Genomic DNA, 57671 nt, shown 5'->3' with positions numbered 1-57671 from the left:
ATTTCTCGGGGTCAACGACAGAAAAAATACTTGTGATTTTTCCGTCTGGGTTTAGTTCAAATATCTGACAGTTTATCAAGATTGTACCTCTGTAAAACAGTAATGCAGATTGATGATTTATTTCTTCAATTTTGATTTCAAGGTCTTTTTGATGATTTTCATAAACGTAGGTCATCAGTTTAATGGTGTTGTCAATTCCCGAAGTCAGTTCAGCAATAGCCTGTAATTTATTTCCTGCATCTGCCAAAACCTGCACTTCGTCAGAAAATATTTGTTCCAACGTTTTTACATCGCCTTTACGGATTGCGGACACATATTTTTCTAAATATTTTCGGTCTTTTGCAGACGAAGTTGCGATTTCGGGTTTCCGCAATTTCAGTTTCTTTTTGGCTCTTGTGAGGATTTGTCGGGAATTTTCTGCCGAAATTTCTAATATTTCAGCTATATCACCGTGTTGGTAATCAAATGCTTCTTTTAACAACAAAACTGCTCTTTCTTTGGTGTTCAATGTGTCGAGCAAAACAAGCATTGAATAATTGAGTATCTCGTCTAATTCAATTTTGCTTTCACCTTGATTGGTAACGATTGGTTCGGGCAATGTGATTTTTTGTTGCCTTTCTCTGTCGTTTTTCTTTTTTAGATTTATGGCTTGGTTGATGACCGATTTTATCAGATACGCATTTGGATTGGAAATTGAGCAACCCTCTTTTTTATTGAATTTTATCAAGACCTCCTGAATTACGTCTTGACAATCGCCAATATTTCCCAAAATGTTGTAAGCATAAGGAAATAGTTTTTTGTTCAATGTGTTTAAATCGTCCATTTTTTGATTTTAGAGTTAGACAATTTCAAAGGTAATAATGTGACAGGTTTTGAGAAAATCTTTCAACTGTATTGTTTTTGCGTTTCGCTTTGTCTGAGGGAAAGAAAAAAGCCTTTCAACAAGTCGCTGAAAGGAAAGAAAACATTCAATTTAGTTGATGTTTTATTTTTGTCGCTTGTAATGCAGTTGTGTCAATCCAGTCTCAAACGTTTTGACTTTGATAAATTCAAGTGTTTGCTCTGGTCTGCTGTCTTTGAAAAGTCTTGTTCCGTTACCTAATAAAATGGGTACTATCGAAATGATAAACTCGTCTATTAAGTCGTGTTTCAATAGTTCATTTATTACTTCCGCTCCTCCGTCACAATAAATATTTTTCCCTTTTTCAGATTTCAGTCGTTTGACCAGTTCAGTCAAATTCCCTGTATAAAAAGTCGTTCTACCTACTTGCGGTCTTTCCGTTCTTGTTATGACATAGACATCCCGTTGTCCATTTTCGTAATGGGATAAACCAACATTTTTAAGCACATAATCATAGGTTCTTCTGCCAATAATCAATGTGTCAATTGTGTCTGTAAATTCTCCATAACCATAATCTTCTCCTGCTTTTTCAACGAGTTTCAAGAAAGTAAGGTCATCATTAGGTTTTGCAATGTAACCGTCTAAACTCATTGCAATGAAAAGTGATATTTTCCGCATTTTTATAAATATTAATGTTTCTGCAAAGTTAGCTTTGTACGGCAGGTTGCACTTTGGAAAAATGCGACAATTTTAAAGTTGTGATGGTGAAAGCCCCGTATTTCGCTTGATTTCATTGGTAAGATGCGAATGGTCATAGTAGCCACATTCAAAAGCAACATCTAAAAAACTTCGATTTTCATCTGATTTTTTGATAATGGACAAAGCATTTTGAAAGCGAATAATATTTGAATATTCTTTTGGGGATAGTCCAATGAACCTTATGAAATTTCGCTCTAACTGTCTTACGGTCGTGAAATTTCGTTTTGACAGCTGGTGAATGTTGATCTGTCCATTTGTAGAATGAATATCATTAATAACCGATTGCAATGGAATATGTTTTGCTTTTATTCTGTCGGAAAAAAATTGGTTAAGATAATCAAATGGGTTGTTAAAGATTTTATCGACATTGAATGAATTAGATTTTTCAAACTCGATTGTGTCGTTTGTCAATTCATTTTGTGAGGCATAGCTATAGAAATTTGCAAAAGTTGCAGGTTTTAGACATACTCCCAATAAATGAGTATCACTGTCGATAAAGCTGTCTTTAAATGAAGTCATCGCACCCACCACATACGTTTTTCCAAACTCCATAGAAAGCGAACCGTTATCTGTTAAACAAGTACTTCCCAAATTCATTATTACACCTGCACAACCGTCTGGGAAAACCCGTTCCCATTGTTTTTCAAGTTCGTTTCCTTTCAGCTCCCAATAAAAATGTATAAAGGGCTTTAAGTCTTTGTAAGGTTTTATTATTTTGTATTCCATTTTGTGCTTGGGTGTCGTTCTACAATCCATAACCGCCAACTTGTTTATAGACACAACAAAATTACACAAATATTTCAAGCATTGTTTTTTCGTTTTCGTGAGGGATAGAAGCGGAAAGCCCACAGCGAAGTGCAACGGAGCGATGACTTGTAGCGGATGGTCCGACCCACTTGCATTTTTTGTGTTGGGGTTTGAGCATTAGCAAAAATGCAAAGGGACTCGCCAAAAAAACAATAATCCCAAATCAAGTATTTAGCATCTGAACGCCAAATGCGACCTCTGACTGCAACATTGAAAGTCTGACTTGCTTACCTGACTAATTTAGTCAGGACAAAACGAGTTAGGCAATGCAGGAGAGAAAGGAAATAGATAAAATACCTATCGAAGAAGCAATGGTACTTCTCCGTGAGGTCGGTATTGATGTGGAACAGGAAAAAGCCGAACTGATTATGGAGTTTCTGTACAACCTCACAATGATAATTATCCGTGAATGCTTTGATACCGAATGATTTATTTCGTACTTTAGCTAATCCCACAAAACATTAATACCCACTCAAAAAGATTAGCTATGAAAAGAGCCGATTTATATATACGAGTTTCCACGGACGAACAGGCAGACAAGGGATATTCACAGCGTGACCAAGAGGAACGTCTGAAAAGGTACTGTGCGACCAATAAGATTGCTGTTGGACAGGTTATCTACGAAGACCATTCCGCCAAGACCTTTAACCGACCCGAATGGACAAGATTATTGAACAGTCTTAAAAAGAGACGTTCAAAGACCAACCTTATCCTGTTTACCAAATGGGATAGGTTTAGCCGTAATGCAGGTGATGCCTATCAGATGATTAGCACACTTAACTAACTTGGCATAGAACCACAAGCGGTAGAACAGCCTTTAGACCTTTCCATTCCTGAAAACAAGATGATGCTTGCGATATATCTGTCCGCTCCCGAAGTGGAAAATGACCGCAGGGCATTGAATACGTTTTACGGTATGCGTAGGGCAAGGAAAGAGGGACGTTTAATGGGCAGAGCTCCTTTCGGATATATCAACAGAAGCAAAGAGGACGGACGAAAATACATTGCCCCAAAAGAACCTGAAGCATCAGCTATGCGTTGGGCTTTCAACGAAATAGCAAAAGGCGTGTTTGCCTGTGACCAAGTACGGCAAAAAATGAACAAATTACACAAGACAACGATAAGTCGAAGTGCTTTTCACGTAGCCGTACGCAATCCGCTATACTACGGTAAGATATTCATAGCCAAATTCAAGGACGAAGAAGCACATCTGGTACAGGGTCAGCACAAACCGCTTATATCCAAAGAACTTTTTGACAGGGTGCAACTGATATTGGACGGAAATAAAAGGGTAGAACGTCCTAATACCAAAATACTTTCAGATGAGAACCTGCCCCTCCGTGGTTTCTTAGTATGTCCCAAATGTGGTCGCAACCTAACAGGTAGTGCTTCCAAAGGAAGAACAAGCCGTTATTACTACTATCATTGCGTTTCATCCTGTGGCTTCCGCCAAAAAGCTGAATTAGCCAACGATATTTTTGAAAAGCGTATGCGACAGTTTGCGTTAAACGGTTCTGCTCAAATAGTGAAAAAACTGTTGTTGGACAACTACAAGAAATTCGTAAACAACCCACTTGACGAAAAGAAACAGATTGCACAGCAAATAGATAAACTAAATGCAAGGTTGTCAGTAGCACGCAACAAACTGCTATCTGAAATTATTGATGATGAGGAATACCTCGAAATCAAAGATGAATGTAAGACACGAATTGAGAGTCTGGAAGAACAGTTGAGCAAAGACGGTTCTGATACCAAGAAAATCAATATAGATAAGTCTTTAGACAGGGCTTTAAAGTACATAGAAAATATTCCCAAAATGTACGCTGAGGGTGAAATCAGAACAAGGAGAGGTATAATTGGTTCGATATTCCCTGAAAAATTGGTGTTTGACGGAAAAATTTATCGAACCACCCGAATGAACGTAATCGCAAACTATATCTTTCAGATAAACAATGGATTACTTCAAAAAAAGAACAGGACAAACGAAAATAAATTTCATTTGTCCTGTTTAGTAGCCCGTAGGGGAATCGAACCCCTGTTTCAAGAATGAAAATCTTGCGTCCTAACCCCTAGACGAACGGGCCTTTTTGCTTTGGTGATGCAAATATAGGCTCTTTATCCATATAGCCAAAATATTTTTTAAAGCAAACCCTTAACTCATTGGCTGTGAAAATATTATTTTTTTAGATCAAATCAAATCCGATGTCTGTTCTGAAGTATTTTCCTTGGAAAAAGATCCTTCCAGCATCCGCTGTAGCCTGTTGTAGGGCCGAAAACAGATCGTCTTCTAAGGCGGTCACTGCTAGAACGCGACCTCCGGCAGTTACTACATCAACGCCATCCTGTTTCGTTCCGGCATGGAAAACGATTGACTCTTTCACATTCTCCATATTGCTGATTACCTTGCCACCTTCATAATCGCCTGGATAACCTCCAGAAACAATCACTACCGTAGCTGCCGTTTTAAGAGATACCGTGTAAGAACGGTCAGCAAGATTCCCTTGCGCAACACCTTCTAACAGATCCACTAAATCCGACTCGATACGAACTAGTACAGATTCTGTCTCTGGGTCCCCCATACGAACGTTGTATTCAATGACATAAGGCTCGCCATCCACATTCATCAATCCGATGAAGATAAACCCTTTGTAAGGGATATTATCCTTCTTCAAACCATCCACTGTAGGTTTGATAATACGCTCTTCTACCTTATCTAAGAAAGCTTGATCAGCAAAAGGAACAGGAGAAACAGAACCCATACCACCGGTATTTAGTCCTGTATCGCCCTCGCCGATACGCTTATAATCCTTTGCAGAAGGCAGTACTTTATAATCTTTTCCGTCTGTAAGCACGAAAACAGAAAGTTCGATACCTTTTAAGAACTCTTCAACAACCACAACATTGCTGGCTTCGCCAAACTTCGCGTCGCTGATCATAGCCTTCAATTCCATCTTCGCGTCTTCATACGATTCGCAGATCAACACACCCTTTCCAGCCGCTAATCCATCAGCCTTCAAAACGATAGGAAGCTTCTGTGTGTCCAAATACGCTAATCCTTCTTCTAAATTTGTCTTATCGAATGAACGGAAAGCAGCAGTCGGTACATTATGACGAATCATGAACTCCTTAGAGAAGTCTTTAGATCCCTCTAACTGCGCACCTTCTGCTTGTGGGCCAACCACCGCAATATGTTTCAGTTGATCGTCAGCTAGGAAATAATCATGAATACCTTTTACAAGCGGCTCCTCAGGACCAACAACAATCATTTCAATATTATTCGCCAAAGCAAAATCAGCAATACCTTTAAAATCAGTTACTTTCAAAGCAACATTCTCGCCATACTGACCAGTACCTGCGTTTCCAGGTGCAATAAAAAGTTTAGATAGTTTAGGACTTTTAGAGATTTTATAGGCAAAGGCAGACTCTCTACCTCCAGAGCCGATAATAAGAATATTCATATCGCAAAGATATTGAAGCAAATGCAAATATTACCCTACCCTTAGCATCTTTTATAAAATCTTATCGCTTTTTTCTTGTCATCCCTCTTTTCAAGCTTCCATACAATCTGTCAGATTCGGTCGATAAGCAGTGGAATCATGAATATTTTTTCGTATCATTATAATGATTTTACCAATTAGAATTATGAAGCAAATTCTCTATGCTATAACTCTGATTCTGTTATCCTTACACACAGGATCTATCCTCGCTCAAGACATTAATTTACTACAAAGCCGTTTACAGCAATATGCTTCCGAAAACCCGCAGGAGAAGATTCATATGCATACGGACCGCAACTTGTATAGCGCTGGGGAAACCATTTGGTATAAGACTTATACTGTAATTGATATTGAAAACAGGCTCTCTACCCTCTCTAATCTAATCCATGTCGATCTCATCGACCCGAAAGGAACAATCATAGCATCTAGAATGCACCTCAACATCAACGGACTCAGCTTAGGGGAAATTGAATTGACCGACACATTAGTCGATGGATCCTATCGCTTAAGAGCCTATACCAATTGGATGCGAAATGACAGCTCCGACTACTTCTTCGAAAAGGTTTTGGAAATTGGGAATGTACGAACCGATGAGCTGTTCTCCAAAGCGACCCTAGTCACGATAGATGGCACCCCATATTACCAGATCAAGTTGGAGAACGCCGATGGAACCCTACTCCCGAAAACAACAGTTCGTTATGAGGTCTTTGATGGTGAAGACAGCATCGATAAGGGTCGGGCGACATTGAACGAAGATGGCAATATCCTGATCAAGGTCGACAACAAAAACCGTGGGAGAGGGATCATGCTGAGTATTCGAAAGCCGGACCGACGCACCGTAAAAAAATACATCAATAGCCAGTCTTTCTTTTCTGAAAACGATGTCCAAGCATTCCCTGAAGGCGGATACTATTTGGCGAATGAACTCAATAAGATAGCTTTCAAAACGACAGACCCACGTGGAAGAGGAATTCCCGCCACAATCACCGTTTTTACAAATGCCGATGATACAGTTGGGAAAGTGGCCACTAATGACCTCGGATTGGCTGCTGGCAGCTTTTTCCTAATAGACAATAGTAGTTATCGCGCAGAGGTTAAGTTCAATGATGGCACAGCCAAAACGATAGACCTCCCACAGCCACAAAAAAGTGGATATGCGATGGTCGTGGGAACCAATTTTAACAAGATTTATACACAGGTCAACATCTCTGAAGACAAAATCGATAGCAAAGATCTCTATATTGTCTTCCAACATTTGGGCAATGTTTACTATATCGCGAAACAGGCCGCTAAGAAAAAGAATATTACGTTCATTAAGGAACAGAAAGACTTGCCAACCGGCGTTATTACCATCAGCATATTAGATCATAATTTACAGCCAATTCTGGAAAGAGCATATTTTAATAAGCGTACAAGCGAAGTTCCAACAGTAGATTTAAACCTAGATAATAAAAGCTATGGCACCAGAGATAAGGTGCTTAGTGAAATTATTATAGGGTCTGAAGCAGATAACATGCGCGTTGCATCACTTTCAGCGTCTGTCGTTAACTTATCCAAGATTGGAGCTGAATTGGAAGATCAATCCAATATCCTCAGCAGCTTACTACTGCAGAGCGATGTCAAAGGCTACATTGAGCGTCCCGCCTATTATTTCAATAGCGATGGAACCTTTAAGCTCGAAGACTTGGACATGCTCTTATTGACCCAAGGCTGGCGTAAGATAAACTGGGCAAAATTAGACTCCCCAAATAAGAAACCGGAGTTCCACGCCGAGAAAGGCATTCGCATCGCAGGATACGTTAAGCGCATGGGTAGGAAGGCCGCTGTTCCGAATGCAAAGGTTCAACTCATATCCACACATAACTTTATGGATTATATTGATACGACCGCAAATGAGGATGGCTATTTCCAAATTGATGATCTCATCTTCCCCGACAGCGTGAAGTTTATCCTATCGGCCCGGAATCAAAAAGATAAGAAATATGTGGATATTTCCTTGATTGAAACGTCGAAGCCGCAAGTCAATATCAGAAGAAACCAACCCTTGATCAACAACGACATCAACACTGTATTTAAGGACCAATTTCTTGCAACGAAGGCGTTTTATAACGAGTTGGAAAATAAAGGCTTGATGGACAAAACTATTCAGATAGAAGAAGTCGTCGTACGTGCTACCCGGCCAAAAGCGGCAGAGCACTCTAGTAATTTAAATGGTCCTGGAAATGCTGACCAAGTTATTACGGCGGAAGAATTAGGTCCCTGTCCAAACTTGGAAAGCTGCCTTGGCGGTCGTCTTTTAGGTGTTGTATTCCGAAACGGACAAGCCTATATGACAAGAGGCAATACCGAACCGATGCAACTTATCGTCGATGGGATGTATATGGAGGCCGATATGCTTTCTATGATCAATCCATTCGATGTGGAAACCGTTGAAGTGCTTAGAAACGTAAATTATACTTCCATCTATGGATTCAATGGCGCCAATGGCGTCCTTATTATCACGACAAAGCGTGGTGGAGGTCTCGTGGCGAACTCCAAACCTATCGGAATGATTGTCGCTCAACCCAAAGGTCTTTCGATGATCAAAGAATTCTACAAACCTGTCTACGAGCCTGACTCCACTTCCGGATTCCAAAGCGACCTACGAACTACCATACATTGGGTGCCAAACCTCGTTACGGATGAGAGCGGCAAAGCACAATTTGACTTCTATACTTCCGACGAGCCGGGAACTTACCGTATCACGTTGGAAGGCATCGATTTAATGGGTAGGATATACAGAAAGCAAGTCGATTTTGAAATGAAATGATAATATTTTCTGTAAATTACCCTAATTAATGTTATAAATACGTCCGTATGCATTCATACCTGAAGACACAAGTAACAGACCATATCTGTTATATCCAATTAGATCGTGGCAGATCAAATGCTATGCATCTTGAAATGATTGAAGAACTTTCTGCTACGATTCAGCAACAGCAAGACGACCCTAGCGTAGAAGCTATCGTTTTGCAAGGGAAAGAAGGATTCTTTACCTCTGGCCTCGACTTAATAACGCTGTTTCAATACGATGAACAACAGATCCGCACGTTCTGGGAGAAGTTCATAGACCTATTGCACCAGCTCGCCGCATTCCCTAAGCCTAGCATCGCTGCGATAACCGGGCATAGCCCCGCCGGAGGTTGCGTTCTGGCTATCTGCTGCGATTACCGCGTTATGGCGGAAGGCGAATTCATTATCGGTTTAAACGAAGTTCCGGTTGGCATTATCGTTCCTTCCAGCATCTTCGATCTCTATAGTTTCTGGATTGGGAAAGCCAATGCACATCGATTCCTGCTAGAAGGAAAACTATTATCTCCACAGGCTGCCCTAGAGGTTGGATTGCTCGACGAGGTTGTCCCTTTCGAACGCATCCAGACCGCCGCAGGAAGAAAAGCAAAACACTATATGCAGTTCGATAAAAACGCATGGGGTGCCACTAAGATGAATATCCGCAAAGACCTGTTGAAAAACATTGCACAAACAAAGGATGAAGCGATCGAACAAGTACTTAAGCAATGGTGGGCACCATCGACGCGTTCGATCTTAAAAACTATTATCGACAATTTGACAAAGAAATAAAATGGCAGTACAAGGAGCTTTACAACAAGATGCCCTAAAAGGGAAGACCATCGTCGTTACTGGTGGTGGAACAGGATTAGGAAAAGCAATGGCAACCTATTTCTCCGAACTTGGTGCTAATTTAGTCATCAGCAGCAGAAAACTCCCGGTATTGGAAGAAGCCGCCGCTGAGATCAACAACAAAACAGGTAATGCTGTTCTGCCGGTCGCATGCGATATTCGCAATCCTGAGGAAGTTGAAAACCTACGTATTCAAGCAGAAAAAGCATTTGGCAAAGTCGATGTGCTATTAAACAACGCGGCGGGTAACTTTATCTCCCCGACGGAACGCCTCTCCCCGAACGCCTTCTCGACCATTATCGATATCGTTTTGAAAGGAACTGTAAACTGTACCTTGGAATTCGGAAAGAACTGGATCGAAAAGAAACAACAGGCAAACGTGCTCAACATCATCACTACCTACGCCTTTACAGGTTCGGGATATGTTGTCCCTTCTGCGGTAGCTAAAGGTGGCGTATTGACCCTTACCCGCTCCCTGGCCGTAGAATGGGGGAAATATGGAATCCGACACAATGCGATTGCTCCAGGACCTTTCCCGACAAAGGGAGCTTGGGACAGATTATTGCCTGGCGACTTGGCCGCTAAATTCGATTTCAAAAACCGTGTACCCTTAAAACGCGTAGGCGACCATCAGGAACTCGCTAATTTGGCAGCTTTTTTGGTATCTGATTATTCCGCTTACATCAATGGCGAGGTCATCACCATCGATGGCGGTGAATGGTTACAAGGCGCAGGACAATTGAGCGGATTGGAAGCCGTAGAACCGGAAATGTGGGATGCAATCGGACAGACGATAAGAAAAAACAACAAGTAATGATTAAAAAATACTTAGCATACTTTTTCGTATGCGGGTTGTTCCTTACAGCATGTAATAATAGCAACAAGACAACCGAAGAAAAACAAGACAGCGTTGTACGCGAGCCTATCGATCAACCGGAAGAAGTACAACAAATATCGGAAGTGATTACACGCTTCGTTAGGGCATATATCAGTCAGGATAATGAAAAGCTAAATGCTCTCGTTCATCCGGAACTTGGCATGGCAATCATCTATCGTCCGGGAGCAGCAGATACATTCGCATTGATCGACTCCTTTGATTTCAAAAAGCCGGTGCCGGAGTATTACGCTTACCCGCCTCTTCAGAACGACCAGGTATTGACCTTCGAAAAATTACCGAGCTTCGATTGCGGCTCGATGAAATGGGATAAAACAGGGTTCTACAGCGACACAACCTCGAACAGCCAAACGCAACTGTTGCAGACCATTGTCAAGTTTGAGGAAGAGTTTGAATCTTCCAAATACAATGAGCAGCAGAAAAAACGCATCCAAGAGTTGGAAAACGGCAGTTACCGCGTTATATTAGCACAGCCCGAAGAAAGCTTAATCTTCCATGTTAAGCAGTTTGGTACGGCTTGGTATGTCACATTACTTGATCGCGCATATGGCGGTTGCGACGCATAAGAAACACATTACTATTAAGAATTCAATAAGACCTCATGGGCAATTTAGATAAAGACACACAGGCGAGAATCAACCAATGGTTGACGAACGAATATGACCAGGATACGGTGGCACAGGTACAGAAGCTGGTTGATAACAACGAAGAAACCGAATTATTAGACTCCTTCTACAAAGAATTGGAGTTCGGGACAGGTGGTTTACGCGGCATTATGGGCGTAGGTTCCAACCGAATGAATAAGTACACCATCGGAAAAGCGACGCAGGGCCTAGCGAACTATCTGTTAAAGCAATTCCCGAATCAAGACATCAAAGTCGCAGTATCTTATGACAGCCGCAATAATTCGCAGGCATTCGGAAACTTAGTGGCCGATGTATTCTCTGCGAACGGCATCCATGTTTATTTATTTGAAGAATTACGACCTACCCCGGTATTATCCTTTGCCGTCCGTCATTTCGAATGCCAAGGCGGTGTGATGCTAACAGCATCGCATAACCCGAAGGAGTATAACGGCTACAAAGCATATTGGAACGATGGCGGACAATTGGTCGCGCCGCACGACAAGAACGTAATCACGGAAGTGAATGCTATTCAATCGGTCAATGACATCAAATTCGGTCGCGTAGAAAAGAACATCACCTTAGTAGGTTCAGAATTCGACGATATCTACATCGCTGAGAACAAAAAACTAAGCATTCATCCGGAAGCGGTTCAAGCGCAAAAAGATCTGAAAATCGTTTACTCTCCAATCCACGGAACAGGTATTACCGTAGTTCCGAAAATGCTGAAAGCATGGGGATTTGAAAATGTAACGATCGTAGAGGAACAAGCTGAACCAAATGGGAATTTCCCTACCGTGATCTATCCAAATCCGGAGGAAGATGATGCCATGGCGAAAGCAAAGCAAAAGGGCCAAGAGCTGGACGCAGATGTCGTGATGGCAACAGACCCCGATGCAGACCGCGTTGGTGTGGCTATTAAAACACCTTCTGGATCTTTCCAATTAATCAACGGAAACCAGATCGGAAGCTTGCTGACTTATTATGTCCTTTCTTCTAAAAAGGCATTAGGCCAACTAAAACCAAACGATTATATCGTAAAAACCATCGTAACGTCTAATCTATTCGCAGCGATTGCGGATGCACATAATGTAAAATACTATGAAACATTAACAGGTTTTAAATACATCGGTGAAGTGATGACCAAATTATTGGGCAAGGAAAACTACTTGGTCGGTGGCGAAGAAAGTTACGGCTATCTGGTTGGCGATCTTGTCCGCGATAAAGATGCGGTAAACTCCTGCGCTTTTATTGCCGAGATGTGCGCTTATTTCAAAAACCAAGGAAAGTCGCTATACGACGTTTTGGTACAGCTTTATTTGGAATATGGCTTCTACAAAGAAAAACTAATCTCCCTAACGAAAAAGGGTAAAGCGGGTGCTGATGAGATCAAACAGATGATGGCTGATCTTCGTGCAGAGCTTCCTAAAACGTTAGGTGGAGTTGAAGTAGTAGAAGTTCGCGACTACGAAAACAGCGAAACAACGAACATGAAAACCGGCGAGAAATCGAAAATCGATCTTCCAAAGTCAGATGTTCTGCAATTTATTACAGCTGATGGCGATGTAATTTCCGCACGCCCTTCCGGAACAGAGCCTAAAATCAAGTTCTACTGCTCCGTAAAAGAGAAATTAGCCTTTTCATCAGAGTACGGACAGATCTCCAACCGCCTTGACGATAAAGTGGAAGTGATGATGGCCGACATAATCAAGGATTAATGGAAAAGTGGAAAGTATTAGATTCTAAATACATCATTCAGCGCCCTTGGGCAACGCTAAGAGTCGATCGACTCGAAATGCCCAATGGCAATATCAAAGAGGAGTATTATGTGCTAGAATACCCGAAATGGGTAAATATGATCGGTATTACTAAAGAAAATACCATCCTCTTTGTTAAACAGTATCGCCATGGTGCCGGCAAAGTATTGGTAGAGCTTCCTGCAGGCGTGGTAGAAGACGGCGAGGAGCCGGAACTAGCAGCGCGCAGAGAGCTATTGGAAGAGACCGGCTATGCATTCGATTCCATTGAATATGTTTGTAAGCTCTACGCAAACCCGGCTACTTCAGGCAATCCAACCTTCACCTATATTCTTCAAGGCGGCGTGAAAATACAAGAACAGGAACTCGATACTTCCGAAGACATCGAAGTGGTCGAGATGAGTATAGAGGAAGCGAAGGCTTTTCTATTCGACAATAAAATCGGACAGGCACTCCATGCCTCTGCCCTATTCTACAGTTTTAAGAAGTTAGGTTTACTTTAATGTAGACCTAACTTAATTCTTTCTTAGCCCTGCTTTTCGCAATATTCAACGCTATTTTGTTACCTTTGCCGTATGGCTAGAGAAATTTATGAAACAAAGCGAAAAGCGCTTAAAATAAACCTAAACCCTGATATTTACGGAACATTTGCAGAGATCGGAGCCGGACAAGAGGTTGCCCGTAACTTCTTCGAAGCAGGCGCCGCATCAGGTACTATCGCAAAAACCATGTCGGCCTATGATATGGCTTTCTCCGATGCAATTTATGGCGTGGAGGAGTCTGGTCGCTACGTGAGCCGTACGCGCTTAAACAAAATGCTAGACCATGAGTTCGATTTATTAACCGAACGCCTACAGGGCGAAAAATACAAAAGCAAGAAATTCTTCGCCTTCGCGGATACCGTAACTACCTTAAACTTCACGAAATCCAATGAACCGCATGGCTGGATCGGAATCCGTTTCCAACATGAGGTCGACGGACCGACCAATGATATCGTTATCCACGTCCGCTTATTAGACTCTGATAATAGATTGCAAACAAAAGTATTGGGGATCTTAGGTGTAAACTTAGTATTCGCCGCTTATTACTACGCGGAAGATCCACAAACGATGATCGAATCGCTAGCAGACAACCTATCGGTAGGATCGGTAGAAATCGACTTAGTTAAAGTATCTGGCCCTATATTCGAGAAAGCGAATGAACGCCTGCTGAACCTCTACCTGATCGCCAAAGGATTTGCTAAGGCCGCTATCTTTAAACCTGACGCAAAGGCCGCACAGATTAAAGATTACTTATACAAAAAGAACATCATCATCCTTCGTACTAAATACCGTCAGAAGTCAAATCCTAACTTTGACCTCTTCAATCTTGCCGTAGAAGAATTCCGCAAGAATACCGGAGCAACGCCGGAGGACACTGTAGTGCTTATTGAGGTATTGATGGGAAATGTATTGGATGAGAACTCAAGCATCACAGACGAGGATCTAAATTACTTTGCAGAACGTGCGGAATACCTTTGTTCCACAGGAAACAATATCTTGGTATCCAACTTCCGCCGCAACAACCACCTCGCCGAGTTTGTTCAAAGCTTCAAACCAAAGCATGTAGGTATTGCAACCAACGTGTACAACCTGAAGAATATCTTCACCACACACAACTACAACAAAGAAAACTATACAAACGAGTTGTTATCCTATATCTCCGGTATGTTCAGCAAAAACGTAAAACTTTACGCCTACCCATACCTAGACAAAAAGAAAGAACAAATCGTGACCACCAAGAATATGCCGGTATCCGAAGAAGCAAAACCGCTATTCGACTTCCTATTGCAAAACAAATACATCATCGATATCGAAAACTACGACGAGAAGTTTGTTAAAACAGTATAGTTTAGATATTAGGCATTAGATGTAAGATATTAGAGTAAGGCGCCTTACTCTAATATCTTACATCTAATTTCTAATCCAAATATTTCTTAAATATCGCATACAAAATCCGCTTTTCATGCTCGTTTAATGTTGCGACATTTGGATTTTCTTGTATATAATGATATTTGAAACCTTTGATGGCTGCATCTAGGTTTTTTACGTCGAAACCGATGATGCGCAGTGCTATTTTGACATCAAAGTTTGCCGGGACTTCTTCCAGCGGTTGCTCATACCAGTATCCGAAACCTTGGTCGGCGAGGGTTTTCCAAGGGAAGCGAGACGGATCACTCTTACGCGTCGGCGCATAGTCCATATGTCCTATGAAATTGCCTTGCGGGATATTGTACGAAGTCTTTAGCTGTTGCAGCAACTTCACCAAAGCCTGTATTTGAGCATCTGGCCATGGATCGGTAGTACCATTATTGTCAAGCTCGATACCGATCGAAGATGAATTTAAGTCTGTATCATTGCCCCATTTGCCGGCTCCGGCGTGGTGGGCTCTGAAATAATCGTTCACCATCTGCACGATCTTGCCATCCCGACCAATTACATAATGCGAGCTAACGCCAACCTTTTGATTATGGAAAGTCTTCACCGTCTGATCTAGCGACGCTTGTGCCGTATGATGGATCATCACGTAATTAGGCTTCCGCATCCCAAAGTTAGTAGAACCAATCCACGCCTTTTGATCAGCACCAATCTTCGCTAGCTGACCTTCTACGGGCGCTTCCTTGTAGATTTCCGAAAATTCCTTTGCTTTTTTCTTATAAACTTTCTCCGTTGCGGCATATTTACCACCTCCGCAAGAGGTCGCCAATGCCGCAATAACCAAATATGTAAATACGTTTCTAATCATTTTCTCTATCTCATTTAACCAAAAGCAAACACCCCTTACAGAGCATCAACCACAAATTCAGGCCGCCCAACTCCCGGTTCCAGCTCGATCAGCTGAAAATTCCGAAACTCCATCAGCGCGCCTTCCGCTTCCAGGCAAACATAACCTTTTCGCTTTGAAGCCAAGCGGATGCTATTGACAAATTTACCATTTATAGCCAATTTTACGGTGCCATCAATACAAACAACAGTATACTTGTTCCATTCCCCAACTCCCAAACAGCGATTCTCGATCGACTTACTGCGGTCTCCACGAGGATTATCCGGTGATGCGGTCATTCCTCCGGCACCAAACAATTCCCCATGCACGTAGGCAATCGGCGGTGTAACACCGTCCCTTGTATTCTGATTCACCCAATCGAGCTCTAACATCTGTACTTCCATGCCCATCGGCAGGTCATTCTTCCCAGGAACCGCATCCGACCATACAAATACCCCTGAATTACCTCCTTTTTCCAAATGTCGCCATTCCACATGGATGATAAAATTCTCATACATTTTCTCTGAGCGGATCACTCCAATTGGATTGCCCTTGTTCACCAAAACCTTCCCTTTGGGTATCCAGGTCGTATCCGAAGTGTTTACATCAATCCACTGTATCGGCTTTCCTTTTGCCTTGGGATTGACGATAGATTCATCAAAACTTTTCTCCACACCAAAGGTGAAAAGCTTTTTCTGTGAACTTGCTCCCAAGGAAAAAGCCATAAACATTAGAAATAACGTTGCGCCCAATAGGTTTAGTCTCTTCATATCAGTAGGTTTTAAGTATCCCTAAGATAAGGATTTGCTGACAACTAAATCAAACCCAATGTAGACCCAATGTAAAGCACTTCAAAAGCGGTTATGATTGGGGTTTGTATTGGGTTTGAAAGGGGTATAAAAGGGCTTTAAGTAAAAGGAACTGTGTAGCGGGTATTAGGAATGCGGGATGTGTTGTTGAACTAGGAAAGAGCCCCCTCTAAAAACAAAAAAAAGCTGCCCCAATAGGAGCAGCTCTTTAACAGACGCAAGGTCTAATATCTAAAATCTCACATCTAATCGCTACCTACGCTTCTGCGTAAGCTTCGATTGGAGGACAAGAACAGATTAACGTTCTATCGCCTTGTGAGTCGTTTACACGACCTACGGAAGGCCAGAATTTATTGATTCTTAAGTATTCAACAGGGTAAGCTGCTTTTTGACGCGAGTAAGGTCTATCCCACTCGTCTGCAGTTACTACGCGTGCCGTATGTGGCGCATGTTTCAATACGTTATCTTTTTGGTCAACCTCGCCATTTTCTACAGCAGCGATTTCTTGGCGGATAGCGATTAATGCTTCGCAGAAACGATCTAACTCTGCTTTAGACTCAGACTCTGTAGGCTCAACCATTAAGGTACCAGCAACAGGGAATGACACAGTTGGAGCGTGGAAACCGTAGTCCATCAAACGTTTTGCGATATCTGCAACTTCGATTCCTACGTTTTTGAAACCACGACAATCTAAGATCATCTCGTGTGCACAACGTCCGTTAGCACCAGCGTATAATACCGGGTAGTGCGACTCTAAGCGTGCTTTAATGTAGTTAGCATTTAAGATGGCAGTTTTCGTAGCATCGGTTAATCCTTCGCCACCCATCATTGCGATGTATGCGTGGGAGATTACTAAGATAGATGCTGAACCGAAAGGTGCTGCAGATACAGCTGAGATACCCTCTTCGCCAGAGATTTCCACGACTTCGTGGTTAGGTAAGAAAGGTACTAAGTGTGCCGCTACGCCGATTGGACCCATACCAGGACCACCACCACCGTGAGGGATACAGAATGTTTTGTGTAAGTTTAAGTGACAAACGTCAGCACCAATATATCCTGGGCTTGTTAAACCTACCTGTGCGTTCATGTTCGCACCGTCCATATATACTTGACCACCATTTTCGTGGATGATATTACAGATCTCAACAATCGGCTCTTCGAATACTCCGTGCGTAGATGGATAAGTTACCATTAGCGAGTTTAAGTTTGCCGAATGCTCCGTTGCTTTTGCTCTTAAGTCTTCCACATCGATGTTTCCGCGCTCGTCACATTTCACAACAACCACTTTCAAGCCTGCCATAGATGCCGAAGCCGGGTTTGTTCCGTGTGCAGAAGCCGGGATTAAACAGATATCTCTATTCAAATCTCCACGGCTGTGATGATAAGCACGGATAACCATTAATCCTGCGTATTCACCCTGTGCACCAGAGTTCGGTTGGAACGACATTTTAGCGAATCCAGTGATTTCACACAACCAATCGTTCAATTCGTTGATCAATTGCATGTATCCTGTTGTTTGGTCTGCAGGAGCGAATGGATGTAATCCGCCGAAACGAGCCCAAGTAACAGGTACCATCTCGGTTGTCGCGTTCAACTTCATCGTACATGATCCTAAAGGAATCATCGAATGACAAAGTGAAAGATCTTTTGCTTCTAACGATTTGATGTAACGCAACATCTCGCTTTCAGAGTGGTAGCTATTGAAAACAGGGTGTGTTAAGTAATCAGAAGCGCGCTCTAATTCCTCTGGAATAGAGTTTCCTAATTCTTTGGTGAAACCAGATAGATCAACATCATTTACAGATTTACCTTTGATCTTCGCGAATACTTTCACGATAGTTTCGATATCTGCTAGTGTCGTAGTCTCATCGATAGAGATTCCTACGGTATTATCAGCGTAGTAAAAGTTAAGCTCTTGATTCAAAGCTTCAGACTTCAATGGGCTAAGTTCTTTATCGACTTCGAAACGTAAAGTATCGAAGTAAGTCGCATTTAATTGTTTGTAACCTAAGGCTTGGATTGCTTTATCAGCAAGTTTAGTTAGATCATTGATACGTAAAGCGATGTTTTTAATCCCTTTTGGACCGTGGTAAACCGCGTAGAAAGAAGCCATAATAGCTAGTAATGCTTGCGCAGTACAGATATTAGAAGAAGCTTTATCTCTACGGATGTGTTGCTCACGAGTTTGAAGCGCCATACGCAATGCATATTCACCGTTCGAATCGGAAGTTACACCGATGATACGACCTGGGATATTACGTTTGTAGGCGTCTTTTGTTGCGAAGAACGCTGCGTGAGGACCACCAAAGCCCATCGGTACGCCGAAACGCTGTGAGTTACCCACAACAACGTCTGCTCCCCATTCTCCTGGAGGCGTTAATAAAGCTAAAGCCATTAAATCTGTAGCAACACAGATTGTGATATTTTTATCATGAGCATAAGCCGTGAACTCTTTGTATTCATTTACAGAACCATCAGCAGCAGGATATTGGATAAACGCTGCGAATACATCGTCTGCTAAGTTTTCAACAGTTAAGTCTGCCACACGGATCTCTACACCAAATGGCACCGCTCTAGTTTGCAATACATCCAGTGTTTGCGGGTAGATATTCGGGGTTACTAGGAATGTATGAGCATCTTTGTTTTTGCGCGTGCTGTATAGCATAAACATCGCCTCAGCAGCAGCAGTAGCTTCATCCAATAATGATGCATTCGCTACTTCTAAGCCCGTTAAGTCAGAAACCATCGTTTGGAAGTTCAATAAGGCTTGAAGACGACCCTGTGCGATTTCAGCTTGGTAAGGCGTGTACTGTGTGTACCATCCTGGATTCTCGAATACGTTACGTTGAATAACGCCAGGTAAGATTACATCGAAATATCCCTGACCGATATAAGATTTGAATACTTTGTTTTTTTCAGCGATTTGAGCAACCTTTTCAAGGTAAGCAACCTCGCTTAATGCTGCAGGCAACTTTAAAGGTTCTTTTTTACGGATTTGCGCAGGTACGGTTTGCTCGATTAGTTCGTCTAAGGAGCTAACGCCAAGTACAGTCAACATTTCCTCTACTTGCGAAGCGCTAGGACCGTTGTGGCGATCCTGGAATTTCTCTTGGTAATTTATGTTACTCATTTTACGATGGGATTGCAAAATTTACAATGTTTAACGTTCTGTTATCCAATTTCTTTAAGATACTTTCGCTATAAAAAATTTAGATGCGCAAAGATACGCTTTTTATGGGTAATTTTTGCCCTACCCGTAGCCGCAAAAACATTTATTAACACATCAATCGATTGCACATTTTTTTAAAATTTAGGTAATAAGATTCGGGTATTGTTTCAAATAAAGTAGTGTAACCGAAGGGAAGGTATTATATCTGAAAATCTAGATGTTTCACATGCATTTGTAAAAAAGGAGAGCTTCCACCCTACTGATCGCTGAACATCTTAAACATCAGCGGTTTAGCAATTATCAAAACGCTAAGCAATGATGGTGTTTTTCCTCTTTTCAATACATATTATTAAACAAATCACGAATTCCTTTAACTGACAAAATTTATATATTAAATATTTGTAATATTTTTTATTCCATTAATTAGATATAATTTCTTTGCTGTTTTAGTCCTGGGACAATCACCTACAATTCAAGAGAGAAAAACCATGCAAACCACTGATACGATTTTATTAGTTCGTCCCTATTTATTTAGGAAAAACGAAGAAACCGCGATCAATAACTACTTCCAGAGCGAGGAAATACCTCCTAGAAAGATCAATCAAACTGCTACTTCCGAGTTCGACAATTTTGCATCCCTGCTGCAACATGCAGGAATTCGGACCATTGTAATCCAAAACAATGGAAAACATCAAACGCCCGATAGTATCTTTCCAAATCATGTCGTTTCTTTCCACGGGGATGGCGCGACCCTCTACCCCATGTTTGCCTATAATAGGCGACGCGAGCGCAATCTGAACTATCTGGGTCAGCTTAAATGAAAGGCTTCGAATTTGAGAAATTGAATGATTACAGCGTTTATGAAGAAAGCGAGCTCTTCTTGGAAGGGAATGGTGCATTGATTCTGGATCGGGTGCATCGTATTGCCTACATCTCTCTATCCGATCGATCGCATGAGAACCTAGCCATAATCTTTTGTAACGACCATGGCTACGAACCTGTTATCTTTCAATCATTCCATCAATTCGACGCCCAGCTAAAGCCGATATTCCACAGCAATAGGATGATGTCATTAGGTATCCATTTCTGTGTTATATGTTGGGATTTCATTCCTGACATAGATGCTAGAATCAAGATTGAACAACGGCTTATCAAGACGAATAAAGAAATAATAACGATCAGTATGGAGCAAATGCATCAGTTTGCCGGAAATATGGTCGAGATAAAGAATAAGAAGGGGCACCCTTTTATCTGTATGAGCACGCGCGCTTTCGACAGCCTGACGACAAGCCAAAAAATCATATTAAGCAGACACGGGATGCTGTTGCATGCGCCACTCTATAATATTGAAAAGTTTGGTGGCGGAAGTGCGAGATGTATGATCGCCGACGTCTTTTACAAAAATTATTAAACTTCAGACTCAAAAATCATATAAAACGTCACAAACTCGACGAACTTTTTATATTTTCCATTAGCATCTGCTTCAGGATCTAAGCCTATCGTGAAGTGATTCGTATTCCCTTTATAGTTTATTTTAACGGCAATATCTTTACCATCGCTGCAACTATTACAGTCGCGTTTGCGCAAGGACATTAGATCGAGCTCCTCGATTAAACCGATTAGTTCTTCATAGCGCTCCTCCGGAAATAGGGTATAATATTCGCTTGTTATATTCGGATCACATTTGTTTCCGCGGAAATCCTGTATCATATGATCTTTCTTGATCTGCATTTTGATCAGCCCACATTTACCTTGAAGCAAATCAACATCCATACGCAATCCAACTGGATCTATCTTTTCGTCATTACAAGAAACTAGACTAACTAAAGCGATAAAAAGGAAAAAAATCGGTCTTATCATAAATGTTTATAATGTAGTGATTAGCAATAATTAACAAAGATAGATTTTTACGCAAATAATTTAAGTGGACTAGAAAGAATCTTTCGCAATCTCTCGTCTCACTCTGCTGAGGCTTTCTGGAGTTATACCCAAATACGAAGCGATCATCCATTGCGGAACACGCAGCAGCAACTGCGGGTACATGGCAATGAATTCTAAGTATCTTTCTTTAGCCGACATGGCTAACAGGGAGTTTATTCTACGTTGTAGGAAGTATATATTGCGTTGTAAGGAAGTTTCTGTAAAGCAGGTAAACTCATGATTGATCTTTCCTGCCTCTTCTAGAAATTGAGGCTGAATGAATACAACCGTGGAAGGCTCCAATGCTTTGATATAGTAGTTTGATGGTTCGTTGAAGAACATACTGGATCTATCCATCATCAACCAATTTTCTGGTGCAAACTGCATAATATGCTCGCCTCCTTTTTCATCAAGGCTGAACAGCTGCAATAATCCTTTTTCGACAAATAGGATATGCTTGCAAACCTCGCCGGCACGCATAATAAGCTGATTATGGTCTACTTCGCGAAAGTCGAATAGCGGGCTTAGGCTTTCGAAATCCGACAGCGTAAGTCCAGTTTTCGCGGTGTAATACGAGTAGAAATTAGACTTGATTAGTTCTTCAGAAGTTATCATTAGTAAAGCACACTAAATTTAAAAGCTAAGGGTTGGAAATTCTTCAACAAATCGTTGAACAATTCATCTCCGTATTTGATATAAAGCACAGCGAAATTCTCGGTACGCTCTTGCAGACCGCCATTCGGGAACAATTTATCTTTAACCCGTCCTATTTGAATGAGTGCATCCTCGTGGTTCCTTTTCTCTGCTTTTAACAATTTCTTCTCTAAGTTGTTTACCGCCTTTTTAAGGCGTGCTTTTACGGCGTCGGTACTTGGACCTAAACTTGGGTCGATCTTATGCGCACGGAGCTTAATTTTGCCAAATATTGCATTCAATTCCATCCACTCGTCTTGAAGATTCAGTCGATGCTTTGTCTTCCGACGGACATACTCGTTTTTAAGGGTATTGACAGGTTTGAAAATACTTTTGAAGGTAAAGTCCAGACGGAAAACCTTGCCAGCAACACTATCATCCGTAATTAACGCTGAATTACGTGGAACAAGGATTGGAAACTGCGTTTTATAATGGTCGAAATTTGCCTTCAGCTGCAGCCAATACACGATCTCGGCTCCCCCGCCGATGTATGCCAGATTAGGAAGGATGAGTTCTTGATAGAGAGGCCGCATCACCACGTTCGGACTGAAACGTTCTGGATGTTTCTTGATTTCTTGCTTTATCTCCTCTTCGGTAAAGAAGATATTCTGATGTAGCACTTCAAAACGACCGTCTTCTAGGCGAACGATACGTTCTCTGAATTCATCAGTGAGATAAAAGAAGTTGATTTCGCGGGCATGCACTTGGGCATTAAATCCCGCTTCCTCTAATGATTTGGAGGTTGCTTCGATATGTTTCCAGCTATTTTCTTCAAGTATATCTTTCTCAATAATTGGAGCAAAAACCTTTTTCAGCGCTGCCCTATCGGCATCAATGATAACAAGACCATAGGCTTTAAACAGCGAATTGACAAACTTGCGAGTAGCATCAGCAAGATTTAATCCGGAAAGATAGGCCTCCTCCACCAGCTCGGTCAGTTTCGTCGAATTATCCGATAAACCGAAGGTATTGCAATACTGCTTCACCACATCGGCCATGCTGTCGGTTTTCATTCGGCCGGTCGCAGAAATCCCCTCCTCTTCCCAAACAATCTTCTTTCCGTAAACACGTGTGTTGTTGATTTCCGCAAAATCATGATCTTCAGTCGCCATCCAATAAACGGGCACAAAATCCTGCTCAGGAAAGCGTTCCTTTAGGTCCTGCGCGAGCTTTATAGCCGTCACGATCTTAAAAATGAAGTATAAGGGGCCGGTGAATATATTTAACTGATGACCGGTGGTAACCGTAAATGTATTATTGCTTTTTAACCGCTCTAGATTTTCGGCAACCTCCGGAGAACTAGCTAAAAGCTCGGCATATTGATCTTTTAATTGATCGACTAGCAGTTCACGATGTTGGAACTTCTTCTGCGCCTCAATTTGCTTCTTAAAACCATCAAGATCTGGAAAATGACCGTAATAAGAGGCTAAATCTGGCTGCTTTGACAGATATGCTAATAAGGTTTTAGAAAAACTTCCTGTGTCGCTATAGTCTATGTATGTGGCTTTCATCTAGCTAGAGTAATATTGCTTCAAATGTAAAAGATAGAAGGATTCAAATTACAAAAAAACTTTCATGATTCCGCTGATTGACCAACAGTTATGAAAGTTCTCGATGGTCGGAATTAACCGACCGATCACTAAAAGTAAGAAAAGGATGTGGTTTAGGGGTTATTGTTCCTTTTATTTGACAATACTTCCATATAAATCGAAGTCTTCTGCACGGTCTACTTTCACCTGTACAAAATCTCCGATACGAGCATAGTTTGTTTTAGCATCCAATACCACTTCGTTGTCCACCTCAGGCGAGTCATACTCCGTTCTTCCGATGAAGTAATCTCCATCCACACGATCCACCAGCACTTTATAGGTATTGCCGATTTTGGTCTGGTTGATATCATAGGATATCCCTTGCTGAACCTCCATAATCTGATCTACGCGCTCTTGTTTCACTTCTTCAGGGACATTGTCTTCTAAAGAATGTGCATGCGTTTTCTCCTCATGAGAATAAGTAAAACAGCCCAATCTGTCGAAACGGGTTTCTTCAACCCACTCTAACATCTCATTGAAATCTTGTTCAGTTTCTCCCGGGTAACCGCAGATCAAAGTCGTACGCAAAGCGATATCAGGCACTTTATCGCGGATCTTGTTTACTAAATCAATTTGCTTTTGCTTGCTGGTTCCTCTACGCATAGAGGTTAGCATATTATCGCTGATATGCTGTAGCGGCATATCCAAGTAGTTACAAATATTGGAGCGCTCATTCATCGCATCGAGGATGTCCATCGGAAAACCAGAGGGATACGCATATTGCAAACGAATCCACTCGATACCATTTACATCCGATAAATGACGCAATAGATCAGAAAGATTACGCTTGCCGTAGATATCTAGACCGTAATAGGTTAAATCCTGCGCAATGAGTATCAATTCTTTTGTGCCATTCGATGCTAAGAATTTCGCTTCTTTCACTAAGTCATCGATAGACTTGGAAACGTGTTTCCCGCGCATCAAAGGAATAGCACAGAATGAGCAAGGTCTGTTACAACCTTCTGCAATCTTAAAATATGAGAAATGTGAGGGTGTGGTCAATAAACGCTCGCCCAACAACTCATGACGGTAATCCGCACCAATTGTTGAAAGCAGATCCGGAAGATCGTTGGTACCGAAGAAAGCATCAACATTCGGAATCTCAGCTTCTAGTTCGGGCTTATATCGCTCCGACAAACAGCCTGTAACAATCACCTTATTGACCTTGCCTTGATCTTTTAACTCAGAAAATTGAAGGATGGTATCAATAGACTCCTGTTTCGCATTATCAATAAATCCACAGGTATTGATCACGACGATATCATTCGCTTGGATATTATTGGCTTCATGAACGACATCCATTTGGTTGCCTTTCAATTGTCCCATTAAAACCTCGCTATCGTGAATATTTTTAGAACAGCCCAAAGTAACCACATTCACACGTGGCTTTGCTACTACCGGAGCTGCATTTCTTGTTTTTGTTCTCATATGAATGTGTAGACTACTGGAATAGTGAGTCTACGAAGTGTTTTTTGTTAAATAACTGTAAATCACCAATCTTCTCTCCTACTCCAATGTACTTTACAGGAATTTTGAATTGATCGGATATCCCGATAACCACACCGCCCTTCGCTGTACCATCAAGCTTGGTCAATGCTAATGCATTCACATCCGTTGCTTGTGTAAACTGCGTCGCCTGCTCAATAGCATTCTGGCCCGTGGAAGCGTCTAATACCAATAATATTTCATGCGGGGCATCTGGGATGACCTTCTGCATGACATTTTTGATCTTCGTTAGCTCGTTCATTAAGCCAACCTTATTATGGAGACGTCCTGCCGTATCGATAATAGCAACATCATCGCCATTTGCAACCGCAGACTTAACCGTATCGAAAGCAACTGATGCAGGATCCGAACCCATGGGCTGTGCCACAACACGAACACCTACTCTATCGCCCCACAACTGTATCTGATCAACAGCAGCAGCGCGGAACGTATCTGCTGCACCTAAAACAACCTTATTGCCGGCTTCTTTTAACTGATGTGCAAGCTTTCCGATTGTCGTTGTCTTCCCGACACCATTTACCCCAACGACCATAATAACATAGGGCTTTTGATTACCATATTCGAAGGTCTCGAAATCATTGCTGTTGTTCTCGGCAAGTAAACCTTGGATTTCGTCTTTTAATAAGCCGTTCAGATCATCAGTAGTAACGTATTTGTCTTGAGCAACACGCTTCTGAATACGATCAACAATCTTTAGCGTCGTTGTTACACCTACATCAGAGGTTACTAAAACTTCTTCAAGATTATCCAATACATCATCATCGATGGTTGATTTTCCAACAACCGCTTTGGTAATTTTCGCAAAGAATCCCTCTTTCGTCTTCTCTAAGCCCTTGTTGAGTGCTTCCTGCGCCTCAGGAGTTTCCTGCTTCTTTTTAAAAAAATCAAATAATCCCATGATGTAAATGTATAATATGTCGTTGCTTTTCGTTCAAAGATACTGAAAACGGAAATACTAAAAAAGCCCTTTTGGTACTACCAAAACGGCTGTTTATAAGATTTTTAAAGAAAAACTTTAAAAAAAAGGAATATCTTACTGCTTATTTAGTAGCCGCAGCAACAACTTCTTTTACTTTGTCGTTGTGAACCATACTCTCTTTGAAAGTATATGCGCCTGTTTTTGCAGATTTAGTAGTAAGAACTACTTTAGTATATTCTTTACCACCACCTTTTTGTAATGATGCAACTGCCTTCTTTGCCATGGTATAATATTTTTATAGACTCCGAGGAATCCTTGTTTTTTACTTAATTTCTTTGTGAACTGTTACTTTTCTCAATACTGGGTTGAATTTTTTCAACTCTAAACGCTCAGTAGTGTTTTTCTTGTTCTTAGTAGTGATATAGCGAGACATTCCCGGAAGACCACTTTCTTTGTGTTCAGTACATTCTAAGATAACTTGTACTCTATTTCCCTTTTTTGCCATTGTTTTACTTTATTTATACCCTCACGGGTGAATTTCATGATTCTATTTAATGTTGATACAACAGGCGGTCTATCTATTAAATATGACCTTGTTTGATAAATTTATCGATTGCTGCTGTAATTCCGTTTTTGTTGATCGTTTTGATTGCTGAAGTAGAAACTTTCAACGTAATCCAACGATCTTCTTCTGGAATGTAAAAACGTTTGGTCTGTAAATTAGGATAGAATTTACGCTTAGTTTTAACGTTCGAGTGTGATACGTTATTTCCTTTTAATGCCGTCTTGCCTGTTAAATCACAAATTCTTGACATGATATTCGATTTTTATTGTTGTTCTTGTTAAAAATACGTTCCCTTAGAAACGAGTGTGCAAATATCTATATTTCTTTTGGGAAATACAATATTATTTCAGGAATTATTTTTAAAATAATCGAAGACTGCTGTGGAAGTCAGCAAAAATACTGTATTTTGCATTAAATATCGCGAAGCGAATATCACAATAGTTTTCAACAATTCACAATGAACAAATATCTTTTAAGGGGAATCGTCTTTTTAACGGCGGGGATTATATGCGTGTTCTTAGGATACACGCTCATGGAAAACGAGAATAATTGGTATAAGCTGTTGATGACATTAGGTGTTATTTTCTTTGGAATAGGGTTCGTTGCATTAATGTACCGCATCTTTAGGAAAATCGATAGAAAAACACTCATCGATGATCGGAAAGAGCAACAAGAGAAATAAATCATGTTGCACCAAACCAAAGGAATTACGCTCAAAGTAACCAATTATTCGGAAAGCAGTGTTGTTGCACAAATCTATACGCAGGCTTTCGGATTGCAATCCTACTTAATTAACGGGGCGCGAAAACCAAAGGCAAAAATTTCGGTAAACATGCTGCAGCCATTCCATTTGCTGGAGCTCGTCGTTTATAATAAAGAGAACAACAATCTGCAGCGAATCAAAGAAGCACAACATCTTCCTGTATTGAAACAGATCCCGTTGGATATTGTTAAAAGTTCTATCGCCTTATTTTTGAACGAAGTGCTTTACAAAGTTCTGAGGCACCAGTCCCCGGATAAACAGCTTTTCGATTTTTTGGAAAACGCTATTATATGGCTTGATGAGACCGAAGAAGGTTTGGCTAACTATCATCTCATTTTCCTGCTAAAACTCTCGCATTACCTTGGTTTTAAACCTTCTTTGAGCAATCTTCCATATTTCGACTTATTAGAAGGAAGATTTGTGAGCATCCTTCCGGCACACGTCTATACACTGCAAGAGCCTTACAGTTCATACCTAAGAGAATTAGTCAATTGTTCATTCAGCAATTGTAACAACGTGAAGCTGAAAAGGGAGGATAGGAGCTATCTTCTACAGAAGCTCGTCGATTATTATCGTCTTCATACTGAAAACTTTGGAGAGCTCAATTCTCTGTATATCCTGGAAGAAATCTTCAATTAAAACGCCATAAAAAAGCCCATCGAAAATTATCGATGGGCTTTTACACAATAAATATATATTGAATCTATTCTCTTAGATAAGCTTTACATTTACCGCGTTAAGGCCTTTACGACCTTGCTCAACTTCGTAAGAAACTTCGTCTTTCTCGCGAATTTTGTCAATTAATCCAGAAACGTGTACGAAGATTTCGCTCTCGCCTGAATTTGGAATGATGAAACCGAAACCTTTGGCCTCATTAAAGAATTTTACTACTCCTTGTTGCATGTTATTAATTTATTATTTCTTAAAGGTATCAATTATTTTCTAAATAAAAACTAAATATTAGGATAATATGATTAAACATTTTCAATAGTCACTTGTCTATGCTGTATATCTTTTGGAAAGATTTTTGAGATTAGAAAAGCATTATACGGTTATTATGAAAAAAATATTATCAATATTAGCGCTTATCGCATTGGTGGTAACAGCTCAAGCACAAAATGTATCTATGGAAAATAGCAGAAGAGTAGCAACTCGCGGCTTTGCCGAAAAAGAAGTCACTCCAGACATCATTTACCTTTCAATTTCATTGAAGGAATACTATCAAGATGGCAATGCGAAGAAAAAGGTAGCTATAGAAACCTTAGAAAAGCAACTTTATGATGCAGCGATGAAATATGGTGTAAAAAAAGAAAACTTCACCATCCAAAACATTTATAGCTATAATGCTGCTGATCGTAAGAAAAAGAACACGGAATTACTTCAGTCGCGTCAGTATCGCATCAAAGTAACCGATTTGAAGAACTTAAATGCGATGATGGATGAGGTAGATTCGCAGGGTCTACAGAATACCAACATTAGTGGTTACGATCATTCTCAGAAGAAAGCAATTGAGAAAGAGTTAAAAACAGCAGCGGTTAAAGATGCCAGAGTGAATGCGGAAATTCTAGCAGCAGCAGACGGTGAAACTGTTGGAAAATCGCTAATGATCAATGATAATAGCAGCTTCAGCTGGAATGATGTGATGCCGCAGCCACGTGCTTATATGGCGATGTCAAAAACAGCAAACGCTGAATCTGATGCAATAGGAGGGAGTGGACTTGATATTGATGTTCGCCCGATCAAACTGACTTGCAATATCGACGCAGTATTTGAATTGAAATAACAATGGAAAACCAATATAGCTCTAAAATAGAGCGCATAAATAAAGATTTTCTTTGGGTGGAGCGACTATCTGTATTAATGGATAGTCGCTTCCGTATTGGGAACTTTCGCTTCGGATTGGACCCAATCCTCAACTTTATTCCCTTTGCCGGACAAATCGCAACTTTTATCATATCCTTGGTATTGGTTACAGTGATGTACCGAAATGGGGCAAGTGGTAAGATTGCCATCAAAATGCTGCTCAACGTCACTTGGGATGCCCTTCTAGGTTCAATACCTCTCTTAGGGAATATCTTCGACTTCTTTAACAAAGCCAACGATAAGAATATTAAACTGTTGCGTGAGCACTACTATGAGAATAAACATCAAGGAAGCGGTAAGAACATCATTTTTTTGATTGTTTCTATTCTCGCTATCGTCATCACACTTTTAATCTATGCGATGTACGCTTTAAGCGTTTGGTTGTTTAATCTCATCTTCTAAACTTTTCTTTACTTTTGTAGCTATGAGCAAAACAAGACTTTTCGCTTTGTTGGGCGTGGCAATTATGCTTATTGCTATATTGACAAATCCTTCTAAAGACGAAATAAACGACGAACTGCGAGATCGGGCGAAGGAAATCTTAAAAAAACAATTACAATATGAACATCAGGATGCTGTAGAGTTCGGAATGATGCTTTTTGGAGATCGCGTTGTAGAGGAGTTTGTCAACACCTATGTGCAAACCAAAAACTATTATCTCTTTTCGCTATGTGAAGTAAACTGGAACGGAGAAAAGGTTACAGTAGGAGGAGGGGCTTTCGGGAAGGTCTGGATCAGTCCAAAGCTTGACGAGAAAGCGAACGAGCTTATTGACGTACTAAAGAAACAATAATGCTGGAGATACTCTACGAAGATCAGGACCTCATTGCTATCAATAAACCGCACGGCCTATTAGTACACCGCTCATCCATCGCTGCAGATACTTCTGAATTTGCTTTGCAATTGTTGAGAGATCAAATTGGCAAGACCGTCTATCCCGCTCATCGTCTGGATCGCAAAACTGGTGGAATACTACTGTTCTCCATGAACAAGGAAACCGACTCTCTGATTCAGCAGGCCTTTGCCAACAACCAGATTAAAAAAGAATACTTGGCTGTTCTTCGCGGATTTTCTCCACTCAAAGACAGCATCGATTACCCTCTGAAGAAGGACAACGGAACCTTGCAGGATGCCATTACGCATTTTGAAACCCTTCAGCATACGGAAATAGATCTTCCTTTCGGGAAGCACCCGACCTCACGCTATTCACTTGTGAAGGCGATGCCACAGACAGGAAGAATGCACCAGCTCCGCCGTCATTTTGCACACATATTGCACCCCATCATAGGCGATCGGCCACATGGCTGCAATAAGCAGAATAAACTTTGGAAAGAGACCTTTGCACATGACAGCATGTTGCTGCATGCATCGCATTTATCCTTCAAACAGCCTAGATCCGGCGAACAAGTTGAAATATATGCAAAACTCCAACCCGAATTCGAAAGAGCATTGACCATTTTGAATATTTCGGACCAAGTCAGATTTACGTAATCGATTGTCCATTTTCTTAACATTTAGGAAATCAGGTCTCTTTTGTCGTTTAATTACCTATTTTTGTAGTACTAAAACACATTTAATTTTAACATGAAAAATACTGCGTTATCTAACCTGCATATTGCTTTAGGCGCGAAGATGGTTCCTTTCGCTGGTTTTAACATGCCTGTTCAATACAGCGGCATTAATGATGAGCACGAGACAGTACGTACCGGAGTAGGTATGTTCGACGTTAGCCATATGGGTGAGTTCATCTTAAAAGGTGAAAAAGCACTTGACCTTATTCAAAAAATCTCTTCTAATGATGCTTCTAAGCTTTATGACGGTAAAGTACAATATGCTTATATCCCTAATGAAGAAGGTGGAATTGTAGACGATTTCTTGACTTATAAAATTGACGACATCACTTACCTTCTCGTTGTCAATGCTTCCAATATTGAAAAAGACTGGAACTGGATCAGCAAATACAACACGTTCGGTGTAGAGATGAAAGATATCTCTGATAAGACTTCTTTATTCGCTGTACAAGGTCCGAAAGCTGCCGATGCATTACAAGGCTTAACAGACATCGAATTAGCGCCTATGGAGTACTATTCTTTCCAAAAAGGTGTATTTGCCGGTGTTGAGAATGTATTGGTGTCAGCAACAGGATATACAGGCGCTGGTGGCTTCGAGATCTATGTAGACAATGAGCATGCGGAGCAAGTATGGAATGCGATCATGGAAGCAGGTAAACAATATGGCATCAAACCAATCGGTTTAGGCGCTCGTGATACCTTACGTTTGGAAATGGGCTTCTGTTTATATGGAAATGATATCGATGATACAACTTCTCCATTAGCAGCGGGTCTAGGATGGGTTACTAAATTCACGAAAGACTTCGTGAACTCTGAAAACCTAAAAGCTGAAAAAGAAAGAGGATTGACACAAAAGTTAGTAGGCTTCGAAATGATCGACAGAGGTATTCCTCGTCATGATTACGAAATCGTAGATGCTGAAGGAAATAAGATTGGTCGTGTTACTTCAGGAACGCAATCACCAACCTTGAAGAAATCCGTTGGTTTAGGCTATGTGGATACTGCTTTCGCAAAAGACGGTACAGAAATCTTCATTTCTATCCGTAATCAGCCGATTAAAGCAATCGTTAAAAAGCCGCCTTTCGTAAAATAAGGCTACAAAATTTATAAGCAGAGGGCTATTTTTTAGCCCTCTTTTTTTGTCTTGCCAGTTCCTGTGCTGCCGCAGCTTTCTTTGCCTGAACGTCGCGGCTAACCTGTTTCAATAAAACAATCTTAAGATAGACCAAAACAACCAATAGGGCAATCGACAGACCCAGATACAACATATTCCCGCTGTTATAACCGGCCACACTACTAAGTATCAGAAATACAATACCTAGGTTCAATACTACGTTCAATATAAACTTCTTCGTCATTTCTTTTTTATTACTGGGCTTCCAATTACACTTTTTCTGAGAAAAGAGAAATAAACAATTCCTCCCACAATATTCAACAGGATAACGAATAAAGCCATTATCATTCTTTCTGTATTGCTAATGGAAGTGGAAAGCATAATTTCTCGGAGAACAAGTACCACCCATATCAACGAAACGAGCATCGCAATGCTCAAAAGGATAGGGGCAAAGCCAACTTTAAAGAGAAGCAAAAGTATAGCTAGGATATAAAAAGCCAGACTAAACAGAAAGGCCTGTTTAGTCTGTTGAATTACCTTGTTCATGGAACAAAGGTAGTGAATATCTAAATCTTTTTATCCTTATGGGAAGATTCCTAATTCTTTATAAGACTCACCAACTTTATTGATGGCACAGATAAAGGCTGCAGTTCTCAAATCCTCAACACCCTCGGTATTCTTCCAGATATCGTGGATTTCTTGATAAGAACCGATCATAGTATCTTCTAATCCAGAATATACTAAATCCACCTCATCCGGTCCACGTAAAATAATCTTACGTTCTAATTTAGAAACCTTTTGGTTCGTCATCGACTCGATGATATTCAAGATCTCTGCATACATGTTTTCGCTAAAGCGCTTCTCTAAGCGTCCATAACGAACGTGGCTTAAGTTCTTCAACCATTCGAAGTAAGAAACCGTCACACCACCGGCATTCAGATAGATGTCCGGAATAACCAACTTACCCTTGCCGTTCAATATTTCATCCGCTTCCGGAGTCAACGGTCCATTCGCTGCCTCACCAATAATCTGCGCTTGGATTCTATCCGCATTATCGCCATTAATTACAGACTCTAAAGCTGCTGGAATTAAGATATCACATGGATATTCTAGACCTTTGGCAGATTCCAAGATATTCTCAGCGCCAGGGAAGTTCAAAATAGATCCTGTAGCTTTTCTGTGCGCAACAACAGCATTCAAATCTAATCCGTCTGCATTGTAAATTGCTCCTTCATATTCAATCAAACCTACCAAAATAGCACCTTCGTCTTGGAAGTAATTTGCTGCATGGTAGCCCACGTTTCCTAAACCCTGAACAATCACGCGCTTGCCTGCGATACCTACTGAAAGCCCTAGCGCAGCCATGTCTTCCTCATTCTTAACGGCTTCACGAACCCCAAAGAAAACCCCTAAACCGGTTGCTTCGGCACGTCCGCGAACACCACCCTGAGAAATTGGCTTACCCGTAACACAAGCCTGTGCATTGATCTCATTAGGATTCAACGTGGTATATGTATCAACGATCCAGCTCATCTCGCGAGCACCCGTTCCATAATCCGGAGCCGGCACATCGGTTCCTGGACCGATAAAATTCTTCTTCACTAATTCCGTCGTATAACGTCTGGTGATCTTCTCTAACTCATACTCCGAATACTTCTTAGCATCGATTTTAATACCGCCCTTAGCACCGCCGAAAGGGACATTTACGATGGCACATTTGTAAGTCATCAATGACGCAAGCGCCATTACCTCATCCTGATCTACTTCCATACTGAAGCGAATACCACCTTTACATGGCAACTTATGATGTGAGTGCTGAACGCGGTAAGCTTCGATTACTTCGATCTCTTCTCCGATTTTCACGGGGAACTTCACACGAAGAATAGAGTTACAAGCTTTGATTTGATCGAGAATTCCTGGGGAAAAACGAGTGAATTTGGCCGCTTTGTCGAAGTTGCGAGCAACCCCTTGGAAAAAACTGTACGTTGTGTTGTCTTGACTGGACATAGATTTATTGTATTTGTTTACACTTGGTATAAATTAGTATAAAGGTAATTGTTTTATGATATTTCCAATAAGGTTACCCTGAAAAACAATGTTTTTAATCAATTGATAACAAAAGATTTTCTTTTTTATCAGAAAATCAAAAAACAAGCACAAAAACAAAAAGTCCAAGCTATGCTCGGACTTTTTATTGATAATGTTATTATCTATTAATTTCTAATATACTTCCATTTCTGGGTCGAAAGCATCTTTCCATGCTAAAATACCACCTTGCAAGTTCGAAAGATTCGTAAATCCCTCTTGCTCTAATAGCATAACCGCTTGAGCACTACGCTTTCCCGAACGGCATTGCAGAATTACCGGAATGTCTTTAGAAATCTTTTCCGATTCAATCACCACACCTGATAATGGAATATTTACCCCATTTAAATTGGATACTTCATATTCAAAAGGCTCACGAACGTCAATTAGTTGAAATTCAACATTATGATCCATCATATCCTTTAATTCCTGAACGCTAATTTCTTTCATAGTATTTATACGCTTTTACCAAAGATAATTAATTAAACCAATCACTCCGTCATTAGTTTATTAAATTTATTAAATTCAAAAAAATTTTGAAACATGAAAAAATCCTTAGCACTTTCCTTGTTATTGGGGCTAACCTTACAGTTCGGTTTTGCACAAAAACAAAAAGAACTACCGATCACTTCAACAGAAAATATCAGTAGAATACTTAATACGCTAGCTTCCGACGAAATGCGCGGAAGGTCCTCCTTATCGATTCCCGACATCTCTAGAGCAGCAGATTTCATCGCTTCCGAGTTTAAGAATATCGGATTAGTGCCTTATGCCGAAGAGAACTACAGACAATCTTTTTTAGTCAATAAATCTAAAGTAGCCAGTCAAAGCGTTCTTTGGGATGGCAAGAAGCTCAACGAGGATAAGTTCCTGATCGTTGGTGGGGGAGTAGCGGAAAATTTCAACGAAGGATCCGGCTTAAAAACCTTGCATATTACTGCAGAGGATGACTTCTCGCTAAAGTTCCGTGAATATGTACAGAAAGATGCAGATAATGCAATCGTATTGGTAGACCAGAAGCACGATACCTTCCTTGCTCGCTTCAAAAAGATTTATTCAGGGCGTGAAAACATCACAACGAAAGATCAAGCCAGTACAAGCGCTGTAAGCAAAGTTTTTGTAATTGCAGACCAACTGGCCGGCAAATACCAAATCTCTCAACAGCGCCAAGAAGAAGAGCTTCCTATGTTTAATGTAGCAGGCATTATCCCAGGCAAATCGAAGGCTGATGAATTTGTTATCTTTTCATCGCATTATGACCATATCGGAATTATCAAGCCGGAGGGGCAGGATTCTATCGCCAATGGTGCTGATGATGATGCCTCAGGTACTACTGCTTTAATTGAACTTGCCCGTTATTACAAGAAATTGAACAACAACGAACGCACCTTGATCTTCGTATCTTTTACCGCAGAAGAGATTGGTATGTTTGGCTCGAAATACTTCTCGAACAATATCGATCCGGAGAAAGTAACTGCGATGATCAATATCGAGATGATCGGAAAAGACTCGAGATTCGGCCCGAACAGCTTATATGTAACCGGATTTGACGCATCCAATTTAGGTGCATTGATGCAAGAAAATCTGAAAGGCTCTTCCTTTACCTTTCATCCCGACCCTTATAAAACACAAAACTTATTCTACCGCAGCGACAATGCCGTATTGGCCGCTTTAGGCGTGCCGGCACATACCTTCTCCACCTCACAGATTGATAAAGATGCTTATTATCATACCGTGAAAGACGAGGTGAGCACTTTAGACCTCAATAATATAAAATCAAGTATAGAAGCAATTGCTGCTGGCGCTATCGGTATCATCAATGGTACACAGACACCAAGCCGCGTAGAAAAACTAAGAGATTAGATTTTTCTGCATGACATAGTCATTCAGAACAAATTGGTAGTAGGGAATATCCACCGTCTCTACTACCTCAAATCCTTGTTTCAGGTAGAAGTGGTAGGCCTTATTGTTTCGGTTTACATTCAATTCTAAAGTCGACAAACCCTGTTTCTGTGCTTCCTCTGCTGCAAAGTCGATCATCAATTTCCCAAAACCGCGCCCCTGGGTGGCAGGCAACAAATAAAGCTTATCGATTCTGATTTTATCGGCATGGGTAGAAAGACTCATAAAGCCTTGCGCAACACCATCTTCCAAAAAGAGATAAAAAGCGGCACTCTCGCGCATTCCTTCCTGCAGCGCCGCCACAGAATAACTCTGTTCCAACATAAAATCAATCTGTGCTTTCTCTAAAACGGGACTATAAGTAGGATACCAGGTTGCTAATGCTAAATCACGAATAACGCTCGCGTCTGCTTCTGTTGCTCTTTCAATATGGATCATAAGACTTCACCAATTAATACGTAATCATTTGTCTTCTGCATGGTCACAAAACCATCCTCGCGAACTTCTAATTGATTCGCGTCTAGTAAATTTACATTACTAAACTTGTCCGTCAAATGATATGCATCAGGTAAATGCAAAATTAATCCCGCAGGTAGCCATTTCTCATACTGCTGTAGCAACACGTATTTGAAACCGTTAGAGATAAAATTAATGGTAAAAGTAGGTAGGTATGCTAAGAAATCAGCCTTTTCAAACTGATCTACGATGATATTCAGAGTATAGTTCTTTTTGCTCTCCAGATAGGCAAATAAAGCTGAATAGTAATCTTCCGAGTAACTGATGGCCAACAAATGCTCTTCCATATCGGTCGCAACATGTCCATCCACCAGCAATACATCGACTTTGATGCCCCAAGACGCTAAAACTTCATAATGCTGAGCAAGTGTAATAATCGTAGGGCTCCACTCCAACAGCTGCCCTAAATATTCAGCGTCAATATTATGCGGATCTACAACAAATAAAGCCGGTTCTTGATTCTCACGAACAATGTGATGGGATGACATATTAGGCAGATAAATAACGAAACGCAATATAACTCATCAGTCCGATACTGATTTTCAAAGCCTCTTCGTCAATATCGAATGTCGGTGTATGAACGGCAGATTGAATGCCCTTCGCCTTATTTCCTGTCCCTAAACGGTAGAAACAAGCGGAAATCTCTTGAGAATAATAGGAGAAATCCTCCGCAGCCGGCCATAGATCCAATTCAACGACCTTATCCTTACCTAGATAGTCTTCTGCATAAGCTCTAGACGCCTCGGTAATTCCCGGCTCGTTAATTAAGAATGGATAGCCCTTTCTAACTTCAAATTCGCAGGTGGCACCCATGCTGTCGGCAATTCCTTCAGCAAGCTTCACCATCTTCTCATGAGCTTCAGCACGCCAAACCTCGTCGAAGGTGCGGAAAGTACCTTCCATATAAACCTCTTCAGGAATAATATTCGTTGCCCCGTTGCCTATAATCTTTCCCCAGGAAAGTACCGTTGGTATCCGTGGGTCTGCACTACGGCTAACAATCTGCTGCAATGCTGTAATAATCTGCGCTGAAATAGCAATAGGATCAATATTCTGATGCGGATGTGCGCCATGTCCTCCCTTTCCACGAATCGTCATAAACAATTCATCGCAGGAAGCCATGTACTTGCCCGAACGAAAGCCGACTGTTCCAGTTTCCAGGAAAGGCATCACATGTTGTCCGACAATCCCCATAGGTTCCGGATTCTTCAAAGCACCTTCCTTAATCATCAGCGAAGCTCCGCCAGGAAGTCTTTCTTCCCCAGGTTGAAAAATCAGACGGATAGTACCCGCTAATTCGCCCTTCAGATCATTTAAGATTTTTGCCACCCCGATTAATGAGGAGGTATGGACATCATGCCCACAGGCATGCATCACGCCAGGGTTCTGAGAACCATAGGACCTTCCTTCAACCTCTGTAATAGGTAAAGCATCCATATCGGCGCGCAAGGCCAAGACCTTATCCGATGGGATATCGCCCTTGATCTCTGCAACAATGCCCGTATTGGCCATCATGTTGAAGGGGATATTTAAATCTCTTAAAATTTGTTGAATGAAGGCTGAGGTATTGTATTCTTCAAAAGACAGCTCCGGGTGTTGGTGCAAATGTCTTCTGTTGGTTATTGTATCTTGATAATATACTTCAGCGAGGTCTTGAATCTTTTCTTTGATATTAGACATGCTTTCTTCCGCTATTGCCATACCCAAACATCTTCGACAAATACAAAGACATTTCTATATGTCCCGCGAAGACGTCTCATATATTCGGTTGCCGCTGAACGGCTGGTAAAATCACCGACTTTAACACGATAATTAGGCTCCACATAGTCTAGATATGCCCCCATGTCGCTGTTTTGACGTAGGAAGCTATTCTGAACATTGGTAGCCTCGGTTCTGTTGCTGCCGGAATAGATCTGAACGCGGAAACCGCGAACCTTTACCCGCTTAGCATAACGCTTATCGATTTTCTTCTCCTCCAAGGTAATAGGAGTCTTGGTAGATGTAGAAGGATTTATTGCATAGTATGCGCGATATTCCTGTAAAAGCCCAATCAATGAATCTTTAACAACTAATACCTTTCCTTCTTGTGCTTTTGCAAATTGGCACAACACTAAAAAGAAGCAACCTACAATAAATCCTTTTCTAATCATTTTATTTCTTAACCTTGTTTTCCGTGACAGTTCTTGTATTTAAGACCTGATCCACAAGGACACTCATCGTTTCTTCCAACCTCTTGTTCTTTACGAATCGGTTGAGTTACTTGCGGCTCCTGTGTATTCAAATCCTCTTCACTAACGCCTGTTGGTGAACTAAGTTCCTCTTTTGTTTCCGTTGTTTTTACCTTCGGAGCCTCCGAACGAGCAGCTTGAATATTCTCTGCTTCTTGTTGTTGTCCCGGGATCTCTCCTTTAAATAAGAAACTAACGATATCTTTATTCATAGAAGCTAACATGTTTTTAAACAAGTTGTAAGCCTCCATTTTATAGATAATAATAGGATCTTTTTGTTCATAAACAGCATTCTGAACAGATTGTTTCAAATCATCCATCTCACGAAGGTGTTCTTTCCATGCTTCATCGATCAAAGCTAGTACAATGCCTTTCTCAAATGATCTGAACACATCCTTACCATTGCTCTCTACTGCTTTCTTCAAATTTGAAGCAACTTGAATGCCACGAATACCATCGCTGAAAGGAATTACGATATTTTCTATCATTCCTCCGCGCTCAGCCATTACATTGGTCAATACTGGCAATGTCATTGCTGCGATGTTTTCTGCTTTCTTATGGTAGTAATTGATTACCTGAGTAAACAATTTCTCTACTAAATCATTTCCTGATGTCGAAGCAAATTCCTCTTTAGAAATCTCCGGATTGATAGCAAATACGCGGATTACTTCAATTTGGAACTCGTCGAAGTTATTATCTTCTTTCGCCTCTAATACGATATCTTCTACAACATCATAGATCGTATTGTTCAAATCCACGTCTAAACGCTCTCCGAACAATGCATTCTTACGTTTTGTGTAAATTACATTACGTTGCGAGTTCATCACATCGTCATACTCTAACAAACGCTTACGAATACCAAAGTTGTTCTCCTCTACTTTACGTTGAGCACGCTCGATAGATTTTGTCAACATACTGTGTTGCATCACCTCGCCATCTTCAACACCCATCTTAACCATTAGGTTAGAGATACGCTCTGAAGCAAATAAACGCATCAATGGATCCTCTAGGGATACAAAGAACTGTGACGAACCTGGGTCACCCTGACGTCCCGCACGACCTCTTAACTGACGGTCAACACGACGAGACTCATGGCGCTCCGTACCGATGATCGCTAAACCACCCGCATTGATAACCTCTTCTGTTAATTTAATATCCGTACCACGACCTGCCATGTTCGTCGCAATAGTAACCTGACCCGGACGACCAGCTTCTGCTACGATATCCGCCTCTTTCTGGTGCAATTTCGCGTTCAACACATTGTGCTTAACACCACGAAGCTTCAACATACGGCTTAATAACTCTGAAATCTCAACGGAAGTCGTACCAACCAATACCGGACGGCCTGCCTCTGTCAATGTCTGGATTTCTTGTGCTACAGCATTATATTTCTCGCGAGCCGTACGATAGATAAAATCTTGACGGTCATCACGTTGAATTCCTTTGTTTGTAGGGATCTCCACAACGTCTAATTTGTAGATTTCCCAAAGCTCTCCTGCTTCTGTAGATGCAGTACCCGTCATCCCTGATAACTTGTGGTACATACGGAAGTAGTTTTGTAAGGTAATCGTCGCGTAAGTTTGTGTCGCGTCCTCTACTTTCACATTTTCTTTCGCCTCGATCGCTTGGTGTAGACCGTCAGAATAACGACGACCATCCATAATACGACCTGTTTGCTCATCTACAATCTTTACTTTACCCTCATCAACGATGTATTGATCATCGATCTCAAATAAAGTATATGCTTTCAACAACTGGTTGATCGAGTGAATACGCTCTGCTTTTACCGAGTAATCGCGCATCAACTCCTCTTTACGTTGTGCTTTCTCTTCTACAGGGATATCTGTTTTTTCGATTTCCGCAATCTCTGTACCTACGTCTGGTAAGATAAAGAAGCTTGGATCTTCTCCAGTAGCTGTAATTAATTCAATACCTTTTTCTGTAAGCTCTACTTGATTGTTTTTCTCATCGATTACAAAGAACAATTCCGCATCTGCCTTCGGCATATGGCGGTTCTGCTCCTGCATATAGTAGTTTTCAACTTTCTGTAAGATCTGACGGTGATTGCCCTCACTTAAGAACTTGATTAAAGCTTTATTCTTTGGTAAACCGCGGTAAGCACGGAATAGTGCTAAACCACCTTTTTCAACGTCTGTATCGCCATCAGCAATTGCTTTCTTAGCTTGATTCAATACGGTATTGATATAAGCTTTTTGCGCATTTACTAAACGTTCGATTCTTGGTTTCAATTGGTAAAACTCATGCTGATCGCCCAATGGGATAGGACCAGAAATAATTAAAGGCGTACGTGCATCGTCAATTAATACCGAGTCAACCTCATCAATCATCGCAAAGTGTAATTTGCGCTGAACCATCGACTCTTTGGTATTGGTCATGTTATCACGCAAATAATCGAAACCGAACTCATTGTTCGTTCCATAAACGATATCCGCTTGGTATGCCTGACGACGTTGTTGTGAGTTAGGCTGGTGTTTGTCGATACAATCAACGCTCAATCCGTGGAATTCGAAGATAGGACCATTCCACTCCGAGTCACGACGTGCTAAGTAATCATTGACCGTTACGATGTGGATACCTTGGCCAGATAGCGCGTTCAAATAAGTAGGCAATGTACCTACTAATGTTTTACCCTCACCTGTAGACATCTCTGCGATCTTACCTTGGTGCAATACAATACCACCGATCAACTGAACATCATAGTGAACCATGTTCCATGTTACGTCCGTACCAGCTGCAGTCCAACTATTTTTCCAGATTGCAAACTCGCCGTCTATAGTAACGTTCGGCTTACGAACCGCTAGGTCTCTATCAAATTGAGTTGCTGTAACCTTGATTTCTTTATTTTCAGTAAAACGTCTTGCTGTTTCTTTGACAACCGCAAAGGCTTCCGGAAGGATCTCCGCTAATACCTCTTCTAATTTCTTGTCGCGGTCTTTGGTTAATTTATCAACTTTCTCGTATGTTGCCGTCTTGTCTTCCATGTCTTCGGTAGCCTCCGCATGTAGTTTCAATTCGTCAATTTCCTTATCAATGTCTTGCAAATATTCAGCAATTCTGCTCTTAAATTCTAGGGTTTTTCCACGCAGTTCATCATGGCTCAAGCCCGATAGCTTCTCGTACTCATCCTTAATCTTCTGTACAATCGGTTGTACACCTTTGATATCTCTTTCAGACTTACTGCCGAATAATTTGCTTAAAAATTTTAACATAATTCTCTATTTCTGTATTGGCATGTACAATAATGGCTCCAAACCCTAGTAGCAGACATTTTGACATTAATCGGGCAAATTTAGTTAATACAGATGATAACTAACAGTTTCCCAAACCTTTTTTATCAATTATTTTACTAAATATATATTTTTTGATGTTGTCGGAATCAGATTCAATGTGCGGGCCTTATCGAACATACGATTGACGGCACGTCTGCCTTCATCCCCAAGTTCCTCAGAATAGCTATTAACGTACAATTCGATGTGTTTATACATGACTTCTTCTTCCATTTCTTGCGCATGCGAACGGATATAGTCAATGCCCGATTTCGGATTCGCAAAGGCATACTGCACGCTTTCCTTCAGCAACCTATTTACCTTTTCTTTGACTTCCTGCGGTAATGATCGCTTAATGACAATTCCCCCTAATGGAATCGGCGAACCTGTCGTTTTTTCCCAAAAGTCCCCAAGGTCCGCAATTTTATGAAGACCCTTGTCCATATAAGTGAACCTGTTCTCATGGATAATCAATCCTACATCGATACTTCCGTCTAGTAAAGATGCTTCTATATCCGAGAATACCATCTCTTGTTTGTTCTGCAAACCTGGATAGGCCAGACCCAACAGGAAATTAGCGGTGGTATATTTGCCGGGAATACCGACTTTTAGATTAGCAAATTCTTCAGGTAGATCGCCTCCGGCGTAACGTCCCAATTGTGCAGCTAATGCCTCATCCTTGCAGATCAATAGCGGCCCTACGCCAAAGCCCAGCGCACTTCCCGCGTCCAGCAATTCGTAGTCTTCAACCGCATAGGCAAAAGCATGGTAGCTTAATTTAGTGATATCCAAATCATTAGCAAATGCCTTCGCATTCAGCGTTTCCACATCATGATATTCCACGTGGAACTGAAGCCCCCCAGTGTCAATCTTTCCATGTATCAACGCATCAAAAATAAATGTATCATTCGGACAGGGCGAGAAGCCCAGTGTCAGTTTTTCCATAACTATAAAGCAGCCTAAATGCTTAAATTGAAATATTCTTCGTAAAAATTAACCACATCATCCCTAAGAAAGTCGCTAAGATCAATCCTGTTGCTATCTTGTCAAAGCCCTTCTTATGCGAAATCCATGCAGCCACCAGATTAACCGTCGCGGCAAGCACATAGAAGCCCGCTGGCTTCGTAGGAAATAGCTGTAGATGCAGTTCCGTAAATTCAGTTAAATAATAAGCTAATGCCGGACTGATTGCGCCCAAGATTAAACCCAATAAAAAATTATTCTTCATCGCTTACTTATCGTCAAAATTCCAAGAATTCAACTCCGGAATTGCATGATGCGCTGTCATGTCAAATTGTGTAGGAACAATGGAGACAAAGCCATTGGCTAGCGCATAAACATCCGTATCCTCGCCGCGATCCTGTAGCAGGAAATTGCCCGTCATCCAAAAGTATTCTCTGTTGTATGGGTCTAAACGTTCATCGAACTCCTCAAACCACTTCGCATTTGCCTGACGACATACCTTAATGCCATGAATATCCTTAGCTATATTCGGAAAATTGACATTCAACAAAGTGTTCTTTGGAAGACCATTTAACAGAACCTGCTGCGCAATAGTCTTCACATAAGATCTGGTATGCGAAAAATCAGCGTTATGCGAGAAATCATCTAATGAAAATCCAATCGATGGAATATCCTCGATAGCTCCCTCTACCGCAGCCGACATCGTTCCTGAATACAACACATTAATCGAATAGTTCAACCCATGATTGATTCCCGAAACACATAAATCAGGTTTCTTGCCTTTAAAGATCTTGTTAACCGCCAATTTAACACAGTCAACAGGCGTACCGGAGCATTTGTACATCTCCACGCCAGGATATAAATCAATCTTATCTAATCGTAAAGGTCTACCGATTGTAATCGCGTGTCCCATGCCCGATTGTGGACTGTCAGGCGCCACAACAATAACATCCCCGATTTCCTGCATAACTTCCAAAAGCACTTTAATGCCCGGAGCAGTAATTCCATCGTCATTTACGACAAGTATAGTAGGTTTCTTTTTCGACATATCGCTAAGTTAGAGAAAAGATATGAAAAGTAGGATTTCGCAAAATCAAGGTTATGTTATTTTTGGGATAGTAGTTAGTATTTAGTATTAAGACCTATGGCGGGTAGTAATATTAGATAAGAGTAGGGGGGTGTCTTGACCTTTGGTTTCCAAAGGACCGTTTCTCTTGAAAAAGAAAGGATGGATTCTAGGATTGGCAGGATATTTTGGTTTGGACCTTTGGCTTCGAAAGGGGCGCTTTCCATGGGTTAAGCCTGCTTCTGCTTAATCCCCTTTCGAACCCAATGATAACCCAATACAAACCGCAATCAAAGCCGCTTCAGAAGTGCTTTGATTGGGGTTATATAAGATAATGAAAAGTGAGTGATGTATAGAAGTTGATATTCTGCACCAACTTTTCAGAAATAAAGATTAGTAAATACTTAGTAAGCGACCATAGGTCTTAATACTAACTACTAAATACTAACTACTATACGCCTATCCTAGGCCTTTAAGCCAAGTGATAACGTCTTCTCTTGTTTGTCCGAGTTTTTGTTGAAGTCTTCCTAATAACTCATCATCTTTTCCTTCTTCATACTTCAAATCATCATCAGTCCAATCAGCATATTCTTGCTTGATTTTACCTTTCATCTCGTTCCATTTTCCTTTTAAATCTAACTTATCCATTTTTTAATCTCCTTTTTTTGTTGTGTGATTACTTTACTAATTACAACAGGGGATTGCAGGATTTGTTTTGAATTTTTTCGGAAAGAGTGGGGGTGATTTAAGAATATAAACCCTTTTTATCGATAAACTCGATGACCTTATCTGGCGTATAGAATTTAATAGATTTGCCGTTTTTGACAGCCTGGCGCAAGAATGTGGAAGATAGTTCCATTACTGGGGTTTCAGTCATGGTTATGGAAGGATGGTTCTTCAGCTCTCCGCCGTCATAGCCGGGGCGAGGATAAACCACAATGCGATAATCCCGGAGTAGGATATCCGCATTTTTCCATTTCATTAATCCCTGTAGATTGTCCTCTCCCATGATTAAGATAAAATCCTTCGTTGGATATTTTTCCTTCAGATGGGTCAGGGTATCTATGGTATAAGAGGGTTGGGGCAATTTAAACTCAATGTCGGACGCCTTTAATTTGTCGACACCCTCGATTGCCAGATTGACCATCTCCAACCGATCGTACATATTGCCCAAACTCTTCTTCTCTTTGAATGGGTTTTGCGGTGATACCACGAACCAAACCTCATCCAAAGCGGTATAATTTGCCATATAATTAGCAATAATCAGGTGACCGATATGCACCGGATTAAAAGATCCGAAAAACAAACCTACCTGTGTATTGCTCATTTATGAATTGATAAAATCTAAAACTAGCTTTTCTGCTTCCGCACAAGCGGTTTCTAAATCGTTGTTCTGAAGCACCACGTCAAACTTGTTAGCAAAACTTAATTCATGCTCTGCTTTTGCAAATCGCTCTTTCAACTTCTCCTCAGAGTCTGTGCCACGACCTGTTAGGCGTTCTTTCAGCACTTCTAAGGATGGTGGATTTACGAATATCGCTAAAGCTTCCTCCGGAAATTTAGACTTTAAGCGCAAGCCTCCCACAACATCAATATCAAAGATTACATGCTTGCCTTCGTTCCAAATGCGTTCAACCTCTGCGCGCAGTGTTCCGTAAAAAGTACCGCTATACACCTCTTCAAACTCAATAAACTCTTGTTTGGCTACTTTATGAAGGAAATCTTCTTTAGAAATGAAATAATAGTCTACACCATCTTGCTCGGTTCCGCGAGCTTCCCGTGTACTTGCAGAGATAGAAAAAGCAATCTTATCCCCGTGTTTTTCCAATAGTCGTTTAACTATGGTTGTTTTTCCCGCTCCGGAAGGAGCAGAAAAGATTAATAATTTACCGTTCATGCTATAGTACGTTTAGCAATTGCTCTTTTACTTTTTCTAATTCATCCTTCATCTTCACGACGATCTGTTGGATCTGCGCATTATTGGCTTTAGAACCAAGGGTATTGATCTCACGACCCATCTCTTGCGAGATGAAACCTAATTTCTTCCCATTAGAATCAGCACCGTTCAATGCATCGATGAAGTAGTTACAGTGGCTACGAAGGCGAACTTTCTCTTCGGTAATATCTAATTTCTCAATATAGAATACCAACTCCTGCTCGAAGCGGTTCATATCGACATTTTCCTTACCGACCGCCTCTTCCATATATTGGTTGATGCGTTCGCGAATCAATGGGATACGGCTACCCTCTACTGATTCAACCTCTGTAAGATGTGATAAAATCAATTCTACACGATGTTGCAAGTCTTGTTTAAGCACATTGCCCTCGTCCTTACGGAAGGTGTTGAATTTTTCTACAGCAGCATAAAAAGCCGATGTTAGGACATTTCCTTCTTCTTCATCTACTTCATCATCATGACTGATTACCTCAGGCATATTCAAAGCTTGCTCGAATAGGTTGGTTTTGGAATCGCCCAATTGTGTTGCAATTTCCTGAAGCTGCACATAGTATGCTTTCAACAGCTCAGCATTGATAGAGGCTCCTTTTGCCGTTTGGTCGACATATTCGGTAGAAATGTTGATATTGACTTTTCCGCGCTCGATCAGCTTACTGCATTCCCCGCGGAGGAATAGTTCCTTGTCAGAAACTGCTTTTGGTAGGCGTAAGTTGAGTTCTAAAAACTTAGAATTTAAAGACTTGATTTCTACGGTATATTTAACGGTTCCATTATCGGCAGAACCAATACCATAACCTGTCATTGATTTTATCATATGCAAAGGTATAAAACTTCAAGAAAAGAAATAAGCCTATTTACCAATCATGTTTAGCGATAATGACACAGATATAGGTTTTGTAGGTCGAGCCCCGTGGAACGCGCGCAAAGCCTATCCCAACATCCTTGAGTGAGCCATTCCATTGGTCCATACCTAAAAGATGTTTGCGATGCATCTTTCCCGGCGATCCATGACCAATAATAAATGCCTCGATAGCATCCACGCCACTAGCGTGATTTGCTGCAATAGACTCAAAATTATTATTAGAACGGCGCTTCAGCCAATCTTTATTCAAGTCGTAGCCTGCCTTTTGGATATAATAATTCGGTCCTATGCCTTCAGGGTTGGTATGATCGAAATAGTTTCTATTAGCCATATCGTAGGCTCTATACTCTGCTACCTTCGCTAAATCCTTATTCCAAACCAACTTGGTGCGGGTCACCTGTTTGATATTCGAGATCTGTAATGCTCTGCGATATTTTTCAGGATTGCTACGAATTTTATTGAGATACTCATAGGCTTTCTTCGCTTCTGAACGGTCAAGTTTAATGTTTTTCTGTGCAAAAATGGGGTTCACCCATAGGGCAATAGCAAGTAATAGATAGCGCATAGTTTTTCTTTTTACAGACTAGTAACAACAAAAAGCGTTTAAACAGCCTTCGTTATTTTTTACTGTTAGAAAAACGTGCTTTTATGACTTCTATTATAGCCGGTAGGAGTGAGATACCGATAATCGCCAGTACCACAAGGGAAAAATTATTTTTCACGAATGGAATCTGTCCAAAGAAATAACCAACAATCAGGAACAAGGATACCCATAAGATACCACCGACGATATTATAGAGCCCAAACTTACTATAGGGCATCTTCACAATACCGGCAACGAATGGGGCAAAGGTGCGGACAATAGGCACAAAGCGGGCGTAGATAATAGTTTTTAACCCGTATTTGTTGTAGAAATTTTGAGTCTTTTCGAGATAGGCAGGTTTAAAGATTTTAGAACCCGGTTTGAATACTCGGGCACCGAAATGTTTCCCTATTTCATAATTCACGAAATCGCCTATAATAGCGGCGGCAATCAGTAAACCCATCATCACAAATAAATTGAGATCGGTCTCCGGCTTGGCAATCAATGCGCCTGCAGCGAATAAAACAGAATCTCCGGGCAAGAAGGGCGTAACGACAAGACCTGTTTCAGCAAAGATGATCAGAAAGAGGATGAGGTAGGTCCAAGCTTGATATTCTTGGGTGATATTGACCAGATGCACATCAATGTGCAGGATAAAGTCGATGAGGGTACTGATAAGTTCCATTGTTCATTTAAAACTTTGTAAAAGTCTTAAAGTTTGAGCGAAATAACAAAATAGATAAAAGACATTTTGAAATTTCTATAACAATCGAATAGATACAAAAAAAGGAAGCTTTTTAGGCTTCCTTCTTTTTTCCGTATTTTTCTTTTACTACTTCGATAATTGGAGGCAGCATCGATAATAAGATAATGGCGAAAATAACAATCGTGAAATTGTCTTTGATAATAGGTAAACCACCAAAGAAGTATCCTATGAATAGGAAGGAGGTAACCCATAAGATTGCGCCGATTACATTATATGATGCGAATTTAGCGTAGGACATGGATCCTACTCCCGCCACGAAAGGAGCAAATGTTCTGATGATTGGAACAAAACGAGCATAGATAATGGTCTTTCCACCATACTTCTCGTAGAATTTCTCTGTTTTCTCCAGGTATTCTTTTTTCAAGAACTTATATTTCCCGCTGAATGCCTTCGGTCCGATATACTTCCCAATATGGTAATTGACCAAGTCGCCCAGAATACCGGCAACCATCAATAGAATCCACATCACAAAGACATTTAAATCTGTTTCAGGTTTTGCGATAATAGCTCCTGCTGCAAATAAAAGGGAGTCTCCAGGTAGAAAAGGAGTAACGACAAGACCAGTCTCTGCGAAAATAATAAGAAACAAGATCAGGTATGTCCAGGTCTGATAGTTATTGACGATTTCCACAAGATGGTCATCGATATGGAGAATAAAGTCAATAATCGAATAGATAAAATCCAAAGTCTTTCGCTAATTAAATATTGTTCAACATCACAGGCATCACTAACATCAAGACATCAACACCGTCTTCTTTGATTGCTGGCAACAATAAGCCCGCACGATTAGGTGTGCTCATCTCTAACACGACTTCTTCGCAGTTCAAGTTGTTCAACATCTCTACTAAGAATTTCGCATTGAAACCGATCTCCATGTCTTCTCCTTCAAATTGACAGCTTAAGCGCTCATGTGCTTCGTTAGAGAAGTCTAAATCCTCTGCTGAAATATGTAGTTCAGATCCTGAGATCTTTAAACGCACCTGATGTGTTGTCTTATTAGCGAAAATAACAACACGACGTAAGGTGTTTAAGAATAAGGAACGATCTACTGTTAGCTTATTCGGGTTTAAGCGAGGTATTACAGCTTCGTAATCAGGATAGCGCTCGTCGATTAAACGACAGATAAGGCTGATGTTTCCAAACTGGAAGAATGCATTTGTATTATTGTATTCGATTGAAACATTGACATCATCCGATGGCAAAGAAGACTTCAACAAAGTAAGTGCTTTCTTAGGAAGGATAAGTGATGTCGGCTTTTCAGCACCGATATCCGTACGGCGATAGCGAACTAATTTGTGCGCATCGGTAGCTACGAATGTGATAGATTGTTCTGCCAATTGAACTAATACACCAGACATTGCTGGGCGAAGTTCATCATTGCTCACCGCAAAGATTGTTTTGTTGATTGCTTCCAATAGAACGGGAGCAGCCAAGTTTACTGTTGAGATGTTATCAACAACCGGTATTTTAGGGAAATCATCGGCATTTTCACCGCTTAATTTATACTTACCATCACCCGCACTGATCTCAATGGCTAACGTGCTCATATCAACAGAGAATGCTACTGGTTGATCAGGCAATGTTTTCAATGTTTCGATTAAGATCTTCGATGGCATCGCCACGCGACCTTCTTCTTTCGCTTCGATCTGCAAGCTGGTAACCATACTGGTTTGCAAGTCGGTAGCTGAAATTGTCAACAAGTTATCTTTGATTTCAAACAAGAAGTTCTCTAAGATTGGGAGCACTGTGCTAGAGCTAGATGCGCCGCTAATAGATTGTAATTGTTTTAATAAAATAGAGGTGGATACAATAAATCTCATTTCCTGGGAAAAATAGTTTTTATATGCAATAATACAGAAAAGAATCTAAATATTTCAAAAGCAAATGTTACTTCCTCCGTAATAAAATCAAAGCGGTATCTATATTTTTGTAACTTTGCCTATAAAGTATGCAGTTTAAAAGGATAATAGGGCATCAAGCACTTAAACAACAGCTTGTATCTACCGTTAAAGAAAATAGAGTGAGCCATGCACAGCTCTTTTTGGGCCCTGAGGGCTCGGGGAGCCTAGCACTCGCTGTAGCCTATGCTCAGTATATCAACTGCGAGGATAAACAAGATGATGACAGTTGTGGCAAATGTGCTTCCTGCATCAAATATGAAAAGTTAATCCACCCTGATTTACATTTCTCGTATCCCTTTTTCGCTAAGAAAGCAGACGAAACCGCTACGACCTATATGGAAGAGTGGAGGACGGCATTTTTAGCTAATCCATACTTAAGTTTAACACATTGGCGAGGACAGCTAGAAGCTGAAAACAAACAGGCGAACATCAATATCGCTGAAGCGCATGATATTATCAAAAAGCTTAGTTTGAAGTCCTTTGAGGCTGAATATAAGGTCTTGATCATGTGGCTTCCGGAGTATTTGGACACGCAAGGAAATGCATTGCTAAAGCTTATTGAAGAACCGCCCGCAAAGACACTCTTCTTATTAGTTGCGGAAAATCAAGACAAGATATTAAATACCATTATTTCCAGAACGCAATTGGTGAAAGTCAATAAGCTGAGTCATGATGAGTTGACATCTTATCTAATAGAAGAAAAACATATAAACAGCGACCGAGCAAACGAAATCGCTTTTATAGCGGATGGTAATATACAGGAAGCCATCGATCAGCTTGCCGAAGAGGAAAATGCTCATTTTGACCTGCTGATACGTTGGTTTCGCTTTATCGTTACGGACTCTGGGCTAAATATCATACAGCTTTGTGAAGAAGAGCTGAGCAAATTAGGGCGAGAGAATCAAAAAATCTTCCTGATCTACAGCATAAACGTGCTCCGACAGATCGTTTTGATGCAGAATGGAGCCTCAGATATGTTGTTTTTGAAGGGAGAAGAACTAGATTTCGTAAAAAAGTTTGCCGAAATAACTAGCCTAGAACAGCTAACAGAGGCGATTGACCTGCTCGAGAAAACACATTATTCTGTTGAAAGAAATGCAAATCCTAAAATATTATTTTTAGATTTATCTTTGCAGTTAGTTTTATTATTTAAATACAAGACGTCTCTTAAGGAGACTCAATATATATAAAAAGGAAAATATGGGATGTGGCAGTTGCTCATCCGGGGGTGGTTGCGGAAGCAATACACTTGGTACTGTTCCGGCCGGTTGTAATAACAACGGGACCTGCATGACCAGCGGATGTAATAAATTAGATATATACGATTGGCTAGTTGATATGGACTTGCCTTCAAATTATAAACCGTTTGATATTGTTGAAGTTAGATTTAAAGGTTCTCGAAAGGAATTCTTTGTAAATACCGATAACATCTACTTAGAAATGGGCGAAATGGTGGCCGTAGAACCTAATACCGGGGGATACGATATTGGCCATGTTTCATTAACAGGCGAATTAGTTCGCTTGCAGCTCAAGAAAAACAATATCAAACCAGAAGATGTAGTCAAGAAAATCTACCGGAAAGCTAACGAAAATGATGTTGCCAAATATCAGTTGGCGAAGGATCTGGAATGGGAAACCATGCACCGTGCTCGTAATTTAGCGCTGGAGCTAGGTCTTTCCATGAAAATATCCGATGTAGATTACCAAGGTGATAAGACTAAAGCTACTTTCTATTACACGGCTGAAGGTCGTGTTGACTTTAGAGAGCTGATTAAGCGCATGGCGGAGGCGTTCCGTATCCGTATTGAAATGAGACAGATCGGGATGCGACAGGAAGCTAGCCGCTTAGGCGGTATTGGTAGCTGTGGTCGCGAGCTTTGCTGTTCTACTTGGTTAACCGACTTCAAAACAGTTTCTACGTCTGCAGCAAGGTATCAGAACCTTTCGCTGAACACGTTGAAACTTGCCGGACAATGCGGTAAGTTGAAATGCTGTTTGAACTATGAACTGGATAGCTATATGGATGCGCTGAAAGACATACCTTCCAATATCGAACGTATCGAAACCGAGATAGGCGTAGCATATTTACAGAAGATCGATATCTTCAAAAAGACCATGTGGTTCTCTTATCCGCGTGCTGAAAGCTGGATTCCATTATCGGCAGAGAAGGTTAAGGAATTCGCTGCAATGAACGCAGATGGTAAAAAACCTGCTGAGTTAGGCGTTGTACAAGATGATGAGGACGATAAGGTAATTGCGCCAGACTATGAAAACGTAGTTGGACAGGATAGCTTGACTCGCTTAGACGACCGTAATAGAAAGAAAAGGAAGAAGAAAAAGAAATCTCCTAACAATACGAACGATAAGCCTCAGGATAATGCAGCAAGACCTAAACAGGAGGCAAATCCACAGGTAAAGCCAGCAAATAGGAGACAAAGGCAAAAGCCTAATCCGAACAACAATACAGAGGGTCAGCAACCGAAAGCACAGTCGGCTGAAGGTAAAGAGGGAAATCAAAACCCTAGACCGAAAAGACGTCCGAACAATAATAGAAATAAAAACAATAACAGACCTCAGGACGGAGGTTCGAAACCTGAAAATTAATACCGTAAAGGAATGAAAGCATACATCGGTTTGTTTCTTATGCTCGTCTTCTTGCTGAGTTCATGCCAAGAGGGCTACTTCTTTGAAAAGAATATCGATATCCCAAAACAAAGTTGGGACTATAATAACAAACCCGCTTTCGATGTACAGATAACAGCGCCAAACACTAAGTTTGACGTCTATGTCAATCTTCGTCATAATGCCTATTATCCCTTTTCCAATATTTTTATTCTATTGCATGAAAAGGGCAAGGGACTTAAAGACACCGCATATCGACATGAGGTTAAACTGGCGGAACTAGACGGCCGCTGGACAGGCAAGTCGGCGGGAAACCTTTACGAGCAATCGATACTGGTGAAAGAGAACTTTACATTCCCGGATACGGGGAAATATGTATTCTCTATTGAACAAAATATGCGTGAGAACCCACTTCATGGAATTAATGATGTGGGTTTGAAGCTTATTCAAAAGTAAGGTTATGCTGATTCTACGATGGTTATTACTCCCTTTTACCATCCTCTATACCCTTATTATATGGGTTAGAAATCAATGCTATGACCTAGGCATATTCCAATCTAAATCCTTCCCTGTAAACACAATCGTCATCGGTAATTTAGCAGTTGGCGGAGCTGGAAAGTCTCCATTAGTACAGTTTTTAGTAGATAAGCTTCAACAGCGTTATAAGCTTGCGACGCTCAGCAGAGGCTATGGTCGGAAAACCAAGGGCTTCCGGAAAGTAGAGCTTTCTGATACCGTGGAATCTGTAGGAGACGAGCCGCTGCAGATTAAGAAGAACCATCCACATATTACCGTCGCTGTCGATGAGAATAGGGCAGAGGGTATCGAAATCCTTCAAAAGGATCACGATCTTATTCTGTTAGACGATGCTTTTCAGCATAGAAAGGTAAAACCTACCTGTTCCATTTTATTATTTGATTATTATTCCATCTTAAATCCTATCCTGCTGCTGCCTACCGGCAATTTTAGAGATACCTTCGACCAAACTAAGCGCGCCGACATTATTTTAATAACCAAATGTCCAAGTACTATTCGGCCGGAAGAGAAGAATCACATAGAACAGAAGATCAGAAAGCACAATGCGAAGGCTAGTATCTTTTATTCCAACATAAAATATTTGCCGATAAAGCCTCTATCTTCTGATATAAGTGTAGATAATCTTTCGGACTACTCTTTACTGCTTATTACAGGAATCGCTAATCCTGAGCCACTAAAAGAGCATCTGATCAATCTTGGAATATCGTTTCAACATATTGCATATCCCGATCATCATGATTTCCAAGCGAAGGACTATAAAAAAATTTTATCCTGTTATGAGGAAGTAGCTAGCAAAAAGAAGCTTATACTGACAACAGAAAAGGATGCGCAGCGTATGGACATCAGCCAATTAGTTCATATTCCTGTCTATTATATCCCCATTGAAACGAATATTATTGAAGAGAATAGCTTTCTAGAGCAGGTCGTGGAAAAGCTATCTAACTAAGACTCTACGGTAAAAACACTCCTCCCGTATTTATCCCTTCCATTTCACGTATTTTTATCTCTATACTATTAAAAATATTGCTTAACAGGTGTTTAAAGCTATTTTTTGCCTACTATTTATCGAATTAAACAAGGTAAATTCTTGTTAAGAAATGTTAAAAAGTAACAAACCTGATACAAACAGATAATAAATCAGTCAATTCGGTTGTTATTATTGTACAGAAACGGAGTAAATAAATAAATTTTAAACGAAAAAAAAACACATCATGAAAAAGTTATTTTTAGCAGTATCCGCAGTATTATTTTCATTAACTCTAACATTTGCACAGGAAGTAAATCCTGAGGAAAAAGCAAAACAAACAGTTACCGAGTGGACTTCACAATTGAACTTGACTCAAGAGCAACAAACACAGATCTATGATATCGTGTTAGAAGCTAAAAAAGCAAAACACGCGATCAAATCTGATGCTGCGCAAACAGACGAAGCAAAGAAAGCAGAACAATTAGCCGCGATTACAGCTGACTTAGATAGCAAAGTGGTTGGTTTATTAACTGAAGAACAAAAACCATTGTATGCTAAAATCGTGGAAGAACGTGCTGCAAAAAAACAAGCACCAGAGGCACAACCACAACCTCAACAATAATCTGAAATTATTCATGTTTCATATAAAAGAGGGTTTGGACTATGACAAACCCTCTTTTTTGCTGAAAGTGTCTGTTTTCAAAGGCAATCAATAACCCTCATCCATGCTGCTGTTTCAATGCAAACATGAAAGTTTTTATACCGTACAGCAATCGAGTAAGAAGATAGGGATTATTTCCCTATCTGTCCTCTCACACCACCCGGCATACGGATCCGTACCAAGGCGGTTTGTTAGAATAACGTCGTTTGATGACGTTGTTCTCCAGTAATAGTAGTCTGCAAATCCTTCGTAACCTAGTTTAGTAAAGTATGAGTTTGTTAGCGTTGTTTGAACGATAGGGCTTGTCCCTGTCCGAGTATAGGATTTACGGGTGTTCGCATGTTGGTAGGCAAGCCAGCGTTTGGCTCCCAGTTTCATGAAGTTCCGAATTCGATTACCTGCGGTCTTCCATTGTTTCCAAAGCAGAACACGCAAGCGTCTTCGCACTAGTTTATCTAGTGCTAACATCACCTTCTTATTCGTTGCTCTACGAAAGTAATCCACCCAGCCGTGAATAATTTGCCGTAGTTTAGTCAGTCGCTCATGCATAGCAGTAACTGTATTACGTCGAGTATTTTGACGTAACTTCTCTCGGATTCGTTCGATACTCTTTGCAGAGATACGAATCTGCCAATCTCCTTGAGTTTTGAAGAAACTAAAGCCGAGTAAACTACTTTGGGAAGGTTTGCTTACCTTACTCTTTTCACGGTTCACCTTCAGCTTTAGTGTAGATTCGATGTAGCTGGTGATGTTGCGCATAATACGAGTGGCGGATTTATTGCTCTTCGTGTAGATACTACAGTCATCCGCATAACGTACAAATCGATGTCCACGGGAGCTGAGTTCCGTATCTATTTCGTTCAGGATGATGTTTGACAAAAAGTGGACTTAAAGGACTGCCCTGTATCCGCTACATTTAACATGGTGTTTCCGTACAGTTCAGGGCTTTGACTTGTTTTGCAGCCTCACCCAACACTTGCGGCCTTGTACGTAGTTTCTGTTCGTCGGACCCAGGTTTTGCCTCAGGTTTCCTTCAGATTCCACCTTGCGGTGGACACCCTTGTCCTAAGCTAACACTTCCCACTGCAAAAGCGTGTTCGGGACTTACACCCTAGAGTTATTGCACATGCTGGGCACACAAAAGAAAGGGCATCCTCATCAGATGCCCTTTTAAAATCTTTTAGCTTTACTATATGTTTAAGAAGCCTTTAACTTCTTTTGAATATCTTGCACGTAAGTTTTGAATTTCTTATCCGTCTCGATCAAGTCCTCTACTGTTTGACATGCGTAGATAACCGTTGAGTGATCTCGTCCTCCAAAGAAACTACCGATAGATTTAAGTGATGACTTCGTATGATTCTTAGCCAAGTACATCGAAATCTGTCTCGCCTGAACGATTTCACGTTTCCGAACTTTCGATTTTACCATCTCTACAGGCACTTCGAAATATTCACAAACTAGTTTTTGAATGTATTCCATTGAAATCTCTTTGTGGGTATTCTTCACAAAGTTCTTCAACATAGATTTTGCAAGGTTCAAATCGATCTCGCGCTTGTTTAATGTTGATTGGGCTAGTAATGATACCATAGCACCCTCTAATTCGCGAACTGAATTATCAATTTGATTTGCAACATACTCTACCACATTTTCTGGCAGCTCGATACCATCAGAGTACATCTTCTTCTTTAAGATCGCCATACGGGTTTCCAAATCTGGAACCTGGATATCCGCTGATAAACCCCACTTAAAGCGGCTCAATAAGCGTTCTTCAAGTCCTGAAAGATCCTTAGGCGCCTTGTCAGAAGTCAAAATAATCTGCTTTCCTGTCTGATGCAAGTGGTTGAAGATATGGAAGAAGATATCCTGCGTCTTCTCCTTACCGGCAAAGTTATGCACGTCGTCCATAATAATAACGTCCATAGCCTGGTAGAAATTCACGAAGTCATTGATCGTATTGTTCTTTAAAGAGTCAACAAATTGCTGACAGAACTTCTCACATGACACGTAAATAACAAGTTTGTCCGGAAGATTACGCTTAATCTCGTTTCCGATAGCTTGCGCAAGGTGTGTCTTCCCTAACCCTACATCGCCATAAACCATCAAGGGGTTGAATGATGTACCTCCTGGTTTGTTTGCCACCGCATAGCCCGCCGAACGTGCCAAACGATTACACTCCCCTTCAATGAAGTTATCGAAAGTGTAGTTCTGGTTCAATTGCGGATCAACTTGCAATTTCTTCAAGCCAGGAATCACGAATGGATTCTTGATGTTCTTATTAAGCGCTACAGGAACTGGAATCGACTGTCTCTTGCCCTCTGCACCATTACCATTTGAAGGAATGTTTGTTGTATAGGGAGTGTTCGCCGAGGACTTCTCTACTACGATGTTGTACTCCAAACGACCTTGCTCTCCTAAAAACTTTTTAACCGTTTTTCTGAGGATACCTACGTAATGCTCTTCTAACCACTCGTAGAAAAACAAACTAGGTACTTGAATAGTTAAAACGTTTCCTTCAAGACGTACAGCTTTAACGGGTTCGAACCATGTTTTAAAACTTTGTGTCGGTATGTTATCTTTTATGACCGCAAGACAACTTTCCCAAACACTTGTACACGTTTTTTCCAT

General features: G+C 40.9%; 62 protein-coding genes and 1 tRNA gene (1 of these 63 running past the window's edge). 25 read left to right on the top strand and 38 right to left on the bottom strand.

Annotated features, from left to right (window positions below; genetic code table 11):
• The 3 genes from DSM08_RS00310 to DSM08_RS00300 all read right to left on the bottom strand — a co-directional run.
• A protein-coding gene (locus DSM08_RS00310; protein WP_187773920.1) for a sigma-70 family RNA polymerase sigma factor crosses the window boundary here: on the bottom strand, positions 1-805 show its 5' portion. The gene continues 14 nt to the left of window position 1, outside the view; the window shows 805 of its 819 coding nt (coding positions 1-805); its start codon is at positions 803-805; its stop codon lies beyond the left edge, outside the window.
• A 180-nt stretch (positions 806-985) separates the two neighbouring features.
• On the bottom strand, positions 986-1519 hold the full coding sequence (locus DSM08_RS00305; protein WP_149524256.1) for a dihydrofolate reductase family protein: 534 nt from the start codon (positions 1517-1519) through the stop codon (positions 986-988).
• 72 nt (positions 1520-1591) lie between these two features.
• A complete protein-coding gene (locus tag DSM08_RS00300) occupies positions 1592-2356 on the bottom strand; it encodes a helix-turn-helix transcriptional regulator (protein WP_223110845.1) in 765 nt (254 codons plus the stop codon).
• 317 nt (positions 2357-2673) lie between these two features.
• On the opposite strand from DSM08_RS00300, the gene DSM08_RS18965 reads away from it, so the two are divergent.
• The 3 genes from DSM08_RS18965 to DSM08_RS00295 are packed head-to-tail and all read left to right on the top strand — an operon-like array spanning position 2674 to position 4457.
• Positions 2674-2835, top strand: coding sequence for a hypothetical protein (locus DSM08_RS18965; protein WP_165353002.1), 162 nt, complete (start codon positions 2674-2676; stop codon positions 2833-2835).
• 59 nt (positions 2836-2894) lie between these two features.
• Positions 2895-3191 carry a recombinase family protein gene (locus DSM08_RS19240; RefSeq protein WP_246172372.1) on the top strand — a complete coding sequence of 99 codons (297 nt, stop codon included), beginning with the start codon at positions 2895-2897 and terminating at the stop codon, positions 3189-3191.
• A gap of 60 nt (positions 3192-3251) precedes the next feature.
• Positions 3252-4457, top strand: coding sequence for a recombinase family protein (locus tag DSM08_RS00295; RefSeq protein ID WP_317131803.1), 1206 nt, complete (start codon positions 3252-3254; stop codon positions 4455-4457).
• On the opposite strand, the gene DSM08_RS00290 is transcribed toward DSM08_RS00295, so the two are convergent.
• Both DSM08_RS00290 and purD read right to left on the bottom strand, forming a co-directional pair.
• Positions 4420-4491, bottom strand: a tRNA-Glu gene (locus DSM08_RS00290). The two genes, DSM08_RS00295 and DSM08_RS00290, sit on opposite strands and share 38 nt — an antisense overlap.
• 99 nt (positions 4492-4590) lie before the next feature.
• Entirely contained in the window at positions 4591-5865 is a 1275-nt protein-coding gene (gene purD / locus DSM08_RS00285; protein ID WP_149524254.1) for a phosphoribosylamine--glycine ligase, read from the bottom strand.
• Positions 5866-6049: 184 nt separating this feature from the next.
• Between purD and DSM08_RS00280 the strand changes: the two genes are divergently transcribed.
• From DSM08_RS00280 to DSM08_RS00250, 7 genes are all read left to right on the top strand, one after another.
• The gene (locus DSM08_RS00280; protein ID WP_187773919.1) at positions 6050-8713 is read left to right on the top strand and encodes a TonB-dependent receptor plug domain-containing protein; all 2664 of its coding nucleotides are present in this window, start codon (positions 6050-6052) and stop codon (positions 8711-8713) included.
• 47 nt (positions 8714-8760) lie between these two features.
• Complete coding sequence (locus tag DSM08_RS00275) at positions 8761-9525, top strand: enoyl-CoA hydratase/isomerase family protein (RefSeq protein WP_149524252.1); 765 nt, start codon at positions 8761-8763, stop codon at positions 9523-9525.
• Position 9526: 1 nt separating this feature from the next.
• Entirely contained in the window at positions 9527-10399 is an 873-nt protein-coding gene (locus DSM08_RS00270) for an SDR family oxidoreductase (protein ID WP_149524251.1), read from the top strand.
• Complete coding sequence (locus tag DSM08_RS00265) at positions 10399-11046, top strand: hypothetical protein (RefSeq protein ID WP_149524250.1); 648 nt, start codon at positions 10399-10401, stop codon at positions 11044-11046. Before DSM08_RS00270 ends, DSM08_RS00265 begins: the two co-directional genes overlap by 1 nt.
• 35 nt (positions 11047-11081) lie before the next feature.
• A complete protein-coding gene (locus tag DSM08_RS00260; protein WP_149524249.1) occupies positions 11082-12821 on the top strand; it encodes a phospho-sugar mutase in 1740 nt (579 codons plus the stop codon).
• The gene (locus tag DSM08_RS00255) at positions 12821-13363 is read left to right on the top strand and encodes an NUDIX hydrolase (protein ID WP_149524248.1); all 543 of its coding nucleotides are present in this window, start codon (positions 12821-12823) and stop codon (positions 13361-13363) included. Before DSM08_RS00260 ends, DSM08_RS00255 begins: the two co-directional genes overlap by 1 nt.
• Before the next feature lie 72 nt (positions 13364-13435).
• Positions 13436-14749, top strand: a complete 1314-nt coding sequence (locus tag DSM08_RS00250; protein ID WP_149524247.1) for a nicotinamide mononucleotide adenylyltransferase — start codon at positions 13436-13438, stop codon at positions 14747-14749.
• A gap of 70 nt (positions 14750-14819) precedes the next feature.
• Here the strand turns inward: DSM08_RS00250 and DSM08_RS00245 are convergent, their stop codons facing one another.
• The 3 genes from DSM08_RS00245 to gcvP all read right to left on the bottom strand — a co-directional run bounded on the left by DSM08_RS00245 (position 14820) and on the right by gcvP (position 19601).
• On the bottom strand, positions 14820-15644 hold the full coding sequence (locus DSM08_RS00245; RefSeq protein WP_149524246.1) for an N-acetylmuramoyl-L-alanine amidase: 825 nt from the start codon (positions 15642-15644) through the stop codon (positions 14820-14822).
• A gap of 35 nt (positions 15645-15679) precedes the next feature.
• Positions 15680-16432 (bottom strand): 3-keto-disaccharide hydrolase, encoded by a 753-nt coding sequence (locus DSM08_RS00240; RefSeq protein WP_149524245.1) that lies wholly within the window; start codon positions 16430-16432, stop codon positions 15680-15682.
• Between the two features lie 295 nt (positions 16433-16727).
• On the bottom strand, positions 16728-19601 hold the full coding sequence (gene gcvP / locus DSM08_RS00235) for an aminomethyl-transferring glycine dehydrogenase (RefSeq protein WP_149524244.1): 2874 nt from the start codon (positions 19599-19601) through the stop codon (positions 16728-16730).
• A 527-nt stretch (positions 19602-20128) separates the two neighbouring features.
• On the opposite strand from gcvP, the gene DSM08_RS19325 reads away from it, so the two are divergent.
• Both DSM08_RS19325 and DSM08_RS19320 read left to right on the top strand, forming a co-directional pair.
• Entirely contained in the window at positions 20129-20461 is a 333-nt protein-coding gene (locus DSM08_RS19325) for an arginine deiminase-related protein (RefSeq protein ID WP_149524243.1), read from the top strand.
• Complete coding sequence (locus tag DSM08_RS19320) at positions 20458-21051, top strand: arginine deiminase-related protein (protein ID WP_149524242.1); 594 nt, start codon at positions 20458-20460, stop codon at positions 21049-21051. Before DSM08_RS19325 ends, DSM08_RS19320 begins: the two co-directional genes overlap by 4 nt.
• Here DSM08_RS19320 and DSM08_RS00220 read toward each other — a convergent pair.
• The 8 genes from DSM08_RS00220 to rpmB all read right to left on the bottom strand — a co-directional run bounded on the left by DSM08_RS00220 (position 21048) and on the right by rpmB (position 27082).
• Complete coding sequence (locus tag DSM08_RS00220; RefSeq protein ID WP_149524241.1) at positions 21048-21500, bottom strand: hypothetical protein; 453 nt, start codon at positions 21498-21500, stop codon at positions 21048-21050. The two genes, DSM08_RS19320 and DSM08_RS00220, sit on opposite strands and share 4 nt — an antisense overlap.
• A 69-nt stretch (positions 21501-21569) precedes the next feature.
• Positions 21570-22175 (bottom strand): Crp/Fnr family transcriptional regulator, encoded by a 606-nt coding sequence (locus DSM08_RS00215; protein WP_149524240.1) that lies wholly within the window; start codon positions 22173-22175, stop codon positions 21570-21572.
• Positions 22175-23764, bottom strand: coding sequence for a bacillithiol biosynthesis cysteine-adding enzyme BshC (bshC, locus tag DSM08_RS00210; RefSeq protein WP_149524239.1), 1590 nt, complete (start codon positions 23762-23764; stop codon positions 22175-22177). The genes DSM08_RS00215 and bshC overlap by 1 nt, the downstream gene beginning before the upstream one ends.
• A gap of 171 nt (positions 23765-23935) precedes the next feature.
• The gene (rimO, locus tag DSM08_RS00205) at positions 23936-25270 is read right to left on the bottom strand and encodes a 30S ribosomal protein S12 methylthiotransferase RimO (protein WP_149524238.1); all 1335 of its coding nucleotides are present in this window, start codon (positions 25268-25270) and stop codon (positions 23936-23938) included.
• A 13-nt stretch (positions 25271-25283) separates the two neighbouring features.
• On the bottom strand, positions 25284-26246 hold the full coding sequence (ftsY, locus tag DSM08_RS00200; protein WP_149524237.1) for a signal recognition particle-docking protein FtsY: 963 nt from the start codon (positions 26244-26246) through the stop codon (positions 25284-25286).
• Between the two features lie 142 nt (positions 26247-26388).
• Positions 26389-26550: a DUF4295 domain-containing protein gene (locus DSM08_RS00195; protein WP_149524236.1), complete on the bottom strand. Its 162-nt coding sequence runs from the start codon at positions 26548-26550 to the stop codon at positions 26389-26391.
• A gap of 39 nt (positions 26551-26589) precedes the next feature.
• Complete coding sequence (gene rpmG / locus DSM08_RS00190; protein ID WP_002998409.1) at positions 26590-26772, bottom strand: 50S ribosomal protein L33; 183 nt, start codon at positions 26770-26772, stop codon at positions 26590-26592.
• Positions 26773-26848: 76 nt separating this feature from the next.
• The gene (gene rpmB, locus DSM08_RS00185) at positions 26849-27082 is read right to left on the bottom strand and encodes a 50S ribosomal protein L28 (protein ID WP_149524235.1); all 234 of its coding nucleotides are present in this window, start codon (positions 27080-27082) and stop codon (positions 26849-26851) included.
• 207 nt (positions 27083-27289) lie between these two features.
• Here rpmB and DSM08_RS00180 point away from each other — a divergent pair, with 207 nt between their 5' ends.
• Together DSM08_RS00180 and recO are read left to right on the top strand one after the other, a co-directional pair.
• On the top strand, positions 27290-27514 hold the full coding sequence (locus DSM08_RS00180) for a cytochrome b family protein (protein ID WP_149524234.1): 225 nt from the start codon (positions 27290-27292) through the stop codon (positions 27512-27514).
• A gap of 3 nt (positions 27515-27517) precedes the next feature.
• Positions 27518-28234, top strand: a complete 717-nt coding sequence (recO, locus tag DSM08_RS00175) for a DNA repair protein RecO (RefSeq protein ID WP_149524233.1) — start codon at positions 27518-27520, stop codon at positions 28232-28234.
• Positions 28235-28306: 72 nt separating this feature from the next.
• On the opposite strand, the gene DSM08_RS00170 is transcribed toward recO, so the two are convergent.
• The gene (locus tag DSM08_RS00170; RefSeq protein ID WP_149524232.1) at positions 28307-28498 is read right to left on the bottom strand and encodes a cold-shock protein; all 192 of its coding nucleotides are present in this window, start codon (positions 28496-28498) and stop codon (positions 28307-28309) included.
• Positions 28499-28652: 154 nt separating this feature from the next.
• Here DSM08_RS00170 and DSM08_RS00165 point away from each other — a divergent pair, with 154 nt between their 5' ends.
• From DSM08_RS00165 to gcvT, 5 genes are all read left to right on the top strand, one after another.
• Complete coding sequence (locus DSM08_RS00165) at positions 28653-29378, top strand: SIMPL domain-containing protein (RefSeq protein ID WP_246172370.1); 726 nt, start codon at positions 28653-28655, stop codon at positions 29376-29378.
• 2 nt (positions 29379-29380) lie between these two features.
• Positions 29381-29860 carry a DUF4112 domain-containing protein gene (locus tag DSM08_RS00160; protein WP_149524230.1) on the top strand — a complete coding sequence of 160 codons (480 nt, stop codon included), beginning with the start codon at positions 29381-29383 and terminating at the stop codon, positions 29858-29860.
• A gap of 22 nt (positions 29861-29882) precedes the next feature.
• Positions 29883-30251 (top strand): hypothetical protein, encoded by a 369-nt coding sequence (locus DSM08_RS00155; protein WP_149524229.1) that lies wholly within the window; start codon positions 29883-29885, stop codon positions 30249-30251.
• Complete coding sequence (locus tag DSM08_RS00150) at positions 30251-30949, top strand: pseudouridine synthase (protein WP_149524228.1); 699 nt, start codon at positions 30251-30253, stop codon at positions 30947-30949. Before DSM08_RS00155 ends, DSM08_RS00150 begins: the two co-directional genes overlap by 1 nt.
• A gap of 93 nt (positions 30950-31042) precedes the next feature.
• Entirely contained in the window at positions 31043-32122 is a 1080-nt protein-coding gene (gene gcvT / locus DSM08_RS00145; protein WP_149524227.1) for a glycine cleavage system aminomethyltransferase GcvT, read from the top strand.
• A 25-nt stretch (positions 32123-32147) separates the two neighbouring features.
• On the opposite strand, the gene DSM08_RS00140 is transcribed toward gcvT, so the two are convergent.
• The 3 genes from DSM08_RS00140 to DSM08_RS00125 form a co-directional block, all read right to left on the bottom strand.
• A complete protein-coding gene (locus DSM08_RS00140) occupies positions 32148-32387 on the bottom strand; it encodes a DUF6358 family protein (protein WP_149524226.1) in 240 nt (79 codons plus the stop codon).
• Between the two features lie 338 nt (positions 32388-32725).
• Positions 32726-34150 (bottom strand): Glu/Leu/Phe/Val family dehydrogenase, encoded by a 1425-nt coding sequence (locus tag DSM08_RS00130; RefSeq protein WP_149524224.1) that lies wholly within the window; start codon positions 34148-34150, stop codon positions 32726-32728.
• A 213-nt stretch (positions 34151-34363) separates the two neighbouring features.
• Complete coding sequence (locus tag DSM08_RS00125; protein WP_149524223.1) at positions 34364-34678, bottom strand: rhodanese-like domain-containing protein; 315 nt, start codon at positions 34676-34678, stop codon at positions 34364-34366.
• Between the two features lie 93 nt (positions 34679-34771).
• Here DSM08_RS00125 and DSM08_RS00120 point away from each other — a divergent pair, with 93 nt between their 5' ends.
• Positions 34772-36091 (top strand): M28 family metallopeptidase, encoded by a 1320-nt coding sequence (locus DSM08_RS00120; RefSeq protein ID WP_149524222.1) that lies wholly within the window; start codon positions 34772-34774, stop codon positions 36089-36091.
• Here the strand turns inward: DSM08_RS00120 and DSM08_RS00115 are convergent.
• The 16 genes from DSM08_RS00115 to dnaN all read right to left on the bottom strand — a co-directional run bounded on the left by DSM08_RS00115 (position 36080) and on the right by dnaN (position 50178).
• On the bottom strand, positions 36080-36568 hold the full coding sequence (locus DSM08_RS00115; protein ID WP_149524221.1) for a GNAT family N-acetyltransferase: 489 nt from the start codon (positions 36566-36568) through the stop codon (positions 36080-36082). The genes DSM08_RS00120 and DSM08_RS00115 overlap by 12 nt on opposite strands.
• Positions 36565-37134, bottom strand: coding sequence for a thiamine diphosphokinase (locus tag DSM08_RS00110; protein WP_149524220.1), 570 nt, complete (start codon positions 37132-37134; stop codon positions 36565-36567). Before DSM08_RS00110 ends, DSM08_RS00115 begins: the two co-directional genes overlap by 4 nt.
• 1 nt (position 37135) lies before the next feature.
• Complete coding sequence (locus tag DSM08_RS00105; RefSeq protein WP_149524219.1) at positions 37136-38326, bottom strand: M20 metallopeptidase family protein; 1191 nt, start codon at positions 38324-38326, stop codon at positions 37136-37138.
• Between the two features lie 11 nt (positions 38327-38337).
• Positions 38338-38796, bottom strand: a complete 459-nt coding sequence (locus DSM08_RS00100) for an SPOR domain-containing protein (RefSeq protein WP_149524218.1) — start codon at positions 38794-38796, stop codon at positions 38338-38340.
• Positions 38797-38804: 8 nt separating this feature from the next.
• Positions 38805-42104, bottom strand: coding sequence for a preprotein translocase subunit SecA (gene secA / locus DSM08_RS00095; RefSeq protein ID WP_149524217.1), 3300 nt, complete (start codon positions 42102-42104; stop codon positions 38805-38807).
• 129 nt (positions 42105-42233) lie between these two features.
• Positions 42234-43106 carry a 1,4-dihydroxy-6-naphthoate synthase gene (locus tag DSM08_RS00090; protein WP_149524216.1) on the bottom strand — a complete coding sequence of 291 codons (873 nt, stop codon included), beginning with the start codon at positions 43104-43106 and terminating at the stop codon, positions 42234-42236.
• Positions 43107-43128: 22 nt separating this feature from the next.
• Entirely contained in the window at positions 43129-43389 is a 261-nt protein-coding gene (locus DSM08_RS00085) for a hypothetical protein (protein ID WP_149524215.1), read from the bottom strand.
• A 3-nt stretch (positions 43390-43392) separates the two neighbouring features.
• Positions 43393-44172: a 5'/3'-nucleotidase SurE gene (gene surE / locus DSM08_RS00080; protein WP_149524214.1), complete on the bottom strand. Its 780-nt coding sequence runs from the start codon at positions 44170-44172 to the stop codon at positions 43393-43395.
• 477 nt (positions 44173-44649) lie between these two features.
• Positions 44650-44838, bottom strand: coding sequence for a CsbD family protein (locus DSM08_RS00075; RefSeq protein WP_149524213.1), 189 nt, complete (start codon positions 44836-44838; stop codon positions 44650-44652).
• A 97-nt stretch (positions 44839-44935) separates the two neighbouring features.
• Positions 44936-45517, bottom strand: coding sequence for a nicotinate (nicotinamide) nucleotide adenylyltransferase (gene nadD, locus DSM08_RS00070; RefSeq protein WP_149524212.1), 582 nt, complete (start codon positions 45515-45517; stop codon positions 44936-44938).
• Positions 45518-46087 (bottom strand): guanylate kinase, encoded by a 570-nt coding sequence (gmk, locus tag DSM08_RS00065; RefSeq protein WP_149524211.1) that lies wholly within the window; start codon positions 46085-46087, stop codon positions 45518-45520.
• 1 nt (position 46088) lies between these two features.
• Positions 46089-46961: a YicC/YloC family endoribonuclease gene (locus DSM08_RS00060; RefSeq protein WP_149524210.1), complete on the bottom strand. Its 873-nt coding sequence runs from the start codon at positions 46959-46961 to the stop codon at positions 46089-46091.
• 40 nt (positions 46962-47001) lie between these two features.
• Entirely contained in the window at positions 47002-47574 is a 573-nt protein-coding gene (locus tag DSM08_RS00055) for a CAP domain-containing protein (protein ID WP_149524209.1), read from the bottom strand.
• 52 nt (positions 47575-47626) lie between these two features.
• Positions 47627-48277 carry a DedA family protein gene (locus DSM08_RS00050; protein WP_149524208.1) on the bottom strand — a complete coding sequence of 217 codons (651 nt, stop codon included), beginning with the start codon at positions 48275-48277 and terminating at the stop codon, positions 47627-47629.
• A gap of 112 nt (positions 48278-48389) precedes the next feature.
• The gene (locus DSM08_RS00045; RefSeq protein ID WP_149524207.1) at positions 48390-49043 is read right to left on the bottom strand and encodes a DedA family protein; all 654 of its coding nucleotides are present in this window, start codon (positions 49041-49043) and stop codon (positions 48390-48392) included.
• Between the two features lie 13 nt (positions 49044-49056).
• Positions 49057-50178, bottom strand: a complete 1122-nt coding sequence (dnaN, locus tag DSM08_RS00040) for a DNA polymerase III subunit beta (protein WP_149524206.1) — start codon at positions 50176-50178, stop codon at positions 49057-49059.
• Positions 50179-50306: 128 nt separating this feature from the next.
• On the opposite strand from dnaN, the gene DSM08_RS00035 reads away from it, so the two are divergent.
• The 5 genes from DSM08_RS00035 to DSM08_RS00015 all read left to right on the top strand — a co-directional run bounded on the left by DSM08_RS00035 (position 50307) and on the right by DSM08_RS00015 (position 55007).
• Positions 50307-51449 (top strand): DNA polymerase III subunit, encoded by a 1143-nt coding sequence (locus DSM08_RS00035; RefSeq protein ID WP_149524205.1) that lies wholly within the window; start codon positions 50307-50309, stop codon positions 51447-51449.
• Between the two features lie 10 nt (positions 51450-51459).
• A complete protein-coding gene (locus DSM08_RS00030; RefSeq protein WP_187773918.1) occupies positions 51460-52863 on the top strand; it encodes a PSP1 domain-containing protein in 1404 nt (467 codons plus the stop codon).
• A 12-nt stretch (positions 52864-52875) separates the two neighbouring features.
• Positions 52876-53337, top strand: coding sequence for a gliding motility lipoprotein GldH (locus tag DSM08_RS00025; protein ID WP_149524203.1), 462 nt, complete (start codon positions 52876-52878; stop codon positions 53335-53337).
• 4 nt (positions 53338-53341) lie between these two features.
• Complete coding sequence (gene lpxK, locus DSM08_RS00020; RefSeq protein WP_149524202.1) at positions 53342-54364, top strand: tetraacyldisaccharide 4'-kinase; 1023 nt, start codon at positions 53342-53344, stop codon at positions 54362-54364.
• A gap of 265 nt (positions 54365-54629) precedes the next feature.
• The gene (locus tag DSM08_RS00015; RefSeq protein ID WP_149524201.1) at positions 54630-55007 is read left to right on the top strand and encodes a hypothetical protein; all 378 of its coding nucleotides are present in this window, start codon (positions 54630-54632) and stop codon (positions 55005-55007) included.
• Positions 55008-55142: 135 nt separating this feature from the next.
• Here DSM08_RS00015 and DSM08_RS00010 read toward each other — a convergent pair whose 3' ends face one another.
• Both DSM08_RS00010 and dnaA read right to left on the bottom strand, forming a co-directional pair.
• Positions 55143-55925, bottom strand: a complete 783-nt coding sequence (locus DSM08_RS00010; RefSeq protein WP_223110844.1) for a group II intron maturase-specific domain-containing protein — start codon at positions 55923-55925, stop codon at positions 55143-55145.
• Between the two features lie 318 nt (positions 55926-56243).
• Complete coding sequence (dnaA, locus tag DSM08_RS00005; protein ID WP_149524200.1) at positions 56244-57671, bottom strand: chromosomal replication initiator protein DnaA; 1428 nt, start codon at positions 57669-57671, stop codon at positions 56244-56246.

It is taken from the genome of Sphingobacterium hotanense, from assembly GCF_008274825.1.
GTDB classification, from domain to species: Bacteria; Bacteroidota; Bacteroidia; order Sphingobacteriales; family Sphingobacteriaceae; genus Sphingobacterium; species Sphingobacterium hotanense.
The sequence above is the reverse complement of the archived record's forward strand: the minus strand, read 5'-3'. Positions and strand labels throughout refer to the sequence as shown.

Coding starts and splice junctions, on each gene's coding strand:
- rimO (WP_149524238.1), bottom strand. CDS start 25,270: ATGAGAACAAAAACAAGAAATGCAGCTCCGGTAGTAGCAAAGCCACGT.
- dnaA (WP_149524200.1), bottom strand. CDS start 57,671: ATGGAAAAAACGTGTACAAGTGTTTGGGAAAGTTGTCTTGCGGTCATA.
- DSM08_RS00215 (WP_149524240.1), bottom strand. CDS start 22,175: ATGATAACTTCTGAAGAACTAATCAAGTCTAATTTCTACTCGTATTAC.
- DSM08_RS00120 (WP_149524222.1), top strand. CDS start 34,772: ATGAAAAAATCCTTAGCACTTTCCTTGTTATTGGGGCTAACCTTACAG.
- secA (WP_149524217.1), bottom strand. CDS start 42,104: ATGTTAAAATTTTTAAGCAAATTATTCGGCAGTAAGTCTGAAAGAGAT.
- DSM08_RS00255 (WP_149524248.1), top strand. CDS start 12,821: ATGGAAAAGTGGAAAGTATTAGATTCTAAATACATCATTCAGCGCCCT.
- DSM08_RS00280 (WP_187773919.1), top strand. CDS start 6,050: ATGAAGCAAATTCTCTATGCTATAACTCTGATTCTGTTATCCTTACAC.
- DSM08_RS00170 (WP_149524232.1), bottom strand. CDS start 28,498: ATGCAACAAGGAGTAGTAAAATTCTTTAATGAGGCCAAAGGTTTCGGT.
- DSM08_RS00090 (WP_149524216.1), bottom strand. CDS start 43,106: ATGGAAAAACTGACACTGGGCTTCTCGCCCTGTCCGAATGATACATTT.
- gcvT (WP_149524227.1), top strand. CDS start 31,043: ATGAAAAATACTGCGTTATCTAACCTGCATATTGCTTTAGGCGCGAAG.
- DSM08_RS00085 (WP_149524215.1), bottom strand. CDS start 43,389: ATGAAGAATAATTTTTTATTGGGTTTAATCTTGGGCGCAATCAGTCCG.
- DSM08_RS19320 (WP_149524242.1), top strand. CDS start 20,458: ATGAAAGGCTTCGAATTTGAGAAATTGAATGATTACAGCGTTTATGAA.
- DSM08_RS00105 (WP_149524219.1), bottom strand. CDS start 38,326: ATGTCTAATATCAAAGAAAAGATTCAAGACCTCGCTGAAGTATATTAT.
- DSM08_RS19240 (WP_246172372.1), top strand. CDS start 2,895: ATGAAAAGAGCCGATTTATATATACGAGTTTCCACGGACGAACAGGCA.
- DSM08_RS00055 (WP_149524209.1), bottom strand. CDS start 47,574: ATGCGCTATCTATTACTTGCTATTGCCCTATGGGTGAACCCCATTTTT.
- DSM08_RS00270 (WP_149524251.1), top strand. CDS start 9,527: ATGGCAGTACAAGGAGCTTTACAACAAGATGCCCTAAAAGGGAAGACC.
- DSM08_RS00060 (WP_149524210.1), bottom strand. CDS start 46,961: ATGATAAAATCAATGACAGGTTATGGTATTGGTTCTGCCGATAATGGA.
- ftsY (WP_149524237.1), bottom strand. CDS start 26,246: ATGGGATTATTTGATTTTTTTAAAAAGAAGCAGGAAACTCCTGAGGCG.
- DSM08_RS00180 (WP_149524234.1), top strand. CDS start 27,290: ATGAACAAATATCTTTTAAGGGGAATCGTCTTTTTAACGGCGGGGATT.
- DSM08_RS00110 (WP_149524220.1), bottom strand. CDS start 37,134: ATGTCATCCCATCACATTGTTCGTGAGAATCAAGAACCGGCTTTATTT.
- DSM08_RS19325 (WP_149524243.1), top strand. CDS start 20,129: ATGCAAACCACTGATACGATTTTATTAGTTCGTCCCTATTTATTTAGG.
- DSM08_RS00140 (WP_149524226.1), bottom strand. CDS start 32,387: ATGACGAAGAAGTTTATATTGAACGTAGTATTGAACCTAGGTATTGTA.
- DSM08_RS00030 (WP_187773918.1), top strand. CDS start 51,460: ATGGGATGTGGCAGTTGCTCATCCGGGGGTGGTTGCGGAAGCAATACA.
- gcvP (WP_149524244.1), bottom strand. CDS start 19,601: ATGAGTAACATAAATTACCAAGAGAAATTCCAGGATCGCCACAACGGT.
- rpmB (WP_149524235.1), bottom strand. CDS start 27,082: ATGTCAAGAATTTGTGATTTAACAGGCAAGACGGCATTAAAAGGAAAT.
- DSM08_RS00025 (WP_149524203.1), top strand. CDS start 52,876: ATGAAAGCATACATCGGTTTGTTTCTTATGCTCGTCTTCTTGCTGAGT.
- DSM08_RS00195 (WP_149524236.1), bottom strand. CDS start 26,550: ATGGCAAAGAAGGCAGTTGCATCATTACAAAAAGGTGGTGGTAAAGAA.
- DSM08_RS00100 (WP_149524218.1), bottom strand. CDS start 38,796: ATGATTAGAAAAGGATTTATTGTAGGTTGCTTCTTTTTAGTGTTGTGC.
- DSM08_RS00295 (WP_317131803.1), top strand. CDS start 3,252: ATGATGCTTGCGATATATCTGTCCGCTCCCGAAGTGGAAAATGACCGC.
- DSM08_RS18965 (WP_165353002.1), top strand. CDS start 2,674: ATGCAGGAGAGAAAGGAAATAGATAAAATACCTATCGAAGAAGCAATG.
- DSM08_RS00115 (WP_149524221.1), bottom strand. CDS start 36,568: ATGATCCATATTGAAAGAGCAACAGAAGCAGACGCGAGCGTTATTCGT.
- DSM08_RS00250 (WP_149524247.1), top strand. CDS start 13,436: ATGGCTAGAGAAATTTATGAAACAAAGCGAAAAGCGCTTAAAATAAAC.
- DSM08_RS00050 (WP_149524208.1), bottom strand. CDS start 48,277: ATGGAACTTATCAGTACCCTCATCGACTTTATCCTGCACATTGATGTG.
- gmk (WP_149524211.1), bottom strand. CDS start 46,087: ATGAACGGTAAATTATTAATCTTTTCTGCTCCTTCCGGAGCGGGAAAA.
- recO (WP_149524233.1), top strand. CDS start 27,518: ATGTTGCACCAAACCAAAGGAATTACGCTCAAAGTAACCAATTATTCG.
- DSM08_RS00125 (WP_149524223.1), bottom strand. CDS start 34,678: ATGAAAGAAATTAGCGTTCAGGAATTAAAGGATATGATGGATCATAAT.
- DSM08_RS00275 (WP_149524252.1), top strand. CDS start 8,761: ATGCATTCATACCTGAAGACACAAGTAACAGACCATATCTGTTATATC.
- DSM08_RS00130 (WP_149524224.1), bottom strand. CDS start 34,150: ATGTCCAGTCAAGACAACACAACGTACAGTTTTTTCCAAGGGGTTGCT.
- DSM08_RS00075 (WP_149524213.1), bottom strand. CDS start 44,838: ATGGATAAGTTAGATTTAAAAGGAAAATGGAACGAGATGAAAGGTAAA.
- DSM08_RS00265 (WP_149524250.1), top strand. CDS start 10,399: ATGATTAAAAAATACTTAGCATACTTTTTCGTATGCGGGTTGTTCCTT.
- DSM08_RS00035 (WP_149524205.1), top strand. CDS start 50,307: ATGCAGTTTAAAAGGATAATAGGGCATCAAGCACTTAAACAACAGCTT.
- DSM08_RS00150 (WP_149524228.1), top strand. CDS start 30,251: ATGCTGGAGATACTCTACGAAGATCAGGACCTCATTGCTATCAATAAA.
- bshC (WP_149524239.1), bottom strand. CDS start 23,764: ATGAAAGCCACATACATAGACTATAGCGACACAGGAAGTTTTTCTAAA.
- purD (WP_149524254.1), bottom strand. CDS start 5,865: ATGAATATTCTTATTATCGGCTCTGGAGGTAGAGAGTCTGCCTTTGCC.
- DSM08_RS00220 (WP_149524241.1), bottom strand. CDS start 21,500: ATGATAAGACCGATTTTTTTCCTTTTTATCGCTTTAGTTAGTCTAGTT.
- DSM08_RS00240 (WP_149524245.1), bottom strand. CDS start 16,432: ATGAAGAGACTAAACCTATTGGGCGCAACGTTATTTCTAATGTTTATG.
- DSM08_RS00260 (WP_149524249.1), top strand. CDS start 11,082: ATGGGCAATTTAGATAAAGACACACAGGCGAGAATCAACCAATGGTTG.
- DSM08_RS00155 (WP_149524229.1), top strand. CDS start 29,883: ATGAGCAAAACAAGACTTTTCGCTTTGTTGGGCGTGGCAATTATGCTT.
- DSM08_RS00245 (WP_149524246.1), bottom strand. CDS start 15,644: ATGATTAGAAACGTATTTACATATTTGGTTATTGCGGCATTGGCGACC.
- DSM08_RS00165 (WP_246172370.1), top strand. CDS start 28,653: ATGAAAAAAATATTATCAATATTAGCGCTTATCGCATTGGTGGTAACA.
- lpxK (WP_149524202.1), top strand. CDS start 53,342: ATGCTGATTCTACGATGGTTATTACTCCCTTTTACCATCCTCTATACC.
- DSM08_RS00305 (WP_149524256.1), bottom strand. CDS start 1,519: ATGCGGAAAATATCACTTTTCATTGCAATGAGTTTAGACGGTTACATT.
- nadD (WP_149524212.1), bottom strand. CDS start 45,517: ATGAGCAATACACAGGTAGGTTTGTTTTTCGGATCTTTTAATCCGGTG.
- DSM08_RS00160 (WP_149524230.1), top strand. CDS start 29,381: ATGGAAAACCAATATAGCTCTAAAATAGAGCGCATAAATAAAGATTTT.
- surE (WP_149524214.1), bottom strand. CDS start 44,172: ATGTCGAAAAAGAAACCTACTATACTTGTCGTAAATGACGATGGAATT.
- rpmG (WP_002998409.1), bottom strand. CDS start 26,772: ATGGCAAAAAAGGGAAATAGAGTACAAGTTATCTTAGAATGTACTGAA.
- dnaN (WP_149524206.1), bottom strand. CDS start 50,178: ATGAGATTTATTGTATCCACCTCTATTTTATTAAAACAATTACAATCT.
- DSM08_RS00015 (WP_149524201.1), top strand. CDS start 54,630: ATGAAAAAGTTATTTTTAGCAGTATCCGCAGTATTATTTTCATTAACT.
- DSM08_RS00300 (WP_223110845.1), bottom strand. CDS start 2,356: ATGGATTGTAGAACGACACCCAAGCACAAAATGGAATACAAAATAATA.